At 73.8% G+C, this 55315-nt stretch carries 47 protein-coding genes, 1 tRNA gene, 1 pseudogene and 1 riboswitch; of the genes and pseudogenes, 33 read left to right on the plus strand and 16 right to left on the minus strand.

Annotation, left to right across the window (positions count from 1 at the left end; translation table 11 throughout):
* Positions 1-253 precede the first annotated feature (253 nt).
* Positions 254-844: pseudogene (locus EDF32_RS06280) on the minus strand (TetR/AcrR family transcriptional regulator); the annotation flags it as partial.
* A gap of 66 nt (positions 845-910) precedes the next feature.
* Positions 911-3412 (minus strand): glycogen/starch/alpha-glucan phosphorylase, encoded by a 2502-nt coding sequence (locus EDF32_RS06285; RefSeq protein ID WP_123307701.1) that lies wholly within the window; start codon positions 3410-3412, stop codon positions 911-913.
* Between the two features lie 71 nt (positions 3413-3483).
* Between EDF32_RS06285 and EDF32_RS06290 the strand changes: the two genes are divergently transcribed.
* From EDF32_RS06290 to EDF32_RS06330, 9 genes are all read left to right on the plus strand, one after another.
* A complete protein-coding gene (locus EDF32_RS06290; protein WP_233565762.1) occupies positions 3484-4776 on the plus strand; it encodes a helix-turn-helix domain-containing protein in 1293 nt (430 codons plus the stop codon).
* Positions 4777-4886: 110 nt separating this feature from the next.
* Positions 4887-6410, plus strand: a complete 1524-nt coding sequence (gene adh, locus EDF32_RS06295) for an aldehyde dehydrogenase (protein ID WP_123307703.1) — start codon at positions 4887-4889, stop codon at positions 6408-6410.
* A gap of 103 nt (positions 6411-6513) precedes the next feature.
* A complete protein-coding gene (locus EDF32_RS06300; RefSeq protein WP_123307704.1) occupies positions 6514-6963 on the plus strand; it encodes a DUF779 domain-containing protein in 450 nt (149 codons plus the stop codon).
* 33 nt (positions 6964-6996) lie between these two features.
* Positions 6997-7515: a DinB family protein gene (locus tag EDF32_RS06305; RefSeq protein ID WP_233565763.1), complete on the plus strand. Its 519-nt coding sequence runs from the start codon at positions 6997-6999 to the stop codon at positions 7513-7515.
* An 82-nt stretch (positions 7516-7597) separates the two neighbouring features.
* On the plus strand, positions 7598-8599 hold the full coding sequence (locus EDF32_RS06310) for a hypothetical protein (RefSeq protein ID WP_123307706.1): 1002 nt from the start codon (positions 7598-7600) through the stop codon (positions 8597-8599).
* A 699-nt stretch (positions 8600-9298) separates the two neighbouring features.
* A complete protein-coding gene (locus EDF32_RS06315; RefSeq protein WP_123307707.1) occupies positions 9299-10318 on the plus strand; it encodes a pirin family protein in 1020 nt (339 codons plus the stop codon).
* Between the two features lie 196 nt (positions 10319-10514).
* On the plus strand, positions 10515-10871 hold the full coding sequence (locus tag EDF32_RS06320) for a helix-turn-helix transcriptional regulator (RefSeq protein ID WP_123307708.1): 357 nt from the start codon (positions 10515-10517) through the stop codon (positions 10869-10871).
* A complete protein-coding gene (locus tag EDF32_RS06325; protein WP_199734843.1) occupies positions 10868-11617 on the plus strand; it encodes a cation diffusion facilitator family transporter in 750 nt (249 codons plus the stop codon). Before EDF32_RS06320 ends, EDF32_RS06325 begins: the two co-directional genes overlap by 4 nt.
* Positions 11618-11719: 102 nt before the next feature.
* The gene (locus EDF32_RS06330) at positions 11720-12211 is read left to right on the plus strand and encodes a hypothetical protein (protein ID WP_123307710.1); all 492 of its coding nucleotides are present in this window, start codon (positions 11720-11722) and stop codon (positions 12209-12211) included.
* 88 nt (positions 12212-12299) lie between these two features.
* Here EDF32_RS06330 and EDF32_RS06335 read toward each other — a convergent pair.
* A tRNA-Gly gene (locus EDF32_RS06335) sits at positions 12300-12373 on the minus strand.
* Between the two features lie 108 nt (positions 12374-12481).
* Here EDF32_RS06335 and EDF32_RS06340 point away from each other — a divergent pair.
* The 10 genes from EDF32_RS06340 to EDF32_RS06385 all read left to right on the plus strand — a co-directional run bounded on the left by EDF32_RS06340 (position 12482) and on the right by EDF32_RS06385 (position 22686).
* Positions 12482-12889 (plus strand): NINE protein, encoded by a 408-nt coding sequence (locus EDF32_RS06340; RefSeq protein WP_123307711.1) that lies wholly within the window; start codon positions 12482-12484, stop codon positions 12887-12889.
* 77 nt (positions 12890-12966) lie between these two features.
* Positions 12967-13542 (plus strand): dCTP deaminase, encoded by a 576-nt coding sequence (gene dcd, locus EDF32_RS06345; protein WP_123307712.1) that lies wholly within the window; start codon positions 12967-12969, stop codon positions 13540-13542.
* Positions 13543-13573: 31 nt separating this feature from the next.
* A complete protein-coding gene (locus tag EDF32_RS06350; protein ID WP_123307713.1) occupies positions 13574-14644 on the plus strand; it encodes a hypothetical protein in 1071 nt (356 codons plus the stop codon).
* Positions 14645-14740: 96 nt separating this feature from the next.
* Entirely contained in the window at positions 14741-17836 is a 3096-nt protein-coding gene (locus EDF32_RS06355) for a Na+/H+ antiporter subunit A (protein WP_123307714.1), read from the plus strand.
* Positions 17833-18393, plus strand: coding sequence for a Na(+)/H(+) antiporter subunit C (locus tag EDF32_RS06360; RefSeq protein WP_370449932.1), 561 nt, complete (start codon positions 17833-17835; stop codon positions 18391-18393). Before EDF32_RS06355 ends, EDF32_RS06360 begins: the two co-directional genes overlap by 4 nt.
* Positions 18394-18428: 35 nt before the next feature.
* Positions 18429-20045: a Na+/H+ antiporter subunit D gene (locus EDF32_RS06365; protein ID WP_233565797.1), complete on the plus strand. Its 1617-nt coding sequence runs from the start codon at positions 18429-18431 to the stop codon at positions 20043-20045.
* Positions 20042-20707 (plus strand): Na+/H+ antiporter subunit E, encoded by a 666-nt coding sequence (locus EDF32_RS06370; RefSeq protein ID WP_233565764.1) that lies wholly within the window; start codon positions 20042-20044, stop codon positions 20705-20707. The genes EDF32_RS06365 and EDF32_RS06370 overlap by 4 nt, the downstream gene beginning before the upstream one ends.
* Entirely contained in the window at positions 20704-21108 is a 405-nt protein-coding gene (locus EDF32_RS06375) for a monovalent cation/H+ antiporter complex subunit F (protein WP_123307716.1), read from the plus strand. Before EDF32_RS06370 ends, EDF32_RS06375 begins: the two co-directional genes overlap by 4 nt.
* On the plus strand, positions 21108-21605 hold the full coding sequence (gene mnhG, locus EDF32_RS06380; RefSeq protein WP_123307717.1) for a monovalent cation/H(+) antiporter subunit G: 498 nt from the start codon (positions 21108-21110) through the stop codon (positions 21603-21605). Before EDF32_RS06375 ends, mnhG begins: the two co-directional genes overlap by 1 nt.
* A gap of 40 nt (positions 21606-21645) precedes the next feature.
* Positions 21646-22686, plus strand: a complete 1041-nt coding sequence (locus EDF32_RS06385; RefSeq protein WP_123307718.1) for a cation diffusion facilitator family transporter — start codon at positions 21646-21648, stop codon at positions 22684-22686.
* A 6-nt stretch (positions 22687-22692) separates the two neighbouring features.
* On the opposite strand, the gene EDF32_RS06390 is transcribed toward EDF32_RS06385, so the two are convergent.
* The 3 genes from EDF32_RS06390 to EDF32_RS06400 all read right to left on the minus strand — a co-directional run bounded on the left by EDF32_RS06390 (position 22693) and on the right by EDF32_RS06400 (position 25885).
* Complete coding sequence (locus EDF32_RS06390; RefSeq protein ID WP_123307719.1) at positions 22693-23265, minus strand: methylated-DNA--[protein]-cysteine S-methyltransferase; 573 nt, start codon at positions 23263-23265, stop codon at positions 22693-22695.
* On the minus strand, positions 23262-24851 hold the full coding sequence (locus EDF32_RS06395; protein ID WP_123307720.1) for a DNA-3-methyladenine glycosylase 2 family protein: 1590 nt from the start codon (positions 24849-24851) through the stop codon (positions 23262-23264). Before EDF32_RS06395 ends, EDF32_RS06390 begins: the two co-directional genes overlap by 4 nt.
* 86 nt (positions 24852-24937) lie before the next feature.
* A complete protein-coding gene (locus EDF32_RS06400) occupies positions 24938-25885 on the minus strand; it encodes a hypothetical protein (protein ID WP_123307721.1) in 948 nt (315 codons plus the stop codon).
* 315 nt (positions 25886-26200) lie between these two features.
* On the opposite strand from EDF32_RS06400, the gene EDF32_RS06405 reads away from it, so the two are divergent.
* Complete coding sequence (locus EDF32_RS06405; RefSeq protein WP_123307722.1) at positions 26201-28903, plus strand: ATP-dependent Clp protease ATP-binding subunit; 2703 nt, start codon at positions 26201-26203, stop codon at positions 28901-28903.
* A gap of 108 nt (positions 28904-29011) precedes the next feature.
* Here EDF32_RS06405 and EDF32_RS06410 read toward each other — a convergent pair whose 3' ends face one another.
* Positions 29012-29905, minus strand: coding sequence for a C40 family peptidase (locus tag EDF32_RS06410; RefSeq protein WP_199734844.1), 894 nt, complete (start codon positions 29903-29905; stop codon positions 29012-29014).
* A gap of 17 nt (positions 29906-29922) precedes the next feature.
* Positions 29923-30044: riboswitch (cyclic di-AMP (ydaO/yuaA leader) on the minus strand.
* 208 nt (positions 30045-30252) lie between these two features.
* On the opposite strand from EDF32_RS06410, the gene EDF32_RS06415 reads away from it, so the two are divergent.
* On the plus strand, positions 30253-30885 hold the full coding sequence (locus EDF32_RS06415) for a TetR/AcrR family transcriptional regulator (protein WP_123307723.1): 633 nt from the start codon (positions 30253-30255) through the stop codon (positions 30883-30885).
* Between the two features lie 123 nt (positions 30886-31008).
* On the plus strand, positions 31009-32136 hold the full coding sequence (locus EDF32_RS06420; protein ID WP_123307724.1) for a tyrosine-protein phosphatase: 1128 nt from the start codon (positions 31009-31011) through the stop codon (positions 32134-32136).
* 42 nt (positions 32137-32178) lie between these two features.
* Here EDF32_RS06420 and EDF32_RS06425 read toward each other — a convergent pair whose 3' ends face one another.
* Positions 32179-32841, minus strand: coding sequence for a DUF4190 domain-containing protein (locus tag EDF32_RS06425; RefSeq protein ID WP_123307725.1), 663 nt, complete (start codon positions 32839-32841; stop codon positions 32179-32181).
* A 168-nt stretch (positions 32842-33009) separates the two neighbouring features.
* On the opposite strand from EDF32_RS06425, the gene EDF32_RS06430 reads away from it, so the two are divergent.
* Together EDF32_RS06430 and EDF32_RS06435 are read left to right on the plus strand one after the other, a co-directional pair.
* Positions 33010-35241 carry an NTP transferase domain-containing protein gene (locus EDF32_RS06430; RefSeq protein ID WP_123307726.1) on the plus strand — a complete coding sequence of 744 codons (2232 nt, stop codon included), beginning with the start codon at positions 33010-33012 and terminating at the stop codon, positions 35239-35241.
* A 65-nt stretch (positions 35242-35306) separates the two neighbouring features.
* On the plus strand, positions 35307-37763 hold the full coding sequence (locus tag EDF32_RS06435; RefSeq protein ID WP_123307727.1) for a GH36-type glycosyl hydrolase domain-containing protein: 2457 nt from the start codon (positions 35307-35309) through the stop codon (positions 37761-37763).
* Between the two features lie 38 nt (positions 37764-37801).
* On the opposite strand, the gene EDF32_RS06440 is transcribed toward EDF32_RS06435, so the two are convergent.
* From EDF32_RS06440 to EDF32_RS06460, 5 genes are all read right to left on the minus strand, one after another.
* The gene (locus tag EDF32_RS06440; RefSeq protein ID WP_123307728.1) at positions 37802-40009 is read right to left on the minus strand and encodes a hypothetical protein; all 2208 of its coding nucleotides are present in this window, start codon (positions 40007-40009) and stop codon (positions 37802-37804) included.
* Positions 40006-40716, minus strand: coding sequence for an ABC transporter ATP-binding protein (locus tag EDF32_RS06445; RefSeq protein WP_199734845.1), 711 nt, complete (start codon positions 40714-40716; stop codon positions 40006-40008). Before EDF32_RS06445 ends, EDF32_RS06440 begins: the two co-directional genes overlap by 4 nt.
* On the minus strand, positions 40713-41036 hold the full coding sequence (locus EDF32_RS06450; RefSeq protein ID WP_123307729.1) for a hypothetical protein: 324 nt from the start codon (positions 41034-41036) through the stop codon (positions 40713-40715). Before EDF32_RS06450 ends, EDF32_RS06445 begins: the two co-directional genes overlap by 4 nt.
* Positions 41037-41364: 328 nt before the next feature.
* Entirely contained in the window at positions 41365-42027 is a 663-nt protein-coding gene (locus EDF32_RS15015) for a DUF4190 domain-containing protein (RefSeq protein WP_123307730.1), read from the minus strand.
* Positions 42028-42069: 42 nt separating this feature from the next.
* Positions 42070-42861: an exodeoxyribonuclease III gene (locus EDF32_RS06460; RefSeq protein ID WP_123307731.1), complete on the minus strand. Its 792-nt coding sequence runs from the start codon at positions 42859-42861 to the stop codon at positions 42070-42072.
* Positions 42862-42936: 75 nt separating this feature from the next.
* On the opposite strand from EDF32_RS06460, the gene EDF32_RS06465 reads away from it, so the two are divergent.
* Complete coding sequence (locus tag EDF32_RS06465) at positions 42937-43746, plus strand: SDR family oxidoreductase (protein ID WP_123307732.1); 810 nt, start codon at positions 42937-42939, stop codon at positions 43744-43746.
* A complete protein-coding gene (gene pyrE, locus EDF32_RS06470) occupies positions 43743-44363 on the plus strand; it encodes an orotate phosphoribosyltransferase (protein WP_123307733.1) in 621 nt (206 codons plus the stop codon). The genes EDF32_RS06465 and pyrE overlap by 4 nt, the downstream gene beginning before the upstream one ends.
* Before the next feature lie 88 nt (positions 44364-44451).
* Here pyrE and EDF32_RS06475 read toward each other — a convergent pair whose 3' ends face one another.
* Entirely contained in the window at positions 44452-45084 is a 633-nt protein-coding gene (locus tag EDF32_RS06475) for a TetR/AcrR family transcriptional regulator (protein ID WP_123307734.1), read from the minus strand.
* Positions 45085-45225: 141 nt separating this feature from the next.
* Here EDF32_RS06475 and EDF32_RS06480 point away from each other — a divergent pair, with 141 nt between their 5' ends.
* Positions 45226-45819, plus strand: coding sequence for a DUF6230 family protein (locus tag EDF32_RS06480; RefSeq protein ID WP_123307735.1), 594 nt, complete (start codon positions 45226-45228; stop codon positions 45817-45819).
* A gap of 98 nt (positions 45820-45917) precedes the next feature.
* Entirely contained in the window at positions 45918-47513 is a 1596-nt protein-coding gene (locus EDF32_RS06485; protein ID WP_123307736.1) for a DUF6114 domain-containing protein, read from the plus strand.
* A gap of 24 nt (positions 47514-47537) precedes the next feature.
* Here EDF32_RS06485 and EDF32_RS06490 read toward each other — a convergent pair whose 3' ends face one another.
* Positions 47538-48320, minus strand: a complete 783-nt coding sequence (locus EDF32_RS06490) for an HAD-IIA family hydrolase (protein WP_123307737.1) — start codon at positions 48318-48320, stop codon at positions 47538-47540.
* A 1-nt stretch (position 48321) separates the two neighbouring features.
* The gene (locus EDF32_RS06495; protein ID WP_233565765.1) at positions 48322-49074 is read right to left on the minus strand and encodes a VTT domain-containing protein; all 753 of its coding nucleotides are present in this window, start codon (positions 49072-49074) and stop codon (positions 48322-48324) included.
* A gap of 165 nt (positions 49075-49239) precedes the next feature.
* Here EDF32_RS06495 and EDF32_RS06500 point away from each other — a divergent pair, with 165 nt between their 5' ends.
* From EDF32_RS06500 to EDF32_RS06520, 5 genes are all read left to right on the plus strand, one after another.
* The gene (locus EDF32_RS06500) at positions 49240-50265 is read left to right on the plus strand and encodes a LacI family DNA-binding transcriptional regulator (RefSeq protein ID WP_123307738.1); all 1026 of its coding nucleotides are present in this window, start codon (positions 49240-49242) and stop codon (positions 50263-50265) included.
* Between the two features lie 162 nt (positions 50266-50427).
* The gene (locus EDF32_RS06505) at positions 50428-51699 is read left to right on the plus strand and encodes an extracellular solute-binding protein (protein WP_123308032.1); all 1272 of its coding nucleotides are present in this window, start codon (positions 50428-50430) and stop codon (positions 51697-51699) included.
* A gap of 64 nt (positions 51700-51763) precedes the next feature.
* Entirely contained in the window at positions 51764-52687 is a 924-nt protein-coding gene (locus EDF32_RS06510; RefSeq protein ID WP_123307739.1) for a carbohydrate ABC transporter permease, read from the plus strand.
* Entirely contained in the window at positions 52687-53598 is a 912-nt protein-coding gene (locus EDF32_RS06515; RefSeq protein ID WP_123307740.1) for a carbohydrate ABC transporter permease, read from the plus strand. The genes EDF32_RS06510 and EDF32_RS06515 overlap by 1 nt, the downstream gene beginning before the upstream one ends.
* A 43-nt stretch (positions 53599-53641) precedes the next feature.
* On the plus strand, positions 53642-55183 hold the full coding sequence (locus EDF32_RS06520) for an alpha-N-arabinofuranosidase (protein ID WP_123307741.1): 1542 nt from the start codon (positions 53642-53644) through the stop codon (positions 55181-55183).
* Positions 55184-55315 lie beyond the last annotated feature (132 nt).

A 55315-nucleotide genomic window follows, 5' to 3' on the forward strand; every position in this document is an offset into this window, starting at 1 on the left:
CGGGGGGGGCCGGGGCGGGGGGGGGGGGGGGGGGCGGCGGGGGGGGGGGGGGGCGCGCGCGGGGGGGGGGGGGGGGGGGGGGGCGGGGGGGGGGGGGGGGCGCGGGGCGCGGGGGGGGGGGGGGGGGCCCCCCCGCGCCCCCCCCCCCCCCCCCCCCCCCCCCCCCCCGGCGCCGCCCCCCCCCCCCCCCCCATCCCCCAGCCCGGGGGGGGTGTCCCACGTCTCGGCGGACCGGGGACCCCGCGCCGGGCGGGACCGCCGCGCCCACCGCCCGGAGCACGAACGACTCCGTCGCCGCGAGCGTCCGTTCGCGCTCCTCCGGGTCGTCCGACGCGCGGCGTCCCGAGAGGCACGCGTTGACGAGGCCCACGGTGACCTGGACGTCCTGCGGCGGGAGCTCCCGCACGGTGATCCCCGCGGTGATGATGCGCCGCAGCACCTCCTCGACCGTCGCCGCGTGCTCACGCAGCCGGCTGCGCGCGTCGCGGGAGAGGACCTGGCGCAGGTCCGGCCCGGGCGCCAGGTGGAACACCGGCGTCAGGCCGGCCTGCTGGCGGATGTAGGTGTGCAGCTGCTCGACCGGGTCGGTGACGCCGGCGAGCGACTCCTCGAGCCGGCGCAGGTACTGCTCGGTCTCGTGGGTGATGAACCCGAGGAGCAGGTCCTCCTTGTCGGAGAAGTGGTTGTAGACGGCCGTGCGCCCCACGCCGGCGGTGCCGGCGATGTCCGCGAGGGAGATGGCGTCGAACCCGCGCTCCGCCATCAAGGTCGCGAGGGCGTCGAACAGCCTGCGCCGCGTCTGCTCCCGGTGCTCGTGGAGGGACCCTCCGATGATCTTGGGCATGCTGACATGCTAAGCCCCGACCGTCAGAACATCGGACGGCCGGGGCTCGGCGGGGACGGACCTCGCTCAGCCCAGCGGCACCGCGCGGGCGTGCCAGATCCGTTCCAGGTACTCGCGCATCGACCGGTCGGAGGAGAAGAAACCGCTGCGCGCGACGTTGAGCACGGCGGCCCGCGACCATGCGTCCGGGTCGGCGTACGCGACGTCGACCCGCGCCTGCGCCTGCATGTACGAGCGGAAGTCCGCGAGCACGAGGAACCGGTCCTCGCCCAGCAGGCTCGACACGACCGGCTCGAACTCCTGGTGGTCGCCACCCGAGAAGGCCCCCGAGGCGATGAGGTCCAGCGCGCGCCGCAGGTCCGCGTCGGACTCGTAGTACGACGTCGGCTCGTAGCCTGCGGAGACGACGTCCTCGACCTCGGGCTCGGAGAGCCCGAACAGGAAGAAGTTGTCGTCGCCCACGAGCTCGCGGATCTCGACGTTCGCGCCGTCGTCCGTCCCGATCGTCAGCGCTCCGTTCAGCGCGAACTTCATGTTGCCGGTGCCCGAGGCCTCCTTGCCCGCCAGGGAGATCTGCTCCGAGAGGTCCGCCGCGGGGATGAGGCGCTCGGCGAGCGTCACGTTGTAGTTCGCCGGGAAGGCGACCGTGAGCCGCCCCTCGAGGGCCGGGTCGACGTTCACGGTGCGCCCGACGGCGTTGATCAGCGCGATGATCTCCTTCGCCATCCGGTATCCCGGAGCCGCCTTCGCGCCGAAGACGAACGTGCGCGGCGTGACGTCCTCGACCGCGAGCCGGCCGGAGCGCACCTGCTCGTAGAGCGAGACGACGTGCAGCACCTTGAGCATCTGGCGCTTGTACTCGTGCAGCCGCTTGACCATCGCGTCGACCATCGTCTCCGGGTCGACGACGATGCCGTCGCGCGCGGCGAGCGTGTCGACGAGGACCTTCTTGTTGGCGGCCTTGACCTGACGGAAGCGCTCGCGGAACCCCGCGTCGTCGGCCAGGGGCTCGAGCTCGCGCAGGCGGTCGAGGTCGGTGATCCAGCCGTCGCCGATCGCCTCGGTGACCAGGCCGGACAGGCCCGGGTTGGCGAGCCGGACGAACCGGCGCGGGGTGATGCCGTTGGTGACGTTCGTGAACTTCTCGGGCTCGAGCTCCGCGAAGTCGTGCAGCACCTTGTCCCGCAGCAGCTGCGAGTGCAGCGCCGCGACCCCGTTGACGTGCGAGCCGCCCACGGTCGCGAGGTGCGCCATCCGCACGGCGCGCTCCGGGTGCTCGGCGATGATCGACATGCGGCGCACGCGCAGCTCGTCCCCGGGGAACGCCTCGCGCACCCGGACCAGGAACTCCTCGTTGATCCGGTAGATGATCTCGAGGTGGCGCGGCAGCAGGCGGCCGAGCAGCGAGACCGGCCAGACCTCCAGCGCCTCCGGCAGCAGCGTGTGGCACGTGTAGTTGAAGACGCGCGTCGTCACGGACCAGGCGTCGTCCCAGTCCCAGCCGCGCTCGTCGACGAGGATCCGCATGAGCTCGGGCACCGCGATGACGGGGTGGGTGTCGTTGAGCTGGAACGTGATGCGCTCCGGCAGGCGGTGCAGGTCGAACCCCTCGGGCAGGACGTAGTCGATGAAGTCGTGCAGCGAGCACGCGACGAAGAAGTACTGCTGCTGCAGCCGCAGCTCCTTGCCCTGCGGGGTGGAGTCCTCCGGGTAGAGCACCTTGGAGATGTTCTCGGCGAACGTCTGGGCCCGCACCGACTCCGTGTAGTCGCCCGAGTTGAAGATCTGCAGGTCGAACGCGTTGCTCGCGCGCGCGCTCCACAGGCGCAGCGTGTTGACGCGGCCGTTGAGGTACCCGGGAACCATGTAGTTGTAGGGCAGGCCCTCCACGGACCAGTCCGGCACCCAGCGCGAGCGCTCGGTCCCGTCGTCGTCCCGCGTCCGCTCGGTGTGCCCGCCGAACCCGACGGTGACGGCCGACTCGGGGTGGGGGAACTCCCAGGGCGAGCCGAGCGCGAGCCAGTTGTCCGGCTGCTCGACCTGGCGCCCGTCGACGAACGTCTGGCGGAAGATCCCGTACTCGTAGCGGATCCCGTACCCGATGGACGGGACGCCGAGCGTCGCGAGCGAGTCGATGAAGCACGCCGCGAGCCGGCCGAGGCCGCCGTTGCCGAGCCCCGGCTCGACCTCCACCTCGCGCAGCTCGTCGATCTCGATGCCCAGCGACGCGAGGCTCTCGGACGCGAGGTCGTCGAGGTCGGCGGCGAGCAGGTTGTTCTCGAGCTGGCGCCCGAGCAGGAACTCCGCCGAGAGGTAGGCGACGGCCTTCTCCTGGGCCTCCTCCTGGTGGCGCAGCGTCTCGAGCCAGCGGGTCATCAGGTAGTGGCGCACGGTGCGCGCGAGGGCGAGGTACTTGTCGTTCACGGACGCGCGCGTGAGGTCCACGCCCTGTCCGAAGTTGAGCTCGCGGAGGAACTCTCGGGTGAAGCTCTCGACCGTGTGCTCGCGGATCGCGAGAGGTGGGTTCGTCACGTTCCTACCGTACGCGGGAGCGTGTTTCGGGCGCATGGCCGGCGTCCTACACTCGAGGTGTCCGGCGCCCGCGGTCAGCGGCGCCCGAGCAGCCCGGAGGCGCGACGATGCGCAGCACGGCGATGTCCCCCGACCCGCGGGCGCGGGACGAACGGCGCCTGCGCGCCGCGCACGAGTCCTTCGTGACCACCGGCGCCGTCCCTCCCGGGCTGCGCCCCTTCGTGGCCGCCTCGTGGCGGCGCAGCGCCCGCAGCGGGGTCGACCCCGACGTCGTCGGCGTGGACGTGTCGATCGACGACGCCGACCTCGCCGCCTACCGGGCCGGGCACGCGCTCGCCCCCGTGATGCCCGTGGTCCGCGAGCTCCTGCTGGACGCCGCGGTCGCGGACGGGCTGGTCGTCGCGGTGATGGACGACGCCGGTCGGCTCCTGTGGGTCGAGGGGAACCACGGGGTGCGCGACGCCGTGGGGCGGGTCGGGTTCGTCGAGGGCGCCGTGTGGCGCGAGGAGCGGGTCGGGACGAACGCCCCCGGCACGGCGCTGGCGACGCGCCGCCCGGTCCAGGTGCTCGGGGCCGAGCACTGGACGCGGCCCGTCCAGGACCTCAGCTGCGCGGCCGCGCCGATCCGGGACGCCTCGGGCCGGGTGCTCGGCGTGCTGGACGTGACCGGCGGCGGGAGCGCGGGGTCCGGCGTGGTGATGTCGCTCGTGCGCGCGTCGGTGGCCGCGGTCGAGGCGGAGCTCGCCGCGCGGGCCGCGCGGGGCGCGGTGACCGACGACGGGGGCCGGGCGGCGCGCCCGGCCGACGGGACGTCGTCGGGCACCGGCACGTGGCTGGAGGTGCTGGGGCGCAGCGCGCTGCACCTCGGGCCGGGCGTCTCGCGGCGGCTCGGCCCGCGGCACGCCGAGATCCTGCTGCTCCTCGCCGAGCACCGCCGCGGGCTGTCCGCCGACGAGCTCGCGGTGCTGCTGCACCCCGGCGCGCTGAGCGAGGTCGCCGTGCGGGCGGAGGTCTCGCGGCTGCGCCGCGTCGTCGGCGACCTGCTCGGTGGGTCGCGGCCCTACCGGCTCGCCCGGCCGCTGGCGACGGACGTGGGAGTCGTGCGGGACCGGCTCGCCGCGGGCGACCTCGCCGGGGCGCTGGCCGCGTACGCGGGGCCGGTGCTGCCACGCTCCTTCGCCCCCGGCGTCGAGGCGCTGCGGGCCGAGCTCCGCGCGGAGCTGCGCGGGGCCGTGCTCGCGTCGCCCGACGCCGCGTCCGCGGAGCGCTGGCTCGCGAGCGACGAGGGCGCGGACGACCTGCAGGGGTGGCGCCACCTCGCCGCCCTCGTGGCCCCGGGGACCCCGGCCCGGACCCGGGCGCTCGCGCGCGTCGCGCTGCTCGACCGCGCGCTGGGCTGAGCCGAGCACCGTCCCGCCGAACCCTGCAACGGGACTGCAACCCTTCGCGTCCTACCGTCCGGGCAGGACGGCGCACCGAGGCGCCGTGCGCACGCGAGGAGGCAGGCAGCATGACCGTCTACGCCCGGCCGGGGACCCCCGGCAGCATCGTCGAGTACAAGGCCCGCTACGACCACTGGATCGGCGGCGAGTACGTCGCCCCCGCGAAGGGGCAGTACTTCGAGAACCCGAGCCCGGTCACGGGCCAGACCTTCACCGAGGTCGCCCGCGGCACCGCCGAGGACATCGACCGCGCCCTGGACGCCGCGCACGGCGCCGCGCGGACCTGGGGCAAGACGTCGGTGACGGAGCGCTCGAACATCCTCAACAAGATCGCCGACCGGATGGAGGCGCACCTGGAGGAGATCGCGGTCGCCGAGTGCTGGGAGAACGGCAAGCCGGTGCGCGAGACCCTCGCCGCCGACATCCCGCTGGCGATCGACCACTTCCGCTACTTCGCCGGCGCGATCCGCGCGCAGGAGGGCTCGATCTCGGAGATCGACGGGGACACGGTCGCCTACCACTTCCAGGAGCCGCTGGGCGTCGTCGGGCAGATCATCCCGTGGAACTTCCCGATCCTCATGGCGACGTGGAAGCTCGCCCCGGCGCTCGCGGCGGGCAACTGCGTGGTGCTCAAGCCGGCCGAGCAGACGCCCGCGTCGATCCTCTTCCTCATGGACCTGATCGGGGACCTCCTGCCGCCCGGCGTGCTCAACGTGGTCAACGGCTTCGGCGTCGAGGCCGGCAAGCCCCTCGCCTCCAGCCCGCGCATCGCGAAGATCGCGTTCACGGGGGAGACGACGACGGGGCGCCTGATCATGCAGTACGCGAGCCAGAACATCATCCCGGTCACGCTCGAGCTCGGCGGCAAGTCGCCGAACATCTTCTTCGACGACGTGGCGCGGGCCGACGACGCGTTCTACGACAAGGCGCTCGAGGGGTTCACGATGTTCGCCCTGAACCAGGGCGAGGTGTGCACGTGCCCGTCCCGCGCCCTGATCCAGGAGTCGGTCTACGACTCGTTCCTCGGCGACGCGATCGCCCGGACCGAGAAGGTCGTGCAGGGCGACCCGCTCGACACGGACACGATGATCGGCGCGCAGGCCAGCAACGACCAGCTCGAGAAGATCCTCAGCTACTTCGACATCGGCAAGGACGAGGGCGCGAAGGTGCTCACGGGCGGGCACCGCGCGGAGCTCGAGGGCGACCTCGCCGGGGGCTTCTACGTGGCGCCGACGATCTTCGAGGGGAAGAACTCCATGCGGGTCTTCCAGGAGGAGATCTTCGGCCCCGTCGTCGCGGTCACGAGCTTCAGCGACTTCGACGACGCGATGACGATCGCCAACGACACCCTGTACGGCCTGGGCGCCGGCGTCTGGTCGCGGGACGCGAACACGGCCTACCGCGCGGGCCGGGAGATCCAGGCGGGCCGGGTGTGGACCAACTGCTACCACGCGTACCCCGCGGCGGCGGCGTTCGGCGGGTACAAGGGCTCCGGCGTCGGCCGCGAGAACCACAAGATGATGCTCGACCACTACCAGCAGACCAAGAACCTCCTGGTCAGCTACTCGCCCGACCGGCTGGGCTTCTTCTAGGCCGAGCACGGTCCGCCTCGTCCCCGCGAGCACGGGGTCGCCGTCCGATCAGCACGGCTGGCCCGGCGACGACCCCGTGCTCGGCGGACAGGAAGGAGCACGGATGTCGGACGACGTCGACCGGCCCGCCGAGGCGCACCCCGTCCCCGAGCGGGTCGCGGTGACCGATGCGGCCGCCGTGCTCCTCGCGCACCTGCGCGAGGAGCACGGCGAGCTGATGTTCCACCAGTCCGGGGGCTGCTGCGACGGCAGCTCGCCCATGTGCTACCCGCTGGGGGAGTTCCTCACCGGCGACGCGGACGTGCACCTGGGCGACCTGCGGGTCCCGGTGCCCGACGACGGCGCTCGCCCGGGCGGGACGGCGAGCGTCCCGGTGTGGATGAGCCGCAACCAGTTCGAGTACTGGAAGCACACGCACCTGACGATCGACGTGGTGCCGGGCCGCGGCGCGGGCTTCAGCCTCGAGGCGCCCGAGGGTGTCCGCTTCCTGATCCGCTCGCGGATCTTCAGCGACGAGGAGTGGGAGGCGCTCGAGGCGGCCGGCGCGCTCTGACCCGGTGGCGCGGCGCGGCCTATGCTGCCGGGCATGAGCGAGATCGAGCCGGACACGAAGGACTGGACCTGGGTCGTCGAGCGCGTCTGCCCCGAGTGCGGGTTCGACGCCGGCGCCCTGGCGCCCGACGCCGTAGGAGCGGCCGTGCACGCCGCGATCCCGCGGTTCGTCGCGGTGCTGGACCGCGACGACGTCCGCGAGCGCCCCGACCCGAGCACGTGGTCGCCGCTCGAGTACGCGGCCCACGTGCGCGACGTGTTCGACGTGTTCGACGGGCGCCTGGCGCTGATGCTCGGGCAGGAGGCGCCCGACTTCGCGGACTGGGACCAGGACGCCGCGGCGGGCGGGTACGCGCAGGAGGACTCCCAGGACGTCGCGGCGGGGCTGCAGCGCGCCGGCGCCCGGGTCGCGGCCCGGTTCGACGCGGTGGAGGCGGACCAGTGGGAGCGCACGGGACGGCGGTCCAACGGCTCGCAGTTCACGGTCGCCACCCTGGGGCAGTACTTCGTGCACGACGTCGTCCACCACCTGCACGACGTCGGCGCCGACTGACCCCCACCGGCGCGGGCCCGCGCTGACCTCGGCGCCACCGCGACGAAACACGCCCGAATCGTCCGCCCCGTACGGTCCGGCCATGATGGCGGGCACAGCGGGGTCGGTCCCCGAGGAGTACGCGGACGACCACGTCCTGGTGGTGCCGGCCGGCGCGGCGCTGCCGGAGCGGGCGCGGGCCTGGTTCGCGGGCGCCGGGTGGCTGCGCGAGCCGCTCTCGGCCGACGAGGCCAGCGCCCGCGTGCCGCGCCTGGCGGGCGCGCGCTTCCGCGGCGTCGTCGCGCGGGCCCCGGCCGAGCCGGGGGTCCTGGGCGTCGGGGAGGCGTTCACCGCCGTCGGTCCGTTCCCCGTCACCGCCGAGCAGCGCGGCCTCCTCGGGGTGCCCGACGGCGCGTCGGGCTTCGCGCTGCACCCCGCCGTCCCGGTGCAGCGCGGCCCGGTGCCGCTGCCCGAGGACCGGGACGGGCTCGGGCGGGCCTTCGCGTCCGGGGCGCCGCTTGGGGAGGAGCTGCGCGTGCTGCGCTGGGCGGTGGCGGTCGCCCGGGACGTCGGCGGCGTGCTCGTCACCAGCACCCGCGAGGTCCTCGCCCCGCCCCCGGAGTCCTCGGTCGACCTCACGCTCTACAGCGCGCACCCGCTGAGCGCGGGCCAGACGCTGCCGCTGCTGCGCAAGGTGCAGCCGGGCGCCCGCCTCGTGAGCGAGGAGCAGGTCGAGCGCGGGCCGGCCGGGTTCGCGCTCGTGGCGGAGTCCGCCTACGACGGCGACCTGCACGTGTGGATGCAGCGGGCACCCACGCTGCCGCGCGCGCTCGAGGCGCTCGACTGGCGCGAGCACGGGCCGTTCGCCTACCGGCTCCTGTGGCGCCCGGTCGACGCGTACGAGCTGGAGCTGGAGCGGCCGTCGGGCACGCACGTCATCGCGCGGGCGCGGCTGCGAGCGGCCGTCGCGCGGCTCGCGCTGTCCCTGGGTGCGGCCGTCGGGGGGACGGTGGTGGGGGACGGCGGCTTCGTCGTCGGGCACGACGGCGCGCAGGGTCTGCGGGCGCGCGCCGCGGCGACGTCCGTCGGCCTGCTCTGGGGGTGACGCGTCACCGTTGTCCACAGGCGCGGCGCACAGCTCTGTGGACGACGAGGAAAAGCGCAGGCCACAGGTGTGGACAACCCTGTGGAGATCCCGGGGCGGGCGAAAACACCCCCGGGGCGCGCGGAATCCCGGCACTCGTGCTAGTTCCGCCGGGGCCCGACGGCGGGCCGGAGAGGGAGTTGTCCACAGATTCTGTGCACATGGCTGTGGGTGGCGCGGGGGTTCCGCGGCTGCGCCTGTGGACAACGTCCTGGGCGGAGAGCCAGCGCGAATTACATCGCGTGAACCTGTTGCACAGGCCACACCGCAGGACTACAAACGTCTCTAGCGGCACCGTGGCCGCGACCGGCAGACGACCTCGAGAACCACCCGAGCGCCATCGCCGGGCTCGCGACGCACGGGGTCTACCGACCGGAGAACGGCCCGACACCCTCGGCAGCAGCCGCCGGGGACTGCGTGTGACGACGCAGGTCTCGCCGGACCCGGAAGCACGACCACGAGAGGTGACGACTGCGGTGAGACGGTCCCCGGGCCCGAGCGCCAGCACTTGCACCGAGCCGTGACGTCACAACGGCGCCCCGTCGTCCAGACCCCTGGGTCCGCGGACGTGCGATCCGGGGCACGGGGTCGGCAGCGGGCCCCTCGGACTCAGACCCCGAGGGGCCCGCTGATGCTTGGTCCAGGGCCTACGCTCGCGCCATGAGCAACCTGGAGACCCGGCCGGACGAACGGACCTGCGAGGCCGGGCCCGACGCCGGGGGAGTGCAGGTCCTCGCCCACCGTGACGTCCCGCTCGGCGGCCCGCGGTCGATGGACGTGCGCCGCACGATCCCGCAGCGCGTCCGCTCCCTCGTGGGCGCCTGGTGCTTCTGCGACCACTATGGGCCCGACGACGTCTCCCGGTCCGCCGGGATGCAGGTCCCCCCGCACCCGCACACGGGTCTGCAGACCGTCTCGTGGCTGTTCGAGGGGGAGATCCTGCACCGCGACTCGACCGGCTCGCTCGAGACGGTGCGCCCCGGCGAGCTCAACCTCATGACCGCCGGCCGGGGGATCTCCCACTCGGAGGAGTCACCGTCGGGCCGCCGGGCCCCGCGCCTGCACGGCGTGCAGCTGTGGACGGCGCTGCCCGCGGCGCACCTGGACGACGCACCGTCGTTCGAGCACCGCGGCTCGCTGCCGACGGTGCTCGCGCTCGGCGCGCGGGTGCAGGTCTTCCTCGGGTCGCTGGGCCTCGGCGGACGGGTCGTCACGTCGCCGGCGACGGCGTACAGCCCCCTGGTGGGCGCGCAGATCGACCTCGACCCGGGCAGCGACGTGCTCCTCGACGTCGATCCGGGCTTCGAGCACGGCCTGCTGGTGGACGCCGGCGAGGTGCGGCTCGAGGGCGAGGTCGTGCCGCCGTCGTCCCTCGGCTACGTCGGCACGGGCCGCACGGCGCTGCGCGTGCAGGCCTCGAACGACGGCCCGGCGCGCGTGGTCCTCATCGGCGGCGAGCCGTTCGAGGAGGAGATCGTCATGTGGTGGAACTTCGTGGGGCGCACGCACGACGACGTCGCCCGCGCCCGGGCGGACTGGACGGCGCAGCTCGCGGCCGACGGCGGGTACGTGCCCGGGGCGGACGCCCTGCGGTTCGGCGAGGTGCTCGGCTACGGCGGACCGCCGCTCCCGGCGCCGCGCCTGCCCGACGTGCGGCTGCGCCCGCGCCGCAGGGTGTGAGCCCTTCCCGCTGACGCGGTGCCCTGCGGCGCCCGCCCGTCCGCCCCCGGTCCGCCCCCGTCCGCCCCGTCCGCCCCTGCCCGCCCCCGTCCGGTGCAGAGGAACATGTTGCGCCCGCGCCGGCGGGTGCGAGCGTCCCGGTAGCGGGCCGCGGTTCACGGTTTCGTGGATACATGTCTCGGTGTACCGTCGATGCATGACCGCTGAGCTGCTCTCCGAGGGCGCGACCCTGACGCACACCGCCGCGCTGGCGCGGTTCGGGCACGCGCTGTCCGACGGGACGCGCGCCCGGGTCCTGCTCGCGCTGCGCGAGGCGCCCGCGTATCCCTCGGACCTCGCGGAGGCGCTGGGCGTCTCCCGGCAGGTCATGTCCAACCAGCTGGCCTGCCTGCGGGGCTGCGGCCTGGTCGAGGCGGCGCCCGACGGTCGCCGCGTCCGGTACCGGCTCACCGACGAGCGGATCGCCGCCGCGCTCGGTGACCTGCTGGGCCTCGTCCTCGCGGTCGACCCGGGCTGCTGCGGGCCGGGCTGCACCTGCGGGGCGCCGGCGTGAGGGCACCGACGGCACGGACGGCGCCGGCAGGGCGGGCGAGCCGGCCGGCGATCGACGAGCGTCGCCGCGTCCTGGCGCGCCGGATCCGGTGGGTCGTCGCCGCGACGATCTCCTACAACGCGGTCGAGGCGGTCGTGGCTCTGACCGCCGGCCGTGCCGCCTCGTCCAGCGCGCTGGTCGGCTTCGGGCTCGACTCCGTCGTGGAGGTGCTCTCGGCGGCCGCTGTCGCGTGGCAGTTCGCGGGGCGCGACCCCGAGGCGCGCGAGCGGACCGCGATGCGGCTCATCGCGTGCTCGTTCTTCGGGCTCGCCCTGTTCGTCACCGTCGACGCCGTCCGTGCGCTCGCGAGCGGCGCGGAGCCGGAGCGGTCGACGGTCGGGATCGCGCTCGCCGCACTGAGCCTCCTGGTGATGCCGGCGCTCTCGTGGTTCGAGCGCCGCACCGGGCGCGAGCTCGGGTCCGCCACGGCTGTTGCCGACTCCCGGCAGACCCTGGTCTGCGCCTACCTGTCCGCCGTCCTGCTCGTCGGCCTGCTGGTGGACGCCGTGCTCGGCTGGTGGTGGGCCGACCCGGTCGCCGCGGTCGTCATCGCCGGCTTCGCAGCACGGGAGGGGTGGGAGGCCTGGCGCGGGGACATCTGCTGCACGCCGGTGGCCGGGCTCGTCGGGGACGGCGGCGGTGACGCCTGTGACGACTCCTCGGGCGACGGTGGGTGCGGCGACGGCTGCTCCTGCTGCTCCCGTTGACGCCCGCTGCTCCGCTGACGCCTGCTCTGCCATCGCGTGCCTGTCCCCGTCCGCGCGCCGGCACCCGTGTCGCGGGGCGGCCACCGTGACTAGGGTCGGACCATGGACTCCGCCGAGCTGGTCGGTCGCTGGACCGGGACCAACGGGTTCCGCCTCATGCCGGGCGACGAGCTCCGCGAGCTCCCGGCCGCCGTCGTCGTGACCGCGGCCGCGGGCGGGCACCTGGTCCTCGTCGCCTACGACTGGCAGCACCCGGACGACGGGCCGCAGGACGGCCTGATCGTCGTCGGCCCGGTCGAGGACCGCGGCGACGGCCCCGACGGCGGCGACGGCGTCCCCCTGACCGCCACGTGGGGCGACTCGTGGCACCAGAAGCCGGCGCCCATGACGCTGTCCGGCCGGCAGGACGCCGACGGCGGCATCGTCCTCGAGGGCCGGTACGCGGGCGACTGGGGATGGCGGGTGCTGCTCGACGCGGACCCCGGCGGCGGGCTGCGGCTGCGGATGGACAACGTGGTGCCGGCGGACCAAGCCTCCGGGCGGCTGCTCGCGGGGCCCTACCCGGCGATGGTGCTGCGGGCGCACCGGGCCTGACCCGCGGTGCCCGCCCCCGCCCGCCGAGCTAGCGCGCCGGCAGAGAGACACCGAAGGCCCGGACCTCGTGGTCCGGGCCTTCGCGTGGTGGAGCGGGTGACGGGAATCGAACCCGCGCTATCAGCTTGGGAAGCTGATGTTCTACCATTGAACTACACCCGCGCGGCGCTGCCGGGGCTCGCGTGCGCAGGCTCCCGGCGTCGTTGCGCGCCCCGATCATAACCAGAACCTCGCCGGAATCCAGAACCGGGTCCGGACACCAGGAGCCTCGTGAGCGACCAGCAGCAACCGCCGTACGGCCAGGAGCCCCCGCCGCCTTACGGGCAGCAGCCTCCCCAACCCCCGTACGGCGGCCAGCCTCCTTACGGCGGCCACCCGCCATACGGCTCGCCCCCGCCGCCCTACGGCTACGACCCGACCGCGAAGTCGCGGCTCGCGGCCGGCCTGCTCGGCATCTTCCTCGGCGGCCTCGGCATCCACCGGTTCTACCTGGGCTACACGGGTCTCGGGACCACGATGCTTCTGCTGTCCGTCGTCGTCCCGATCGTCACGTTCGGGATCGGGTTCTTCGTGCCGATCGGCGTCGGCATCTGGGGCCTGGTCGAGGGCATCCTCTATCTCACGGCCAGGACGGGCACCTACGCGCGCGACGCCCGCGGCCGCCCGCTGCGGGACTGACCGGGACGTCGTCGGGCACGGCCCGCCGGCGCGAGACGCCCGAGCACATCCAGCAGGCGAGCCGCTAGCGTGATCCCGTGCTGCTCTCCGACCGCGACATCAGGGCCGAGCTCGACGCCGGCCGTGTCCAGCTCGACCCCTACGCGCCCGAGATGCTGCAGCCGTCGAGCATCGACGTGCGCCTCGACAAGTACTTCCGGCTGTTCGACAACCACAAGTACCCGTTCATCGACCCGAGCGAGGACCAGCCCGAGCTGACCCGCCTCGTCGAGGTCTCCGGCGACGAGCCGTTCATCCTGCACCCGGGCGAGTTCGTGCTCGGCTCGACCTATGAGGCGGTGACGCTGCCCGACGACGTCGCGGCGCGCCTCGAGGGCAAGTCGTCGCTGGGTCGCCTCGGGCTGCTCACGCACTCGACCGCGGGGTTCGTCGACCCCGGCTTCTCGGGCCACGTGACCCTCGAGCTGTCCAACGTCGCGACGCTGCCGATCACGCTGTGGCCGGGCATGAAGATCGGCCAGATGTGCTTCTTCCGGCTGTCCTCGCCGTCGGAGCACCCGTACGGCTCCAGCGTCTATGGTTCTCGCTACCAGGGACAGCGTGGCCCGACGGCGTCCCGCTCCTGGCAGAGCTTCCACCGCACCCAGGTGTGAACCGCCCCGAGAGACCCCCACGAGACGAGCGATGCCGACCCACCCGAGCGCACTGAAGCCGCTGCCCCCCGCCGGACCCTCCGGGTACCAGGCGCGACACCTGCTCGCGCTGCCCGACGACGTCCTGGTCGACGAGGTCGAGACCCTCGCCCTGTCCCGCTTCGCCGGCGCCCGCTGGGACGTCGTGCCCGACGCCGTGGTCCCCGCCTCGCCGGCGCCCGCGGTCGCCGGGCCGGGGGAGCCGGGCGTCCTGCGGACCTCACGGCACACGACGCTCACCGGCCCGTACGCGCCCGGCCCCGGCCTGCCGCCCGGCACGGCGATGGTCTTCGACGTCGTCACCCCGCGCGAGCGCGGCGAGGCGATGTTCCCCGGCGGCGGCGACCGCGACGGGCTGGGGCGCGCCTTCCCCCGCGGCCTGCCGCACCGGGAGGAGGGCCGCGCCCTCGCGTGGCTGGTCGAGGCGGCCCGCCGGCTCGGCGGCTCCATCGCGGTCGACGTGACCGACGGCGGCGTGCCCGGGGTGGTCCTGACGCCCGACCCGGCGGTCGCGGTCGACATGGTCGTCTACTCGGACGTGTGGCTCGACCCCGACGCGGCGCACGCCGTGCTGAGCGAGGTGGACCTGCGGGTGCACCTCGCGATGGACGGCACGGAGTGGCAGGGCCCGCCGCGCGGCATCGCGGACCTCCCGCTCTACCGCGGCGAGCAGATGGACGCGGCGCAGCGCCGGCGGATCCACGCGGCCGCCGACGAGGTCGACATCAAGGCGCTCACCAGCGGCGAGCCGCTCGACGGGTTCGGGCTGATGCTCGACCTCGGGGTGGACGGGCTGGTCGCCGTCGAGATCGACGGGACCGAGGAGCTCCCGCTGCTGCTGCGCGGCCTGCCGTGGACCGCGGGCGGCGCGGTCTCCTACCGGGTGCACTGGGAGCCGGCCGACCTCGAGGCGTCGCAGGACGAGTTCCCGTCGCTCGACTTCCGCGTGGCGCGCAAGCGCTCGGCCGAGCTCGTCGCGGCCCTGGCGAAGGCGCTGCACCGTGCCGTGGGAGGCGAGATCGCCGACGAGGCGGGGTTTCTGGTGGAGCCCGCCGACCTCTGACGCACCCCCGCTCGCGGGCCGCCCGGACGGACCGGCCACCCGCTCGAGCAGGTAGGATCGAACCCCTCGCCCACCCGCCCACAGGACGGAGCGGACGTGCTGCTGCTGCTCGTGGCCCACCTCCTCATGGCCCTTGCTGCGCCTGCCCTCGTCTCGCTGTTCCACCGGCGCGCGTTCTGGGTGATGGCGCTCGCGCCGGCCTCCGCGGCGGTCTACGCGCTGGCGCAGACCTCTCGGGTGATGGACGGCGACTACCCCGAGCAGACCGTCTCGTGGGTGCCCTCGCTCGGCCTCGAGCTGGCGTTCCGCCTCGACACGCTGTCCTGGTTCATGCTGCTGGTGGTCGGCGGCGTCGGCGCCCTGGTCCTCGTGTACTGCTCGGCCTACTTCTCCGCGACCGCCGCGGGCCTGCGCCGGTTCGGCGCCGTCCTGACGGCGTTCGCCGGCGCCATGGTCGGCCTCGTCACCGCCGACGACCTGCTGCTGCTGTTCGTGTTCTGGGAGCTGACGACCGTCTTCTCCTACCTGCTCATCGGCCACTACGCGGACCGCAAGGCGAGCCGCCGCGCCGCGATGCAGGCGATCGTCGTCACGACCGCCGGCGGGCTCGCGATGCTCGTCGGGCTCGTCGTGCTCGGCGAGGCGGCCGGCACCTACCGGCTCTCCGCCGTCGTCGCCGACCCGCCGCACGGGACGGCGGTGACCGTCGCCGTCGTCCTGCTGCTCGTCGGCGCCGCGACCAAGTCCGCCCTGATCCCGTTCCACTTCTGGCTGCCCGCCGCGATGGCGGCGCCCACGCCGGTGAGCGCCTACCTGCACGCGGCGGCCATGGTCAAGGCCGGCGTGTACCTGGTGGCCCGCTTCGCGCCCGCGTTCGCGGACCGCACGGAGTGGAAGGTCCTCGTCGTCGTCCTCGGGGTCGGCACGATGCTCGTCGGCGGCTACCGCGCGCTGCGCCAGCACGACCTCAAGCTCGTGCTCGCCTTCGGCACGGTCAGCCAGCTCGGCCTGATCGTCCTGCTCGTCGGCTACGGCACCCGCGGCGCCGCCCTCGCCGGGCTCGCGATGCTGGGCGCGCACGCCATGTTCAAGGCGGCGCTGTTCCTCGTCGTCGGGATCGTCGACGCAGCCACCGGCACGCGCGACCTGCGCCGGCTCACCGGTGTCGGCCGGCGGCTGCCCGCCACCGCGACGGTGGCGGCGCTCGCGACCCTGTCCATGATCGGCTTCCCGCCCTTCGCGGGGTACGTCGCGAAGGAGGCCGGCCTCGACACGCTCGTGCACGGCGTCGGCGTCGGCGACGGCTGGGCGGACGGCGTCGTGCTCTGGGGCTTCGTGCTCGGCTCGATCCTCACGGTCGGGTACAGCCTGCGCTTCTGGTGGGGCGCCTTCGCGACCAAGGACCCGCTGGCGACGAGCACCGCGCGCGGCGCCCACGTGCCGGCGAACGCGCACGTGCCCGCCGCCGGGGACGTCTCCGCGCGGCGGGCGCGCAACGCCTCGCGCGCGGCCGACGCGGACGACCCCGAGGCGCCCGTCGACCCCGCCGACATCCGCCCGCCGTCGATCCTGCTGGTCGGTCCGCCGGCGGTCCTGGCGCTGCTGGGCCTGGCCGCCGGGCTCTTCCCGCACGTGGGCGAGGCGGTCCTCGGCCCCTACGCCGACACCTACCCGGACGGCGAGCCGGGCCACCTGACGCTGTGGGCCGGGTTCGGCGCCCCCGTCGCGCTGACGCTCCTCGTGTACGCCGCGGGGATCCTGCTGTTCCGCCAGCGCGGCTGGGTCGAGCGGTTCCAGGCCTCGATGTGGGACGCACCCGAGGCGGACCGCGTGTACCGGCGCACGATGCGGCGCCTCGACGAGCTCGCGGCCGACGTCACGGCGGCCACCCAGCGCGGCTCCCTCCCGTTCTACCTCGGCGCGATCCTCGTCGTCCTCGTGGCCGGGCCGGGGATCGCGGGCCTCGCGGGCTGGTCCGGGGAGCTGCGCGTCAAGGCGTGGGACCGGCCGGCCCAGGCCGTCGTGGTCGTCGCGATCGCGGTCGCGACGATCCTCGCGACGCGCGCCCGCCGGCGCCTGAAGGCCGTGCTCCTCGTCGGCGCCGCCGGCTACGGCAACGCCGCGCTGTTCCTCCTGCACGGCGCGCCGGACCTCGCGATGACCCAGGTGCTCGTCGAGACGATCACCCTGGCGGTGATGGTGCTGGTGCTGCGGCGCCTGCCCCCGTACTTCTCCGACCGCCCGCTCGCCCGGAGCCGCTGGCTGCGGCTCGGGGTCGGGCTCGCCGTCGGGATCGTGATGATGGCGTTCGCCGTCGTCGCCCCGCTCGCGCGCGTGGCCACGCCGGTCTCGGTCGACTTCCCCGCCGAGGCCAAGGAGTTCGGCGGCGGGAGCAACGTCGTCAACGTGACCCTGGTCGACATCCGCGCCTGGGACACCGTGGGCGAGATCTCCGTGCTGCTCGTCGCGGCGACCGGCGTCGCGTCGCTGGTCTTCCTGCGCCGGCGCAGCGGCGAGATCCCGCGGGCGCAGGCGACCGGGGACCTGAGCGCGCAGGAGACGGTGTGGGGCGACGTCCCGGACCGGGGCGGCGCCCTGCGCACCCGGGGCCTGCCCGACGGCGCGGACGCGCCCCGGATGCGCCCCTGGCTGCGCGCCGAGCAGACCCTGGCGCCGCAGCGGCGGTCGGTGATCTTCGAGGTCGTGACCCGGCTCGTCTTCCACTCGATGGTCGTGTTCGCGCTCTTCCTGCTGTTCTCGGGCCACAACGCCCCGGGCGGCGGGTTCGCCGCGGGCCTGCTCGTCGGCATCGCGCTCCTCGTGCGCTACCTCGCGGGCGGCCGGTACGAGCTCGGCGAGGCAGCGCCGGTGAACCCCGGCCTCCTGCTCGGCACCGGGCTGTTCCTCTCCGCCGGCGTCGGCCTGCTGGCGCTCCTCGCCGGCGGGCAGGTGCTGCAGAGCGTCATCCTCGACTGGTACCTGCCGGTCCTCGGCCACGTGCACCTCGTCACGTCGCTCTTCTTCGACATCGGGGTGTTCCTGCTGGTGGTCGGTCTCGTCCTGGACATCCTCCGCTCGCTCGGGGGCGAGATCGACCGCCAGGGCGAGCTCGCGCCCGAGGACCTCGACCGCGGCCCGGAGAACGAGCTCGAGCTGCTCGGCCCGCACCGGACCGGGGGCGGTCGCGCATGAGCGGGTACCTGCTCGCGGCCGGGGGCGACCCCGCGACGCCGGACGCGGGCCTGAGCATGACGCCGAGCCTCGCGCTCGTGCTCGCGATCGGCGTCCTGTTCACCACCGGCGTCTACCTGCTGCTCGAGCGGAGCCTGACCCGCGTGCTGATCGGGTTCATCCTCATCGGCAACGGGGCGAACCTCCTGCTGCTCGTCGCGGGCGGCCGCGCGGGCGGCGCCCCGATCGTCGGCATCACGCCGGTCGAGCAGATGAGCGACCCGCTCGTGCAGGCGATGGTGCTCACCGCCATCGTCATCACGCTCGGTCTCACGGCGTTCGTGCTCTCCATGGCCTACCGGTCCTGGCAGCTGCACGGGCACGACGAGGTGCAGGACGACCTCGAGGACCGCCGCATCGCGCGGATCGCCGCCGCCAACCAGCCCAGCTACGAGGACACCGACACCGAGGAGTCCGGCTCCCTGGACACCGAGGCGCCGACCGTCCGCGACGAGACGAGCACGCTCGGGCGCGACGACCGCCGACGGCGCCACCCGGACGGGGGGAGGGACGAGTGAGCTACTCCCTGCACACCCTCGTCCCGCTGCCGGTGATGCTGCCGCTGTTCGCGGCGGGCCTGACGCTCGCGCTCTGGCGCTTCCCCCGCGCCCAGCGCGTGATCACCGTGGTGACCCTCTCGCTCATGGTGGCCGCCGCCGTCGGGCTGCTGGTGGGCGCCGACGGGGACCCGCTCGTGGTGAACGTCGGCGACTGGTCCGCGCCCGTCGGGATCGACCTGGTCGCCGACCGGCTCTCCGCGCTGATGCTCGTCGTGTCCTCGGTGATGCTGCTGCTCGTCCTGCTGTACTCGCTGGGGCAGGGGGTCAGCGACGACGCGGCCGACGACGAGGCGACGCCCGTCTCGATCTACCACCCGACGTACCTCGTGCTGGCCGCGGGGGTCTCCAACGCGTTCCTCTCGGGCGACCTGTTCAACCTCTACGTGGGCTTCGAGGTCCTCCTCGCCGCGAGCTACGTGCTGCTGACCCTGGGCGGTACGGGCGAGCGGATCCGCGCCGGGGCGATCTACGTCGTCGTCGCCCTGCTCTCCTCGGTCGTGTTCCTCGTCGCGATCGCGCTGACCTACGGGGCCACCGGGACGGTCAACCTTGCCCAGCTCGCCGAGCGCATGCCCGACGTCGACCCGAACGTCCGGCTGATCATCGAGCTGCTGCTCCTGCTGGCGTTCGGCATCAAGGCCGCGATCTTCCCGCTGTCCGCGTGGCTGCCGGACTCCTACCCGACGGCGCCGGCGCCCGTCACGGCCGTGTTCGCGGGGCTGCTGACGAAGGTCGGCGTCTACGCGATCATCCGCACCGAGACCCTGCTGTTCCCCGACGGGCGGGTCGACGACGTCCTGATGGTCCTGGCGCTGCTCACCATGGTCGTGGGGATCCTCGGCGCCGTGGCCCAGGACGACATCAAGCGTCTGCTGTCGTTCACGCTCGTCAGCCACATCGGCTACATGGTGTTCGGCATCTCGCTCGCGAGCGAGGCCGGCATGGCGGCCGCGATCTTCTACGTCGTGCACCACATCACCGTCCAGACGACCCTGTTCCTCGTCGTCGGCCTCGTCGAGCGGCGCGGCGGGTCGACGTCGCTGGACCGGCTCGGGGGGCTCGCCCGGGTGGCGCCCGGGCTGGCCGTCCTCTTCTTCGTCCCCGCGATGAACCTCGCCGGGATCCCGCCGCTGTCGGGGTTCCTCGGCAAGGTCGGCCTCATCGAGGAGGGGGCCCGCCAGGGCACGCCGCTCGTGTGGGTGCTGGTGGTCGGCAGCGTCGTCACGTCGCTGCTGACGCTCTACGCGCTGGTCAAGACGTGGAACAAGGCGTTCTGGCAGACGGCGCCGGCGCACCTGCCGGAGGCCCGCCTCCCCGCCGCGATGGTCGGGCCCGCGGCCGCGCTCGTCGCGCTCGGTCTCGGGATCACCGTGTTCGCCGGGCCGCTGTACGCGTACGCGGAGCGGGCGGCGGCCACCCTCATGGACGGGCACACCTACGTCGAGGCGGTCTTCCCGGACGGCGCCGCCCGCGGGCAGGGCGAGTCCGACAAGGGCGTCAAGCGCGACGCCCGGATCGACCCCGACGACGTCGTGCGGTCGCCGACGCCGGAAGCCCTCCCGACGGGCGCGCCCCCGACGGGCGCGCCCCCGACGGGCGGTGCCTCGTGAGCCGGGGGTACTGGCGCCGGTGGCGCGGGCGGCTGCGCACGCAGTGGCACGCCGCGCTCTGGCTCGCGCTCGTGTGGGTGCTGCTCTGGGGCACCCTGGCGTGGGGCACCGTGCTCGTCGGCGTGCTCCTGGGGCTCGCGGTCGTCTCCTTCGCCGCGCTCCCCTCCATCGACTACCAGGGCACGTTCCGCCCCGTGGCGTTCTGCCGCCTGTTCGGCCGGTTCGTCGTCGACCTCGTGGTGGCGTCCGCCCAGGTGGCCGTCCAGGCGCTGCGCCTGCGGTGGGTGCCGCACGGCGCCGTCGTGCGCGTGCCGATGCGCGACGCGGGCGACCTCTACCTGACGATCGCCTCCATCCTCACCTCGCTCGTGCCGGGCACCGTGATCGTGGAGGCGCACCGCCTGACGGGCGTGCTGTACGTGCACGTGCTCGACCTCGAGTCCGCGGGCGGGCCGGACGAGGTGCGGCGTCACATCCACGAGCTCGAGGCCCGGGTGCTGCGCGCCTTCGCCTCCGAGCGCGAGCTCGCCCGGGCGGGGCTCGGCCCGGCGGGGCTCGCCGGGGCGGGCGACGAGGCCCGCGCCGCGACGTCCTGCGACACCCCCGAGGACCCGCACGGCCCCCAGGACCCCCAGGACCCGACCGACGGGAGGGCACGATGACCGTCGTCGCCATCGTCTGCGCCGCGTTCGTCGCGGCGGGCTCCGTGCTCGCGATCGTGCGCATCGAGCGCGGCCCCTCGATGCTCGACCGCACCATCGGGCTCGACGTGTTCACCGCGACGCTCGTCGGCGCGATCGCGATCGAGGCGGCGTTCTCGCGCCGCACCGAGACCATCCCGATCCTCGTGGTGCTCTCCCTCGTCGGGTTCGTCGGGTCCGTGCTCATCTCGCGGTTCGCGTCCGTCGAGCCGGAGGGCGAGGGTCGCATCCGCACGGCGGAGGAGATCGCCGTCGAGGACGCCGAGCGCCTCGAGGAGCTCGAGCGCCAGCGCGAGGCCGAGCGTGCGGCCGCGATCGACCCCGACCACCACGGCGGCACGGCCGAGGGCGAGGTGCGCTGATGGGCTGGGGGACGGTGGCGGACGTGCTCGCGGCGGTCGCGATGCTCTGCGGGGCGTTCCTGACCCTGGCCGCCGGGGTCGGGGTCGCCCGGTTCCCGGACCTGCTCGGGCGCATGCACGCCGCCACGAAGCCGCAGGTGCTCGGCCTGATCCTGCTGCTGCTCGGCGTCGCCCTGCGCGTGCACGAGTGGTCGGTCGTCGGCATGCTCGCGCTCGTCGCCGCCTTCCAGCTGCTCACCGCGCCCGTGGCGGCGCACATGGTCGGCCGGGCCGGGTTCCGCACCGGCAAGGTCGACGTCGACGCCCTCGCGCTGGACGAGCTCACCCCCGACCAGACCACCGCGGAGCGGGAGGCCGCGGAGGCCTCGCGCGAGGCCGGCGAGCCGGACCCGAGCGACACGGGGGCGCCGTCGGACACGGACGTCGAGGCGCCGCCCGGGCGCCGGGAGGAGCGGCGCGAGGCGCGCCGGGACGAGCAGGCCGACCCCGACCTGTGACGCGCGGCGGCGCGGTTGCCCGCGTGGTAGACCGGACGCCATGACCGACGAGCCCCGCGGGGACCAGACCGCTGCCCCGCCCCCCGCCACGGGCCTCGCGGATGGCACCGACACCGGGGCACGGCTCGCCGGGGCGGTCGGCACGGGCGACGAGGGCGGCTCGGAGAGCACGCGGACCGTGATCGTGGCGTTCGGCGCGAACCTCCTCGTGGCGGTCGCGAAGTCGTTCGCGGCGGTCGTGACCGGCTCGGCGTCGATGGTCGCGGAGGCCGTGCACTCGTGGGCGGACACCGGCAACGAGGTCTTCCTGCTCGTCGCGGACCGCCGCGCGCGCCGCCCCGCGACCGCGGCGCACCCCCTGGGCCACGGCCGCGAGGCCTACGTCTGGTCGATGTTCGCGGCGATGGGCCTGTTCGCGATCGGCGCGGGCGTCTCCATCACGCACGGCATCCAGGAGCTGGTCTCGCCCGAGCCCGCCGAGGACTTCGGGATCGCGTACGCCGTCCTCGGCCTGTCGTTCGTCCTCGAGGGGATCTCGTTCCTGCAGTCCGTGCGCCAGTCGCGGGCCGAGGCGAGGCGGGGCGGGCACGAGCTGCTGCGCCACGTCCTGCGCACCTCCGACCCGACGGTGCGCGCCGTGTTCGCGGAGGACGCCGCCGCGCTGATCGGTCTCGTCGTCGCCTTCGCGGGCGTCGGGCTCCACCAGGCCACGGGCTCGCCGGTGCCCGACGCGATCGGCTCGATCGTGGTCGGGCTGATCCTCGGCGTCGTCTCGGTCGTGCTCATCGACCGCAACCGGCGCTTCCTCGTGGGCGAGGGCGTGGGGCCCACCACCCGGGCGATCATCGTGCGGCTCCTGCTCGAGGCCCCGGACATCGAGCGGGTGACGTACCTGCGCCTCGAGTACGTGGGCCCGCGCGCGCTGTACCTCGTGGCGGCGGTGGACCTGGCGGGCGACGCCGCGGAGTCCGACGTCGCGCGCCGGCTCGCCACCCTCGAGCGCAGCATCGTCCAGGAGCCCGCGATCGTGGGCGCGGTGCTCACGCTCTCGGCCCCGGAGGACGAGCCGCTCGAGGTATGAGGCGCCTCAGGCTGCGGCGGACGCCCCGCGCTCGCGGGCCAGGAGCGACTCCTTGACGGGCAGGCCGTAGCGGAACCCGCCGAGCGAGCCGTCGGTGCGCAGGACGCGGTGGCACGGGACGAACAGGGCGGCGGCGTTCTGCGCGCACGCCCCGGCCGCGGCCCGGACGGCGGCCGGGCGACCGCAGCGCGCGGCGTACTCGGCGTAGCTCACGGGCTCGCCGGGCGCGACGGTGCGCAGCACGTCCCACGCGGACCGGCGGAACGGTCCCGAGTCCTGCGCGACGGCGACCGTGCCGGGCGCGTCGAGGTCGCCGCCGTAGTAGGCGCGCACGGCGGCGACGGGCCCGACGACGGACGGGGCGTCGTCGGGCACCTCGCGCACCCGCGCGGGGCGCAGGGTGGGGTGGACCAGCGCGACGAGGGAGGCGACGTCCCGCGTCCACCCCGACGCGAGCACCGTGCCGGGCGCCCGGACCACGAGGGTGAACGGGCCGTCCGGGGTGGCGACGGTGGTGGTGTCGGCGGTGGTGGTGTCGGCGGTGCTGGTGCCGGTGGTCGTGCTCGCGCTGATGGTCATCGTGCTGCTCCTTCGGGGGCGGCGGGTGTGAGGTCGGGTGCCGGTGCGGAGGGCGCGGCGGCGCGCCACAGGTGCATCGAGGCGTAGGAGCGCCAGGGCGCCCAGCGGCGGGCGACGTCGTCGGGCACCGGGTCGGGCAGCCCGACGGCGCGGGCCCCGGCCCGCAGCACCAGGTCCGTCGCGAGCAGGACGTCCGGGTCGCCGAGCACTCGCATCGCGACGTAGGCGGCGGTCCACGGGCCGATCCCGGGCATCGCGAGGAGGCGGCGGCGCAGGTCGTCGGGGTCGTCGGCCGCGCTGATCGTCAGCTCGCCCGAGGCGAGGGCGCGGGCCGCGCCGAGGATCGCCGCGACGCGGGCACGCGGGCCGGTGAGCACCTCGTGGCCGCGCTCGGCGATCTGCGCCGCGGTCGGGAAGAGGCGTGACGGCAGGCCCGGGCTGGTGGGCGACGGGCCGACGCCGGGCACCGGGCTGGTGGGCACGGCGCTGCCGAGCGCCGCGAGGCGTCCGAGGTGCGTCCGCGCGGCCCGGACGCTGATCTGCTGCCCGACGAGCGCGCGGAACAGGATCTCGTGCGGCTCGGCCGCTCCGGGGACGCGGATGCCGGGCACGGCGCGGACCCCCGGCGCGAGCGCGGGGTCCTGGGCGAGCGCGCCGTCCACGGCCTGCGGGTCGGCGTCCAGGTCGAACAGGCGCCGCACGCGGGCGGTCGCGGCGGGCAGGTCGGCGAGCGAGGTCAGGTGCAGCCGGAGGGTGAACCGCGCCGGGCCGCGGGCGGTGCCCGGCGCCCAGCCCGCGCGGACCGTGGCCGGCCCGCCGGGGAGCGCGAGCGTGCGGGCGTAGCCGGTGCGGGTGACCACCTCGACGCCGTCGACCGCGCGGGCGGCGAGGAACGCGAAGATCCCGGCGGCGTCGAACGGCTCCCGGACGGGGAGCGCGAGGTCGACGGCGGCCGGCAGCCCCCCGGCGGCGGGCTCGCCGGGCGTCGGGGCCGTCCGGCGGGGGCGCGTCGCGCGGAGCGCGGTGGGGGTCGTGGCGTAGACCTCGGCGACCGTGTCGTTGAACTGGCGGATGCTGCCGAAGCCCGCGGCGAAGGCGACGTCCGCGAACGGCAGGTCGGTGCCGACGACGAGCGTCCGGGCGGTCTGCGCCCGCACGGCGCGGGCCAGGGCGAGCGGGCCGGCGCCCAGCTCGGTCGTCAGGACCCGGCCGAGCTGGCGCGCGGAGTACCCGAGCCGGGCCGCGAGGCCGTCGACGCCCTCCCGGTCCACGACGCCGTCGGTGATCAGGCGCATCGCCCGGGCAGCGAGGTCGTGGTCGAGGTTCCACGCGGGCGTGCCCGGTACGGCCTCCGGCAGGCAGCGCCGGCAGGCGCGGTAACCGGCCTCGTGGGCGGCCGCGGACGTGCGGTAGAAGGTGACGTTCTCCGGCTTCGGGGTCCGCGCGGGGCACGAGGGTCGGCAGTAGATGCCCGTGGAGCGCACGGCGGTGACGAACTGCCCGTCGAAGCGCCGGTCGCGCGCGTCGATCGCGCGGTAGCGCTCGGCGAAGCCGGCGGGGGCGTGCTGCGGGGCGGGGCTGGTCACGGGACCATCGTCGCCCGCCGCCCGGCCGTGTGGCTAGCGGGAATCGGACGCGGCCGTGGCGGTCCGCCGCACCGGGTCGGCGGGGGTCAGCGGGGCGGGGGCCGTGTCCCGTCCTCGGGGGAGCCAGGGGCCGGCGGGTACGTCGGCGGCTGCGTGGGCGACGGCGGGGACGACGGGGACGACGGCGGCGCGGCGTCGGCGGGTGCGTCCCGGAAGCCGGCGAGCGGGTCCGTCGGGTCGACCTCCGTCGAGCCCGGGCCGGCCGCGCCGGGGCCGCCCGGACCGCCGCGGCGCGCCAGCCGGACGAGGAGCGTGACCACGGCGGCGACGAGCAGCAGGGACCCGGCGACCGCCCAGAACAGGGCCCAGCCGTGCAGGCCCCCGTCGTCCGCGGCGGAGGTCCCCGTGACGCCGTCGCCGTCGTCGCTCAGGTCGGAGCCGTCCGCACCGCCGGGGGTCGCCGGGTCCGACGCGCTCGGGGCCGTGCCGTCGGCCACGGCGGACCCTCGCGCGGACATCTCGAGGGCCTCGCCGTACGTCGGCGTCCACACGGCGGTGGTGCCGTCGACCTTCCCGTTGGTCTCCGCGATCTTCCCCGGGAACGTGACCGCGAGGCGCACGTCGAACGAGTCGAGGAGCTCCTTCGGCAGCTGGCCGGCGTCGTCCGCGCCCTCGCTGAGGTCGAAGGTGCCGGAGACGACGTACTCGTCCCCGTCGCGGGTGATGGTCAGCTCGTCGCCCGTGCCGGTGTCGGAGATCGGCTGGTCGGCGTAGGTGAAGCGCGCGCCGGTGTAGCCGTCCTCGGCGTAGGGCTCCTGCTCGGCGCCGTCGGGGAGGTTGCCGTCGATCTCGGAGCCCATCTGGTCCCACAGGTCCTGCGGGTCCTGGCCGAGGGTCTGCGCGACGTCGTCGGAGATCGCCACGACGATGGAGCCGTCCATCGTGTCGTCCTCGCCCAGCGTGAGGTCCAGGTGCAGCCGCATGCAGCCGGCGAGGGTCATCACCAGCGCCGCGGCGAGGGCCGCGGCGCTCACGGCGCGACGGCGTCCGGGGCGGCGAGGGTGCCGCGGCCTCCGGTCGGTCGCGGCAGGCCGGGCCGCGGGCGCTGGTGCCGGTGCGACCGGCGTCGTCGGTGACGTCATGGGCCCAGCATGACGGGTGCGGCCACGGCAGGCGAGCGGCACCGACGCCGGGAGCGCGCGCGTGCACCGGCAAGTTGAGCGGAATAGACTCAACTCTGACGCCGTTCCCCTGACAGGCCGCGAGGATCTTGGACTGCGAGGACCTCGGACTGCGAGGACCCGGGACGGGCGCGGCGCACGAGCGAGGCACGAGCACAGGAGGACCGGATGGACACCCGCTTCACGACGATGGCCCAGCAGGCGGTCGGCGACGCGATCCAGAGCGCGTCGGCCGCGAAGAACCCCAGCCTCGAGCCGGTGCACCTGCTCGCGGCGCTCCTCGCCCAGCAGGGCGGGATCGCGGGCGGGCTGCTCGACGCCGTGGGTGCCGACGCCCAGGCGATCGGCCGGCAGACCCGTGCCCAGCTCGTGGCACTGCCCGCCGCGAGCGGCGAGGCGGTCGCGAGGCCGACGGCGTCGCGGGCGACGTCGACGCTGCTCGAGCTCGCCGGGTCGGAGGCGCAGGGCCTCGGCGACGAGTACGTCTCGACCGAGCACCTCCTGATCGGGCTGGCCGCGGGGTCGTCGCCGGCCGCGCAGATCCTCGCCGCGGCGGGCGCGACGCCGGACGCCCTGCGCGCCGCCCTGCCCGCCGTGCGCGGCAGCGGTCGCGTCACGAGCCCGGACCCCGAGGGTACCTACAAGGCTCTCGAGCAGTACGGCGTCGACCTCACCGCGCGGGCCCGCGACGGCCGGCTCGACCCGGTCATCGGCCGCGACTCCGAGATCCGGCGCGTCGTGCAGGTGCTCAGCCGGCGCACCAAGAACAACCCCGTCCTCATCGGGGAGCCGGGCGTGGGCAAGACGGCCGTCGTCGAGGGTCTGGCGCAGCGCATCGTCGAGGGCGACGTCCCCACGTCGCTGCAGGGCAAGCGGCTCGTCTCGCTCGACCTCGCCGCGATGGTCGCCGGCGCGAAGTACCGCGGCGAGTTCGAGGAGCGCCTCAAGGCGGTCCTCGAGGAGATCTCCTCGTCCGACGGCGAGGTCGTGACCTTCATCGACGAGCTGCACACCGTCGTCGGCGCCGGGGCGGGGGGCGGCGACTCCTCGATGGACGCCGGCAACATGCTCAAGCCCATGCTCGCGCGCGGCGAGCTGCGCCTCGTGGGCGCGACCACGCTGGACGAGTACCGCGAGCACATCGAGAAGGACCCGGCGCTCGAGCGCCGGTTCCAGCAGGTCTTCGTCGGCGAGCCGAGCGTCGAGGACACCGTCGCGATCCTGCGCGGCCTCAAGGAGCGCTACGAGGCGCACCACAAGGTCACCATCGCCGACTCGGCGCTCGTCGCCGCGGCTGCGCTGTCCGACCGGTACATCACCGGCCGGCGGCTGCCCGACAAGGCGATCGACCTCGTGGACGAGGCGGCGTCGCGCCTGCGGATGGAGATGGACTCCTCGCCGGTCGAGGTCGACGAGCTGCGCCGCGCCGTCACGCGCCTCGAGATGGAGGAGGTCGTGCTCAAGGACGCCGACGACCCGGGCTCGCGCGAGCGGCTCGAGCGCCTGCACAAGGACCTCGCCGACCGTCGCGAGGAGCTCGCCGCGCTCACCGCGCGCTGGGAGTCGGAGAAGGCGAGCCACAACCGGGTGGGCGACCTGCGCGCGCGCCTCGACGGGCTGCGCACGGACGCCGACCGGCTGCAGCGCGAGGGCGATCTGGAGGCCGCCGCGCGGATCCTCTACGGCGAGATCCCGGAGGTCCAGGCGCAGCTCGAGGCCGCGGAGCGGGCCGAGGGCGCCGCTGCACCCGCCGACCTGTCAGACCCAGGATCCGGTGGGGCGGCGCCAGGGTCTGACAACCCGGCGGGGGAGCCCCAGGCGCCGATGATCGCCGACAAGGTCGGGGCCGACGAGATCGCCGAGGTCGTGTCCGCGTGGACCGGCATCCCGGCGGGGCGCATGCTCCAGGGCGAGTCCGAGAAGCTCCTGCACATGGAGGAGGCCATCGGCGAGCGCCTCATCGGCCAGCGGGCCGCGGTCGCCGCCGTCTCGGACGCCGTCCGGCGCTCGCGGGCAGGCGTCGCCGATCCCGACCGGCCCACCGGCTCTTTCCTGTTCCTCGGCCCGACGGGCGTGGGCAAGACCGAGCTCGCCAAGTCGCTCGCCGACTTCCTGTTCGACGACGAGCGCGCCATGATCCGCATCGACATGTCCGAGTACGGCGAGAAGCACTCGGTCGCGCGGCTCGTCGGTGCGCCCCCGGGGTACGTCGGCTACGAGGAGGGCGGCCAGCTCACCGAGGCCGTGCGGCGCCGCCCCTACTCGGTCGTGCTGCTCGACGAGGTGGAGAAGGCCCACCCCGAGGTCTTCGACGTCCTGCTCCAGGTGCTCGACGACGGCCGGCTCACGGACGGGCAGGGCCGCACGGTCGACCTGCGCAACGTGATCCTCGTGCTGACGTCGAACCTCGGCTCGCAGTTCCTCGTGGACCCGACGCTCGAGGAGGACGAGAAGCGCGCCCGCGTGATGGCCGCGGTCCGCGCGAGCTTCAAGCCGGAGTTCCTCAACCGGCTCGACGACGTCGTGGTCTTCGACGCGCTCGACCTCGCCGAGCTCGGCCGGATCGTCGACATCGCGGTGACGCGGCTCGCCGAGCGCCTCGCGGACCGGCGGATCGTCCTCGACGTCACCGCCGCGGCGCGCGAGTGGCTCGCGCTCGAGGGGTTCGACCCCGCGTACGGGGCGCGCCCGCTGCGCCGCCTCGTGCAGCGGGAGATCGGGGACCGGCTCGCCCGGCTCCTGCTCGCCGGCGAGGTGCCCGACGGCGCGACCGTCGTCGTCGACCGCCCGGCGGCCGGGTCCGAGGGACCGGGGGCCGCGCAGGCGGGGCTGGACCTGCGGGTGGCGCTGCCGGAGGCCACCCGGGCCTGACGCCCCCACTCGCCGAGACGTCGAGCTCCGCCCCGAAATCACCGATTTCAGGGGCGGAGTTCGACGTCTCGGCGGGTTGCCCGGGCCGGGGGTCAGCGGCGGGCGCCGTCAGACCGTGATCGCCTTGCTGCTGACGCGGACGAACGTCGGGTTGCTCTGCCAGATCTGGCGGAACTGGATCGTCTTGCCCGGGCGCGGCGCGTCGATCATGGTGTTGCCGCCCGCATAGATCGCCACGTGGCCGGGGCTCCAGATCAGGTCGCCGGCGCGGGCGTGCGACTTCGACACGCGCTTGCCCGCGTGCCGCTGCGCGGACGACGAGTGCGGCATCGTCTTGACGCCGGCCTTCTTGTACACGTAGCGCGTGAAGCCGGAGCAGTCGAACCCGCTCGGGGTCGAGCCCCCGTAGCGGTACTTCACGCCGCGGTACTTCGACGCGACGTTGAGCACGCGCGAGCCGTAGCGGTAGGTGTGGACCGTGAACGCCTTGTTGGTCTGCTTCAGCCCCTGGCCGCTCGAGGGGTTGACGTAGACGCGCACGGTGCGCTTGCCGTGCACCGCCGGCTTGATCCGGTTGGAGAGCCGGTACGACGTGCGCCCGGTGCTGGAGAGGCGCAGCGTCTTGACCGTCTTGCCGCTGACCTTGACGACGGCGTGGCCGCGGACGGCGTGGCCCCGGTAGGTCGCGCGGACGTAGAGCTTGGGCGAGCCCTTCGTGTAGACGATCTTGCTGCCGGTCCGGGCCACCTTGAGGTACGGCTTGTGCGCCGCGGTGCTCGCGGCGAGCACCCCGGCGTGCACCTGGGCGGCGGACGCCGGCGCGGGGGCCGCGGTGGCGGGCTGGGCGGCGACGGCGGTGCCGCCGACGAGGAGCGCGGCGACGACCGCGGAGATCGTCAGGCGGCGGGTACGGCGTGCGGGCGGCTTCGCGGCATGGCTCGCGGTGCGGCTGGCGTGAGGGGTGTCCGGGCAGGGGGCACCGGGCAGGGGCGTGCTCGACATGGTGGGCCTCTCGTCGCCTGCGAGGTGAGCTGTCGGGTTCGGTCCGAGGTCTGGACCGGCTGCGCGGGCGCAGCTTCACCCCGAGGACGACCGAGGTCGCCCGGTGAGGACGTGGGTCCCCCGCCGCTGCCATGGTTCACGGGTGCCCGGACCGGTGGCAGCGCTCGGCGTGGTGGTCCGGGGGCTGCTCGCTGGTGCGGGCAGCCCGTCCACCGTAACCATCCCGTGACCCCGCGCAAGGCCCTCGGGCGCCCTTTCGCGGGCAGTTTCGTGAAGGGTCCGTGCGAAAGGGGGCGTTCCGGGCGCGGTCGGGTACGTTCGGCACGGACCGAGCGAAGGAGCCGCAGATGACCGCCGAGACCGTCGAGCCGGTGGACGGCGTCCCGCGGCGCGGGTACGCGAAGGGTCGCCGGACGCGCGCGGAGATCGTCGACGCCGCCACGACGCTCTTCGGCCAGGTCGGCTACCACTCCGCGTCGCTGCGCGAGATCGCGGCCCGCGTCGGGCTCTCGCACCCCGGGCTGCTGCACCACTTCGCCACCAAGGAGGCCCTGCTCGAGGAGGTCCTGGCGCACCGGGACGAGCAGGACGCCCAGGTCTTCCTCGACGACGACGCCGAGGGCCGGGGGTACGTCGAGAACCTCGTGCGGCTCGTGCGCCACAACCAGGAGCGCCCCGGCATCGTCGAGCTGTACGCGGTGCTCTCCGCCGAGGCGACGAGCCCGGACCACCCGGCGCACGCGTACTTCGAGCGGCGCTACGCCCGCATCGTCGGCCGGTTCGCGCAGGAGGCGGAGCGGTGGGTCACGGACGGCAGCGTGCCCGCGAGCACCGACACCGTCGGTCTCGCCCGCGCGATGATCGCCGTCATGGACGGGCTGCAGGTCCAGTGGCTCCTCGCGCGGGGCACCAGGTCCTCCTTCGACATGGCCGACGCGTTCGGCGCGCACCTGCGCCTGATGCTGCGCGGCGCCGGCTGACCGGTCGCCGGCCGGTCGCCGTCCATCCTGCTCGGCCCGCGGGCGCCGATCCGTCGACCGGCGGTGGCCCTCCGGACGCCGGTCGTTCACCCCTCGGTCGCTGCCGCAGGCAACGGTGTGCGCATGTCGACGATCCGCCGCGCGGCCCTCCTGGCCGCCTCCGCCCTGACCCTGTCCGCCCTCGCCGCCCCCGCCGCGACCGCCGCGCCCGCGGTGCCCGCCGCGGCCGTCTCCTCCGCCTCGTCCCTCGCCGCGCTGCACGGCTCCGCTCTCGGCCCCTCCACGATCCCCTTCACCGCCGCGCAGGTCACCGACCACGGCGACGGCACCTTCACGCTCACCTGGTCGGCGCCCCGGGGCACCCGCGTGACCGTCTACACGGGGGCGTCGCGCGACGCGATCGACCTGCGGCACGCCGTCGCCCACGGCGAGGCCACGGGCAGCGTGACGCTGCGCGGGCTCGGCGACGCCGACCGCCGCTGGTTCCGGTTCGAGCCCAGCCGGGGCGACGGGCTGACGCTCGCCGACCGCCTGGTGCGCCTCGACGGCACCGCGAACCTGCGGGACGTCGGCGGGTACCGCACCGCCGACGGGCACTGGGTCGAGATGGGGGAGATGTACCGGTCCGACGCGCTCGACAGGCTCACCGACGCCGACCTGACGGTCCTCGAGGGGCTCGACGTGCGCACGGTCATGGACCTGCGCACCGACGACGAGGTCGCGGCGGCCCCGGACCGCGTCCCGGCCGGCGCCCGCGACGTGCACCTCGACGTCCTCGGCACCACCGCGAGCTTCGCCCCGACCTCCGCCACCGACTCCGAGCGGCTCATGGTCGAGGCCGAGCGCACCATGGTCTCCTCCGACGCCGCCCGCGCGGCCTACACGACCGTGCTCGACCACGCGGACGACCGCGGCGCGATCCTCTTCCACTGCACCGCGGGCAAGGACCGCACGGGCTGGGCGTCCGCGACGATCCTCACCGCGCTCGGCGTGCCGCGCGAGACGGTCGAGGCCGACTACCTCGCCAGCAACGACTACCGCGCGCAGGCCAACGCGGCGGTGCTCGCCCAGCTCCCGGCGGCCCAGGCGGAGATCTACCGCCCCCTGCTCGACGTGCGGTCGCAGTACCTCGCCGCCGGCTTCGACGAGGTCCACCAGCGGTACGGCACCTTCGGTCGCTACCTGTTCAGCGGCGTCCACGTCGGGCTGCTCGAGCAGCTCTCGCTGCGCCACGACCTGCTCGTCGGCTGACGCCCGGACCACGTCGCCCGTCGACCCCCGCCGACCCTCCGGTCAGCGGGGGTCGACGAGCGAGCCCCGCTCCGGGCCGCCCGTCGGCGTCGCGACGCACAGCCCGGTCCGGTCCCCGTCGCGCCAGGACGCCTCGCTCGGCGTCCACACCCGGCGCTCGTACCGGTCCACGTCCCCCGGGTCGACGCCGTCCGCGGTGAGCTCGTCGGCGCCGCACACGCGCGAGGTCGCCGAGCGCACCCCGTCGGCCCCCGGCCAGAGCGTGTCGTCGGTCCAGTCGGTCCGCGCGAGCACCTGGGCGGAGTGCGGGGCGGCGCAGGGGACGACGTCGACCCGGGTCACCCGGGCGTCGTCGGGCACCGGTCCCAGGCAGCTGCCGACGACGAGCCGGCGGGCGTGGGCGGAGACGGGCGCGGCGACGTCGCCGTCGAGCGGCGTCGTCGCGCGGCCGTGGGCGACCCCGACGGCGATCGTCACGACCCAGAACAGCGTGACCGCGACACCGACGACGATCCCCGCGACCGCGAGACCGGCGCCGGGCCGCCCGTCGCGTCGCGCGCGCCGGAGCCCGACGACCCCGAGCGCGACGCCGGCGGGCGGCACCACGACCGCCAGGCACAGGGCCGCCACCGCGGCCGGGTCGGCGGTCCGCCCGGACGCCTCGGACGCCTCGGGCCCCTCGATGGCTGGGGTGGGCGACGTCATGACGGCACGCTACCGGGACCGCGGCCGAGGGCCCCGGCGACCCGCACCCCCGGCCCCGCAGAGCCCGCCCGGAGAGTTTGCAAGGACGGCACACTAAAGGGCTATGATCGAGGTTCCCGCACGTCACGGCGACGGCCCGGCCGCCGCACCGACACCCGAGGACGGCCCATGCCCCGCACGCACACCACCCCGCAGCCCGGCCCGCCCGCCTCGGCGGCCCCCCGTGCGGCGGTGGTCCTGGCGGCCGGCCACGACGACGCCTCCCGCGCGATCCTCACCCAGACCCTCGGCGACTCGACCGTCGTCGAGCTCGCCGTCGCCACCGTGCGCACCGTGGTGCCCGCCGCCCGGATCGTCGTGGTCGTCGCGCCGGGGGACACCCGCGTGCGCGCCCTGCTGGGCGACGACCTCACGTACGTCACCCAGCTCACGCCCCGCGGGACCGGCGACGCCGTGCTCGCGGCCCGCACCGCCGTCGGGCACGTGCTGGGCGACGAGGTCGATGCCGCGACCGTGCTGGTCGCCTACGCCGACACGCCCCTGCTGCGCACCGAGTCGCTGCGCGGCCTGCTGACGCGGCACGCGCTGACGGACGCCCACCTGTCCCTGCTGACCGCCGTCGTCGAGCGGCCCGAGCCCGGCTACGGGCGCATCGAGCGGAGCGACGACGACATCACCGCGATCCTCGAGCCGGAGGACCGCACCCCCGCGGAGGGCACGCTCACCGAGATCAACGTCGGCGCGTACGTCGCGGCGCCCGCGCTGCTGTTCGGCGCCCTCGAGGCCATGACGGCCGACGGCGAGCACCGCCTGACCGAGCTCGCCCGCCGCGTCATCTCCCGCGGCCTGCGGGTCTCGTCCTACCGGATCTACGACACGGACGAGGTGCGCGGCATCAACACCGACGCCGAGCTGGCCCAGGCCGCGGACATCGTGCTGAAGCGGCTGTTCGTGCCCAAGAAGAACACCGACACCCAGATCGTCTTCGGCACCGGGGGCTGGCGCGCCGTCATCGGCGAGGGCTACACCCTCGCGAACGTGCGCCGGCTCGCCCAGGCGATCGCGAACTCGGTGGTGCGCCAGGGGCTCGAGTCGCACGGCGTCGTCGTCGGCGGCGACCGCCGGTTCCTCTCGCGCGAGTCGGCGGAGGCGATCGCGGAGGTCTTCGCCGGCAACAACATCCCCGTCGTCCTCCTGCCCGACGACGTCCCCACCCCCCTCGTGACGTTCGCCGCGCCCTATCTGGACGCCGCGCTGGGCATCATCGTCACCTCGAGCCACAACCCGCCCGAGTGGAACGGCGTCAAGGTCTTCCGCCGCGACGGCTCGCTGCCGCTCGACGAGGAGACGGACGCCTACCAGGACGAGGCGAACGCGATGAGCGTGGACGACGTGATCACCCTCGACGTCGCGCTCGCGCGCCGCGCCGGCATGGTCGTGGACCGTGTGCTCACCGACCCGTACGTCGACGCGATCGAGCGGATCATCGACGTCGACGCGGTCCGGGGCTCGGGCCTGCAGGTGGTCGTCGACCCGATGTACGGCACGAGCCAGCTGACGCTCGGCACGATCCTGGGCGACATGCGGGTGCGCGCCGAGTTCATCCACGAGTCGCACAACCCGCTGTTCGGCGGCGTCGCCCCCGCCCCGGACCTGCAGCGGCTCAGTGCCCTGATCGCGATGATCCGCGAGGGCGGCGGCCGCTACGGGCTCGGGATGGCGACCGACGGCGACTCCGACCGCATCGGCATCGTCGACGAGACGGGCGAGTACATCTCGAGCAACGACCTGCTGCTGCTCCTGTACTGGTACCTGCACGAGGTCCGCGGCGAGAAGGGCGGCGTCGTGCGCAACCTGTCGACCACGCACCTCCTGGACCGGCTCGCCGCGCACCTCGGCGAGGAGTCCCTCGAGTGCAAGGTCGGCTTCAAGCACGTCACCGCCGGCATGGCGCAGATCGGGGCGGTCCTCGGCGGCGAGTCGTCCGGCGGCCTGACCGTGCGCGGCTGGATCCTCGGCAAGGACGGCATCTTCGCGTGCGCGCTGGTCGCCGAGATGCTGGCGCGCACGGGCAAGCGGATCTCCGAGCTGCGCGAGACGGTGTACGCGATCACCGGCCGCCTCTGGACGGCCGACGCCGATGTCCCCGCCACCCCCGAGATGCGCGTGGCCGTCCCGCGGCGCCTGCACGCCGAGCCGCTGACCGAGGTGGCGGGGTACCCCGTCGTGCGGGTCTCGCACCTGGACGGCACCAAGATCTATCTCGAGGACGACAACTGGGCGCTGCTCCGGTTCTCCGGCACCGAGCCGGTCCTGCGGATGGCGGTCGAGGCCGACTCGCCCGCCAAGGCGCAGGAGCTGCTCGACTGGCTCCGCGGCTTCGTCACTGCCGGCGTCTGAGCGCCCGGCCCCGACCAGCCTTCCACCGCCCCGCCCGCCCGAGCTGTCAGCGAGGACCCCACCGCATGCGTTACGGCCACTTCGACACCGCCCGCGACGAGTACGTCGTCGAGCGCCCCGACGTCCCCGTGTCCTGGACCAACTACCTGGGCACCAAGGACCTGTGCACCGTCCTCTCGCACAACGCGGGCGGGTACTCCTGGTTCCGGTCCTCCCAACACGGGCGCATCACCCGGTTCCGGCAGAACGGCGTGCCGCTCGACCGGCCCGGCCACTACGTCTATCTGCGCGACGCCGCCGACGGCGACTACTGGTCCATCTCCTGGCAGCCGGTCGGCAAGCCGCTCGCCGACGACGGCGCGCCCCTCGACCCGAACGGCGGCGCCGGCCGCTGGACCACCCGGCACGGCCTCGGCTACTCGACCTTCGAGGCCCGGTACAAGGGCATCGACGCCCGCCAGACGGTGTTCATCCCCCTGGACGACGACGTGGAGGTGTGGGACGTCGAGCTCACCAACACCACGGACCAGGCGCGCGAGCTGACCGTCGCCGGGTACGTGGAGTTCAGCTTCCACACCATCCCGATCGACAACGAGAACCTGCAGATGTCGCTGTACGCGTCGGGCTCCTCGTACGCGGACGGCATCGTCGAGTACGACTTCTACTACGAGCCGTGGACCTTCCACTGGTTCGGCTCGAGCGAGACCCCGTCGTCGTACGACTCGCTGCGGGACTCCTTCATCGGGCCGTACCGCGACGAGTCGAACCCGCTCGCGATCGAGCGCGGGCACGGGTCCGGCACGTCGGCGACCACCCAGAACCACTGCGGCGCGCTCCAGCACACGGTGACGCTGCAGCCGGGGGAGACGCGGCGCCTGGCCTACCTGCTCGGGTACGGCTCGCGCGAGGCCGCGGGCCGGCCGCTGCAGGCGAAGTACTCGCACCTCGCGACCGTCGACGCCGAGCGCGCCCGGCTGCGCGCGTACTGGACCGCGAAGCAGGACCGGCTGCGCATCCGCACTCCCCACGAGGGCATGGACACGATGATCAACACGTGGACGCTGCTCCAGGCGGAGACGTGCGTGGTCTGGTCGCGGTTCGCGTCGTTCGTCGAGGTGGGCGGGCGCGCGGGGCTCGGCTACCGCGACACCGCCCAGGACGTCATGAGCGTCATCCACTCGAACCCGGGCAGGTCCCGGCAGCGGATCGTCGAGCTGCTGCGGGCCCAGACCGAGGCCGGGTACGGCCTGCACCTGTTCGACCCGAAGAGCTTCGACCCCGACGCCGAGCGGCACCCCGACGTGCCCTCGCCGACGGTCGTGCCGACGCCGGACCGCTCCGACCTGATCCACGGCCTCGAGGACACGTGCTCGGACGACCACCTGTGGCTCGTGCCGTCCGTCGTCGAGTACGTCAAGGAGACCGGGGACCTCGCGTTCCTCGACGAGGTGGTCCCGTTCGCCGAGGGCACGCCCGCCACGGTCTACGAGCACCTCACGCGCGCGCTGGACTTCTCCACGCGGCAGGTCGGCGCCAACGGCGTGGCCCTGGGGCTGCGGGCCGACTGGAACGACTGCCTCAACCTCGGCGGCGGCCAGACGGCGCTCGTGACGTTCCTGCACGCGTGGGCGATCGGGGCGTTCCTCGAGGTCGCCCGCCACCGCGCCGCGGCGGGGGACGCCGCGGCCGCGGCGGACGTCGAGCGGTACGAGGCGGAGCGCGCCCGCATCACCGACGTCGCCGACCGCGAGCTGTGGGACGGCGACTGGTGGGTGCGGGGCTTCACGCGCGACGGCGTCACCGTCGGGTCCGCGACGAACCGCGAGGGCAAGATCTTCCTCGAGCACCAGGCGTGGCCCGTGATCGCGGGGATCACCTCGCAGGAGCGGGGCGAGCGGTCCATGGACTCGGTGCGTGAGCTGCTCGGCTCGCCGTACGGCAACCACCTGGTCTGGCCGGCGTTCACCGAGGTGGACGACACGGTCGGGTTCGTGACGCGCGTGTACCCGGGCATCAAGGAGAACGCGTCGATCTTCAGCCACCCGAACGCCTGGCCGATCATCGCCGAGGCGATGCTGGGCCGCGGGGACGAGGCGATGGCCTTCTACGACGCGATCCTGCCGTACCACCGCAACGACGACATCGAGGTCCGCGGCGCCGAGCCCTACGCCTACGTGCAGTTCCTCTACGGGCGCGACCACGAGTGGTTCGGCAAGGCGCAGAACCCGTGGCTGACCGGCACGGCGGGGTGGATGTACACGGCCGCCACGAAGCACCTGCTCGGGGTGCGGCCCGGTCTCGACGGCCTCGTCGTCGACCCCTGCGTCCCGAAGGACTGGGGCGGGTTCGAGGTGCGCCGCGAGTGGCGCGGAGCCGTCTACGAGATCGAGGTCCGCAACCCCGACCACGTCTCGAAGGGCGTGCGCTCGGTGACGGTCGACGGCGTCGGGCACGACCCGGCGCGGCCGGTGCCGGTGCAGCCCGAGGGCTCCGTGGTGCAGGTGGTCGTCACCCTCGGGTGATCGACCCCGGGGGCTCTACATCCTGCGTACTCGTCGGCCTACTCGTCAGGGCGCCAGCGTGCGACGTCGCGTCGTTGGCTCTGGCCGACGATCACGGCGATGACCAGCCCGACGAGGGTGGGTACGAGCGCCATGGCGACGGCGAGCCCGACCGAGGGGTTGAAGTAGACGGCGCCGGTGATCAGCCCGGAATCGACGGTCATGCCGGCGGGCAGCAGGTAGTACGCGCACGCGGCCGCGATGCCGGCCACCGTCAGGGGAAGGGTGGTGCGGATCAGGGCAAGGCCGAGGAGCCAGGACCGGCGGCCGGTGGCGGCGCTGAGCGGGATGACGCGGCGTCCGGAGTCGACGGCGTCACGGGCCAGCAGGCACGCGGTGGCCAGTGCGATGGCCAGAGTCCCGGCGATGCCGTAGAGCGTGGCCCACCGGCCCCGGTTGTGGTTGATCTCGCCGCTGATGATCCATCCGTGCTCGGGTGTGTCGAGCTGTAGCCCGCCCGGGACGGTGGCGTAGGCGGCCCGGTTGAGCGTGTCGAGGGAGAGGTCGGTGCCGTCTCGGGCGACGAGGTCGAGCGTCGCTCCGCCGCCGTCGGGGATCGCCGGCAGGCCGCTGCGGGACGTCTGCAGGGTGACCTGCTCGGAGCCGGAGAGCTGGATGATCCGGTCGAGCTGCGGGTGCGAGCTGTCGGGGGGCACGGGCTCGGGTGTGGCGCTGCACGGCGCGCCGAGGAGGGTCGCTGTCCGGCAGGTGGTGACCAGGTGGGTGGTGGCGAAGGCGTCGTCGACGTTCGTGACCTCCCACACCGGTGCGGCGGTCGCGGCGGTGGCGGTAAGAAACTTCGACAGGCCCGGCGCGGTGGGAGAGATGGTGGCGCTGACCACGGTGGTGCCGTACATGTCGCGTCCGGCCTCGGCCGCGTAGTACTGGGCACCCAGCGTGCTGGCCCAGAGCTGGACCTGGCCCAGGAGCAGGATCGCGAAGCACACCCCTGCGGCGAGCCTCGCGGTGCGGGTCGGGAAGCGCTCGAGACCGCGACCGCCGGTGAGCAGTGCGGGGCCGCCGACGCTCCACCCGGTCGCGGTCAGGGTCTTGCCGATCAGGTGCAGCACGGCCGAGACCAGCGCGGGAAGCAGGAGCGCGACCGCGACGGTCCCGAGCGCGAGGACGTATATGCGCAGGGCGGCGTTCGGGGACTGGGCGGTGAGCCAGATGACGGCGGTCACGACGCAGGGAGCCAGGACCGCCTGGAGCATCGGGGGTCGGTCGTCGGTCCCGAGAAGGTCGCGGGTGCGGTAGCGGCGGCCGATCTCGCGGGTGGCCAGCACCGTGGCGGTCGCGAGCAGGGCACCGACCACGACCGCGAGGGCCAGAGGGGCCGCCATGGTGCGAAGGTCCGCGGCCGGGTAGTCGGCGTGGAGCACGTCGAGGCGGATTCCGGTGAGCGTCGCGACCCCGACGGTCGCTGCAGCGACGGCGGTCCCGACGGCCAGGGCGCCGCAGTGCTCACCGAGACCGATGAGCATCGAGCGGGCCCGGTCGGCGCCGAGGGCGCTGAGCACGGTCGAGCGGCGCCGCATCGCCGTGCTGGCGGTGATCGCGCCGAGGAACAGGCAGGCCAGCGCGGGCAGGGTCAGGCACACCACGAGCATCAGGTCGATCTGCGAGAGCTTCGCCGCGTAGAGGAAACCGGCCCCGTGGATGGAGTTGTCGGTCTGGCCGCCGAATCCGGTGACGGGCATCATCTCCGCGCCGGCGGTGTCGGCACCCGCGGGTGGGCGCAGGTAGACGCGCAGCTCGTTCGGCCTTTCCAGCCCCTCGGGAGAGATGATCGCGTCGACGGGACCGAATCGTCGGCTGTGGTGCGCGCTGAGGGCGTCGGCCAACGCTGGAGAGATGATCGCGTGCCCCGGCCTGGGCCATTGGTTCACCCCAGCGGGCAGGGGCGCGTCCTTGCCCACCGGGGCGATGAGCAGCACGGTCACCGGCTCGTCACCGACGGAGTCGAACCCGGCGACCGAATACAGGGCGCGCGCGTGGGACGCGTCCTCGACCAGCTCGGGACTGACCGCCTGGGACCGTTCCGCGGTCAGCTGCGCCGTGCCGTGGGCGACGACGAGCGTGGACAGCGAGAGCGTCAGCAGCAGGCTGCCGAGGGCGATCACGACGAAGCGCAGGCGCGCCAGCAGTCCGCGCCCGCCCAGCCGTCGGCCGATAGCGATTAGCGCGAAGGGGCCGATGGCGTTCACGCCCGCCCCGACACGGTCAGGCCAGCCTCGGTGACCAGGCGTCCATCCGTGAGCCGGTAGGTGCTCTCGGCCCGGGAGGCCACGACCGGGTCATGGGTGACGACCACCAGGGCGCAGCCCACGGTGGCGGGCAGGGTGAAGAGCAGGTCCGAGACGGTGTCGCGGTTGGTCGGGTCGAGCGAGCCTGTGGGTTCGTCGGCGATGAGCAGGGGCGGCTCGTTGATCAGGGCTCGGGCGACGGCGATGCGTTGGCGTTCTCCGCCGGAGTACTCCAGCACCGAACGGGAGGAGCAGTCGATGCCGAGACGGTCGAGCAGGGCACGGGCGCGACGGGCCGCGTCCTGCGGGCGGAGGCCGGCGAGCAGACCCGCGAGCGCGACGTTCTCGACGGGGTCGAGCTCGGGCAGCAGGTGGCCGGACTGGAAGACGACCCCGACCGAGCGGCGGCGTTGACGTGCGGCCCTGCTCGAGAGTCCCGAGCGGACCTGTTGGCCGCAGACCGACACGCTGCCACCGGTCGGGCGTACCAGCCCGAGGATGCAGTTCAGCAGGGTGCTCTTGCCGCTGCCGCTGTCACCCATCACCGCGACCGAGCGGCCACCGGCGACCTGCAGATCGACACCCGTGAGCACCGGTCGTCGGCCGAGCGTGGCCGTGAGGCCCTCGACGTCGAGAGCCGCTGACGAGAGCCCCACGGCGGCGATCACTTCCAGGCGCTGCAGGAGTCGGGCAGGTTCTGGATGTTGGTGCACGCACGGACGGCCGTGATCGTGGAGGCGTAGGTGCGCTTCACGGTCGAGTTGTAGCCCGAGGCGTTGTCCAGGCGGTGGTCTTCGTCATTGGCGTATCCGAACGCCTGGTGGCCATCGGCCTTGGTGTCCTTGACGTACAGGACCTTGTCGATGCTGTGGGCTCGAGACCCGCCATCGGGGGCGTACGCCACGTGCTCCGCGGCCATGGACGGTGACGCACCCATGGCAAGCACTGCCGCCACGAGTGCGCCGGCATAGAGATTCTTCCGCTTCATCAGTGCACCTCATCTTTGAGAGCCCAGGCGGCGCGAGTGCGGCGCCTGGTTGCGGCGCCTGGTTGCGGCGCCTGGTTGCGGCGCCTGGTTGCGGAGACTAGCAGGCATGGACCGTCACTTTCGCCGCACATGGGTCATGTCGTCAGCGGCAGTCGACGGTGGTGGGGGCCGCGTTCGCAGCACGACCATCCGACTCGCACTCCAGGCCCTCAAGAATTTATGCCCGGACGATGGCGTCCCGACCGGCGGTTGTCGTCGCCGAGGGCCCGCGACGGTTCCTCGAGAAGCGCGGCTTCGCGGACGCGGCTGGAATCAGGGGTGCGACAGGTCAGAGGTCGCTGTACGCGCCGCCGTCGTCCATCTGCTGGATGCCCTGGTCCCAGCCCTCCGAGAACCCGGCGAGGACGCCGGTGGAGAGCACGAGCACGAACCACAGGATGAACACGGCGCCCACGACGATGCCCGTGATCGCCATGCCCCGGCCGGCGAGGGGACGCCCGGCGCGGTTCTCGCGGGTGATCCGGCGCAGGGAGACGATGCCGAGCACCAGGCCGACGACGCCGGACACGCCGCACGTCAGCAGCCCGGCGATCGAGCAGATCATCGCGGCCAGCGCCATGCCGCTGCTCCGCGGGGCCGCGGTCCAGGGCTGGTAGGGATAGCCGGGCCGACCGTAGGGATCCTGGCCGTAGGGCGGCTGGCCCCCGTACGGCGGCTGGCCCCCGTACTGCTGGGAACCGTAGGGCTGGCTCCCGTAGGCCGGCTGCGACCCGTACGGCTGCGACCCGTAGGGCGCCTGCCCGTACGGCCCGGGCTGCGCGTACGGCGCCGGCGGCTCGGTCCCGGACGGCTGCTGGGCGCTCGGCTCGGGCGCGTACTGCCCGTATCGCGGCTGGGGCCGCTCGTCGACGTCGGGGCTCGGCGGCGCGTAGGGGTCGTCGTCCTGGGGGCGGTGCTCGTCTCGCCCCTGGGGCGACGTCGGGGTGCTCATGGCGCAACGGTAGCCGCGTCGTCGGGCCACCCGCACCGACCGTCAGCCGGCGAGGTCGAGGACCACGGGCACGTGGTCGGAGGCGCCCTTGCCCTTGCGCTCGTCCCGGTCGATGGTGACGCGGTCCACCCGGGCGCGCAGGGCCGGCGTCGTCCACGCGAAGTCGATGCGCATGCCCTCGTTCCGCGGGAACCGCAGCTGCTGGTAGTCCCAGTAGGTGTACCGGTTCACCTCGGGGACGAGCTCGCGGGTGATCTCGGTGTAGCCGGCGGCGGCGAAGGCCGCGAAGGCGTCGCGCTCGGCGGGCGAGACGTGGGTACGGCCCACGAACCGGGACGGGTCCCACACGTCGGTGTCCAAGGGCGCGACGTTCCAGTCGCCCATGAGCGCGACCTGGGCGGCCGGGTCCTGCCCGAGCCACGCCGCCGCGGCCTCCTCGAGCCGCGCGAGCCACTCGAGCTTGTACGCGTAGTGCGCGTGGTCGATCTCGCGGCCGTTGGGCACGTACAGGCTCCACACCCGCACGCCGCCGCAGGTCGCGCCGATCGCGCGGGGCTCGACGACGCCCGGGTCGCCGTAGGCGGGCTGCGCCGGGAAGTGGCGCTCGACGTCCTCGATCCCGACCCGCGAGAGGATCGCGACGCCGTTCCACTGGTTCAGCCCGAGGTGGGCGACCTCGTACCCTGCCGCCTCGAACGGCAGGTACGGGAACTGGTCGTCGCGGCACTTGGTCTCCTGCACGGCCAGGACGTCGGTCCCGGTGCGCTCGAGCCAGGCGAGCATCCGGTCCGCGCGGGTCCGGGCGGAGTTCACGTTCCAGGTAGCGATGCGCACCGGGTCAGGCTAGCGGCCCGACGGTGCCCGTCCCGCCGCGCTCCCGCCGTCCTCCCGTCCCCGTAGGGTGACCGCATGGGGACAGCACTGATCACCGGCGCCAGCGCCGGCCTCGGCCTCGAGCTCGCCTGGCAGCTCGCGACGGCGCGCCACGACCTCGTGCTCGTCGCGCGCGACGCGGAGCGGCTCGACCGGCTCGCAGGGCAGCTGCGCGCTGCCGCGGGCGTGCACGTCGAGGTGCTCCCGGCAGACCTCTCGGTGCCCGACGACGTGGCGCGCGTGGCCGCCCGCCTCGCCGTCGCGGAGGCGGGCAGCAGGCCGGTCGGTCTGCTCGTGAACAATGCGGGCTACGGGCTGCACCAGCGCGTCGTCGGGGGAGACCTCGCGGCGGAGCAGGCAGCGCTCGACGTGATGGTCCGTGCGGTCCTGGTGCTGAGCAAGGCGGCCGTCGAGCAGATGGTCGGCCGCGGGCGGGGCGCGGTGCTCAACGTGTCGTCGGTCGCGGCGCTCACGGCGACCGGGACCTACTCGGCGCACAAGGCGTGGGTGAAGACGTTCACCGAGGGGCTGGCCGTGGAGCTCGAGGGCACGGGCGTGACGGCGACGGCGCTGTGCCCCGGGTTCGTGCGCACGGAGTTCCACGAGCGGGCGGGCCTGCGCACGGACACCTTCCCAGAGGTCGCGTGGCTCGAGCCGGGGCGCGTCGTGGCGCGGGCGCTCGCCGACGTGCGGCGGGGGGCGGTGATCTCGACGCCGTCGCTGCGGTACACCCTCGCGTCGGCGCTGCTGCGGGTCGCGCCGCGCGCCGCGGTGCGGGCGTTCGAGCGGGGCCCGCGCCGGGCGATGCGCTCGCGCGGGCGGTCGGCCGATACGCTGGCGGCGTGACCTCGACACCCCAGGATCCCTCCGTCCGTCCTGCCGCCGACCCGTCCGCCGCGTTCGGCCCGCCGCCGCGCGAGCAGCTGCGCGAGCTGATCCGTGAGCTCGCCGTCGTGCACGGGAAGGTCACGCTGTCCTCCGGCAAGGAGGCCGACTACTACGTCGACCTCCGCCGCACGACGCTGCACCACCGCGCCGCGCCGCTCATCGGGCACGTGCTGCTGGACGCTCTCGAGGAGTGGGGCCTGGGCACGGCCGAGGTGGACGCCGTCGGCGGCCTGACCCTGGGCGCGGACCCGATCGCGACGGCCCTGCTGCACGCGGCGGCCTCGCGCGGCCAGGACCTCGACGCGTTCGTGGTCCGCAAGGCGGCGAAGGCGCACGGCATGCAGCGCCAGATCGAGGGGCCGGACATCGCGGGCCGCAAGGTCGTGGTGCTCGAGGACACGACCACCACGGGCGGGTCGCCGATCACTGCCATCGAGGCGGCGCGGGCGCAGGGCGCCCAGGTGCTCGGGTGCGCGACGATCGTGGACCGCGCGACGGGCGCGGGCGAGAAGATCGAGGCGCTCGGGGTGCCGTACCGCTACCTCTACGACCTGGCGGACCTCGGCCTGTCCTGACACCCCTCCGCCGGGCGCACCGCACCCCTCCGCCGAGAAGTCGAATATCGCCCCTGATCCGGACGGATCAGGGGCGATATTCGACTTCTCAGCGGAACGACGGACGGCCCGGGGGCGCGGCGGGGGAGCGGGCGGGATCGACAAGGGCGATCGCGCCCAGCGCGCTCTGCTCGAGCAGCTCGACGATCTCGTCCGCCGGCATGTCCGTGCCGATCGCCCCGTCGACGAGCAGCTGCTCGGCGAACGCCACCCAGGCGCGCAGCGCGAGCGTCAGCCTCGGCGACGCCTGGACGCCGAGCTCGTCGCAGACCGCGGCGAGCCGTGCCGCCTGCAGCTCGCGCGCCTGCTCGGTCACCTCGCGGACGGCGGCGTCCCCGCTCGCGGCACCGCGCACGAGGGAGAAGAAGGTCGCCTCGTGCTCGCGTACGAAGCGCACGAGGTTGACGAGCGTCGTGCGCAGCCGCTCGAGCGGGGGTACCTGGAGCGACGGCTCGGTCGCGTGCAGGAGGCCGTCCCGCGCGGCGCGCACGACCTCGCGGTGGAACCCCTGCTTGGAGTCGAAGTAGTAGAAGAGCAGCCCGCGCGAGACACCGGCCCGGGCGGCGAGGTCCTCGATGGTGAGGGACTCCAGCGGCCGGTCGGCCAGCGCGGCGACGCCGAGCGAGACCAGCTGGGCCCGGCGCTCGTCGGGAGTCAGCCTGGTCCTGCGCTCCTCCGCCATGGACCGAGCATAGCCACGTCCCGCCCGTGCCCGAACCGTTACTGACTCACGGCAGGTCGGCTATTGACGCGCGTTCAGTAAGCCCGGTAGCGTCCCCGACGGTCGGCGCGGTGTCGATCGGTCATGCATCGAGGAGGATTCATGAGGATCAGCAGTCTCACGCGGACGCGCCGGGGTCGCGTCGCACTCGCGGCGGTGCCCGCGACGCTCGCCGTCACGGTCATGATGGGCGGCGTCGCCAGCGGCGCGGTGCCCGTCGCCTTCGCCGTCTCCGGCAGCCAGTTCAAGGTCGCCGCGTCCGAGCTCAAGGGCACGGACTTCTCGCAGTACTCGGGCGTCGCTCAGGAGGCCTCGGGTGCCCCGCACCCGGTCGCCATCTCCAACATCGGCACGGCGAGCCTGGCCGACCTGTGCCAGTCCGTGGTGACGGACACCCCGCTCGGCAAGCTCGGGCTGCTGATCACTGCCGGCGGCGGTGGCAAGCCCGCGACCGCCAAGGACATGCAGCTCGGCATGACCGACCTCAAGGGCGACGCGACGTTCACGAACATCCGGATCGGCGTCGACGCCTCGGTGGTCAACACGAAGGCCAAGGGCACCAAGGGGGACTTCGCCCAGGACGCCTCGAAGATCAACATCAAGGGCCTCGAGCAGACCGCCTGGAGCACCACAGCCGGGACCTTCGCCCTGAACGGGCTGCACCTGCAGCTCACCAACGGCAAGGAGTGCTTCTGACCTGACCCCGTCCCGGGGCGTCGCGACCGAGCGGTCGCGACGCCCCGGACGCGGGCCGGGCAGGGCACGGGCAGCACGCAGCAGACGAAGGAGCGCAGGTGAGCACCGAACGAACCACGGGCGAGACGAGCGGCACGCACGAGGTGCGCGACGCCGACGGCACGCCCGGACCGGCCATGCCGGGCGTCCGCGCGAGGTTCCGCACCTGGCGCCGCGGCCGCCCGTTCTGGGGCGGCCTGCTGGTCCTGCTGTCCGGCGTGGAGCTGTTCTTCTCCGGGCAGCTCGACCTCGGCAACCTGCACGTCCAGGTGGGCGTCGCGGGCATGCAGGCCACGATCATCCCGGTCGTCCTGGTGCTGCTCGGGGTCCTGCTGTGGACCATGCCCGTCCACCGGGTCTTCTACGGTGTGATCGCCATGGTGCTCGCGGTCTACTCGATCGTCGGCGTCAACCTGGGTGGGTTCCTCGTCGGGATGCTGCTCGGGGTCGTGGGCGGCGTCGTCGCGGTGTCGTGGCTCCCGCGGCGCCCCGCGGTGCCCGACGACGTCCCGGCCGACGGCGTAGCCGTCGCCCCCGCGGCCGACGCCTCCGCGGCGCCTGCGCCGGCGGACGACACCGCCGAGCTGCCGGCCGCGCCTGCCCGCGAGCCCGTGCTCGAGGGCACGCCCCGGCACCGGTCCGCGGAGCCGAGCGGCGTGGACGCGCTCTTCCCCGCGGTGCGGGGCAGCACCGACGGCGACGACGGAGCCGGCCGGACCGACGAGACCGCCGAGGCCGACGGGACGGCCGTGAGCCTGCCCGCCACGGTCCGCCCTTACACCGCGGCCTCGCGGCGGACCAACGCCTGGGGCGCGGTCGCCGTCGTCGCCGGGCTCGCGACCGGGCTCGGTGGGGCCGGGGCGCCCGCCGCGCTGCACGCCGGGTCGCTGCACGCCGAGGGGCCGCTGTGCACCCTGCTCGGTCCGCTGTGCCCGTCCGCCACCGACGGCTCTGCCGACGACGCCACGGGCACGGCGACCGACGAGCCGACCGCCGATCCCACCGACGAGCCGACCGAGGGCCCCGCCGAGGACCCGGCGCCGGACGCCCCGTCGTCCGGCGCGACCGCGGCCCCGGAGACCGGCCAGGACGACCCGGCCACCGCCGACGAGGCGCAGGACCCGGGGACGGTCGACCCGTCGTCGAGCACCCCGACCAGCGCCCCGACCGCGGAGGCGACACCGTCCCCGACGGCCGCCCCGACGGCGGAAGCCACCCCGGCGCCCGAGCTGGAGCAGACCGACGCGATGCCGCAGCCGCAGCTCGGCGAGGGGTCGCTCACCGGCGACGCCCTGAGGCTGACGAGCTCCTTCTACGCGGGGAACACGACGCTGACCCGCCCCGACGGGAGCACCGTGGAGGTCATGACGTTCACCGCGAAGAAGGTCGAGGTCCCCGGCTTCTCGCTCGACGCGGTGGACGCGCAGGGCCACGGCGTGCTGACCACGGCGTCGACCATGTCGATCGAGACGGACGTCGTCCTGTACTGCACGAGGCTCGCGGGGCGCCTGCTCGGCATCCCCGTCTCCTACACGCCGGACAGCCCGCCGCCGTCGGTCATCCCGCTGCCGTCGCTGACCGACCCGGAGATCGCGCTGGTCTCGAACACGGGCGGCACGCTCACGCTGGCCGACTTCCACCAGGCGCTGCGCTGACCCTCCGCCACGGGCGCCGGCCGGTCAGACCCGGTCGACGAGATCCTGCACGGAGTCGACGACGGCGCTCGGCCGGAACGGGAACCGCTCGACCTCCTCGAGGCCGGTGGACCCGCTGAGCACGAGGTAGGTGTACAGCCCGGCCTCGATGCCGGCGACGACGTCGGTGTCCATCCGGTCGCCGATCATCGCCGTCGTCTCGGAGTGGGCGTCGATCCGGTTGAGCGCGGAGCGGAACATCATCGGGTTCGGCTTGCCGACGAAGTACGGCTCGCGGCCGGTGGCCGCGGTGATCATCGCCGCGACCGCGCCGGTCGCCGGGAGCGGGCCCTCCGGGGACGGGCCGGTCGTGTCGGGGTTGGTGCAGATGAACCGCGCCCCGCCCTTGATCAGCCGGACGGCCTTGGTGATCGCCTCGAAGGAGTAGGTGCGCGTCTCCCCGAGCACGACGTAGTCCGGGGCGGACTCCGTGAGCGTGTACCCGGCCTCGTAGAGCGCGGTGGTCAGGCCCGCCTCCCCGACGGCGTAGGCGCTGCCACCCGGGATCTGGTCGTGCAGGAACTGCGCGGTCGCGAGCGCCGACGTCCAGATGGACTCCTCGGGGACGTCGATGCCCGACGTCGCGAGCCGGGCGCGCAGGTCGCGCGGCGTGAAGATCGAGTTGTTCGTGAGGATGAGGAACGGGCGCTCGGCGTCGCGCAGGGCGCGGACGAACTCCGGTGCCCCGGGGATCGCCCGGCCCTCGTGGACGAGCACGCCGTCCATGTCGGTGAGCCAGCTCGTGATGGTGCGCTGCGGGTCGGTCATGTCAGGCCTCCGGTCGGGCGTGGCGCGGTCGGTCAGGGTCGTCGCGGCGGGGCGCGTCGCCGCCGCCGCGCCGGGCGCGCAGGATCTCGATCGCCACGGGCACCAGCGACACCGCGACGATCGCGACGAGGATCAGCTCGATGTGGTCGTTGACGAACGTGACGTTGCCGAGCCAGTACCCGAGCAGGGTCACGCCCACGCCCCAGACGAAGGCACCGACGACGTTGTAGGCGACGAAGGTCCGGTAGCGCATCCTGCTGATCCCCGCGGCGACGGGCGCGAACGTGCGCACGATCGGCACGAACCGCGCGAGCAGCACGGTGCGTCCGCCGTAGCGCTCGAAGTAGTCGTGGGCCTTCTCGATGTACTCGGTCTTGAGCACCCGCGCGTCGGGCCGGAACAGCCGCACGCCGACCTTGCTGCCGATGAGATAGGCGAGCTGGTCGCCACCGAAGGCCGCGAGGAAGAGCAGGAGGCACAGCTCCCACAGGGGGAAGGAGACGGCGTCCTGGGCGACGAGGAGCCCGGCCGTGAACAGCAGGGAGTCGCCGGGCAGGAACGGGAACAGCAGCCCGGTCTCGACGAAGACGACGGCGATGATGCCCCACAGCGCGTACGCCCCGAAACGGTCGATGAGCGTCGGGGCGTCGAGCCAGTCGGGGCCGAGCGTCGGCAGGTGCCCGCCCGCCATCGCATGGAGCGTGTCCGCGTGCAGGCCTGCGGCGGCACCGGAGGTCAGGAGGTCGAGGGGCACGCCGCACAGCCTAGTTGGCCGGTCGGCGAACCCTCCGGCCCGGGTGTGAGCGTCCCGTGGAGACGGTGCGGGGCGGGGCGGGCCGGCCGGCGGCCGGTCACGGGCGGCACGGCGACCCGTGACGTGCTGAGATGTGGGGAAACCACACAGGAACGGGGTACGGGCGTGCGACCTACGGTCAAGGACGTCGCGGCACAGGCGGGGGTCTCGCCCAAGACCGTCTCGAACGTGCTGACGGGCACGGCGTTCGTGCGCCCGGCCACGCGGGAGCGGGTCGAGGCCGCCATCGAGGACCTCGGGTACGTGCCCAACTTCAGCGCGCGCGGGCTGCGCAACGGCCGCTCGGGCGTCGTCGCTCTCGCGCTGCCGGACCTGAGCACCCCGTACTCGGCGGAGTTCGCCCACCACTTCGTCGAGGTCGCGCACGGCCTGGACTGGGCGGTGCACATCGAGGAGACGGCCGCGGAGCCGCGTCGTGAGCGCGACCTGCTCTCCCGCGCGCGCTCCCACCTGGTCGACGGCCTCGTGCTCAACCCCGTCACGCTCGCGGACAGCGCCGTCGCCGAGAGCGCGGACACCGACGGGGTGCTGCCGCCGACAGTGATCATCGGCGAGGTCGTCCAGGACCGCGTGGACCAGGTCCAGGTCGACAGCGTCGGCGGCGCGCGCGACATGACGGAGCACCTGCTGGCGCGGGGCGCCCGGCGGATCGCGGTGGTCGGGGCGCCGACGGGCCTCGACACGGCGGCGGCCCGCCAGCGCACCGACGGCTACCGGGAGGCGCTGCGCAGGGCCGGCGTCGCCTGGGACCCGGCCCTCGAGATCGGCGTCCGGGCCTGGCGGGCGCAGGAGGCCGTCGCCGCCGTGGATCGCGCGCTCGAGCTCCCCGAGCCGCCCGACGCGTACTTCTGCTTCACCGACTCCCTGGCGGTCGGGGCGCTCAACGCCCTCTGGCGGCGCGGGGTCCGGGTGCCCGACGACGTCCTGGTGGCGGGGTTCGACGACGTCGCGGACGGCCGGCTGGCCGTCCCGCCGCTGACGACGGTCGCGTTCGACAAGCGCGAGCTCGCGGTGCAGGCGCTGACCGCGCTCGCCGTGCGGATCGACGATCCGGACGCGCCGCGCCGCTCCGTGGTGGTGCCGCACGCCGTCGTCGGGCGGGCAAGCACCGGCGCGCCGGGCGGAGAATAGTCCGTGTCGGGGGTGTGCTTCACCATTCCAACGATGTAACGTTCCTCCCGACAACACTGTGGTTGTTCTCACAAGGGAGTGGACATCGTGGAGACCAGATCACGGTCCGGAGGACCGGAACAGCGGCAGGGACCGAGCCGGCGCGGCGTGCTCCTCGGCGGCATGGCGGCGCTCGGCGGCGTCACGATCGCCTCGGCGCTCAGCGGCTGCGCCTCGCCCACGGACACGGCGTCCGGCGTCGAGCAGCTCGACTTCTGGCACCTGCTCAGCGGCGGCGACGGCGTCACCATGGCGGGGCTCGTCGAGAAGGCCAACGCGCAGGGCAAGGACTTCGACGCCAAGCAGACCGTGCTCGCCTGGGGTGCGCCCTACTACACGAAGCTCGCCATGGCGAGCGTCGGCGGGCGCGGCCCGGACACGGCGATCATGCACGCCTCGCGCGTCCCGGGCTACGCCCCGGGCGGGCTGCTCGAGCCGTGGGACCTCGACCTGCTCGCCGAGTACGGCGTGCAGAAGACGGACTACGTCGACCGGGTCTGGGAGAAGGGCTCGCTCAACGGCAAGCAGTACTCCATCGCGCTGGACGCGCACCCGTTCATCCTCATGTACAACACGGACGTCGCCGAGCAGGCCGGTGCCCTCGGCGCGGACGGACAGCTGAAGAAGATCACCAGCACCGACGAGTTCGTCGACGTCGCGCGCGCGATGCAGGCGGTCACCGGCAAGCACGGCCTCTCCTACGGGTATCTGGCCGACGGCGCGCAGATGTGGCGCCTCTGGTACACGTTCTTCAAGCAGCAGGACGCGCAGTTCGACCTCTCGGGCACCAGCGCCCAGGTGGACACCGACGCCGGCGTCAAGGCGTTCGAGTTCATGCAGACGCTCCTCGACGGCACCATCTGCACGCCGTCGGGCGACTACGGCACGGCGCTGTCGGAGTTCCTCAGCGGCGACAGCGGGATGCTCTTCACCGGCGTCTGGGAGCTGCCGACGGTCCTCGCCTCCGGCATCGCGTTCGACGCCCAGCCGATCCCGACGCTGTTCGGCACGCCGGCGGCCTACGCGGACTCGCACGCCTTCACGCTCCCGGTCTCGGACCGCGACGAGAAGCGCACCCGGGCCACCTACGACTTCGTCACCACCCTGCTCAAGGGCTCGTTCGGGTGGGCGCAGGCGGGTCACATCCCCGCCTTCCAGCCGGTGGTGAACAGCACCGAGTACCAGGAGCTCCTCCCGCAGGCGCACTACGCCCCGGCCGCGGAGATCCTCAACTACGACCCCGAGGCGTGGTTCACCGGGTCGGGCTCGGACTTCCAGAACTTCTTCCTGGAGACCTGCCAGGGCGTGCTCCTCAACGGCAGCTCGCCCCAGGCGGGGCTCGACGCCTTCGTCGCGCGGATCGACGCGCTCATGGCCAAGCCCAACCCCGTCTGAGCGGCCGACCACCCCGTACCTCGCGCATCGACAAAGGAGTTCGATCGTGTCCACCACCACAGCAATGACCACGCCCGCCGAGGGCGGCGCGGTCCGTGAGGCCGCCGCGGAGCCGCAGTCGCTCCGCGCGGGGAAGAAGGACTGGAGGGGCTGGCTCTTCGTCGGCCCGTTCGTGGTCCTCTTCGCCCTCTTCCTCGTCTGGCCGATGATCCACGGCCTCTACCTCAGCTTCACCGGCGAGAGCCTGACCGGAGCGAACGGTCAGCTCATCGGCTTCGACAACTACGCCGAGGCGTTCAGCGACCCCGTCATGTGGCACTCGCTCTGGAACACCGTCTGGTTCACGGTCCTGTCCACGATCCCGCTCGTCGTGGTCGCGCTCGGGCTCGCGCTCCTGGTCCACCAGGTGCCCGGGCAGTGGTTCTGGCGCCTGTCCTTCTTCATGCCGTACCTGCTCGCGTCGACCGTCGTCGCGCAGTTCTGGATCTGGATGTACAACCCGCAGCTGGGGCTGGTCAACGACTTCCTCGGGAACTTCGGGGTCGAACCGATCGCCTGGCTGCAGGACGAGAGCTGGGCCATGATCTCGGTCGTCGTCACGACGCTGTGGTGGACGATCGGGTTCAACTTCCTGCTGTACCTGGCCGCGATCCAGAACATCCCCGAGCAGCAGTTCGAGGCGGCGGCCCTGGACGGGGCAAGCCGCATCAAGCAGGCCTTCCGCATCACGATCCCGCAGCTGTGGCCGACGACGGTGCTCGTCCTGATCCTGCAGGTCCTCGCCTCGCTGAAGGTGTTCGACCAGATCTACATGATGACCAACGGCGGCCCCGCGGGCGCTACCCGCCCGATCGTCCAGTACGTGTTCGAGGTCGGGTTCACCGGCTACCGGTTCGGCTACGCGTCGGCGATCTCGTACATCTTCTTCGCGCTGATCGTGCTCGTCTCGCTCGTGCAGTTCCGCATCACGAACCGGAGGAACGGCTGATGTCCACGTCGACGCTGACCCGTGGCGACCGGCAGGCGCCGGCCCGCAAGCCCAGCCGCCTGCGCGAGAGCCTCTTCCCGGGAGAGCGCATGCTCGCCCCGTCACGCCTGCTGGCGCTCGTCCTCCTGATCGTCCTCGCCCTCGCGTGGATCGTGCCGTTCCTCTGGGCGTTCGCGACGTCGCTCAAGTCCGAGGCGTCGGCGGCGGCGTCGGCCTCGTGGATCCCCGAGGACGGGTTCCGCTGGGACGCCTACTCCTCGGTGCTCTCCGAGGGCAACATCCCGCTGTGGGCGTGGAACAGCCTGTTCACCTCGACCGTGATCACCCTCATCACCGTCGCCATCTCCGCCCTCGCCGCCTACGGGTTCTCGCGGATCGACTTCCAGGGCCGGCGGTGGCTGTTCTTCGTCATCATCGCCTCGCTCGTGATCCCGCCGCAGGTGCTGATCGTGCCGCTGTTCTACCAGATGCTCACGCTGCACCTGGTGGACACCTACTGGGGCATCATCCTGCCGCAGGTGATCGCGCCGGCGATGGTCTTCATCCTCAAGAAGTTCTTCGACCAGGTGCCGATCGAGCTCGAGGACGCGGCGCGGATCGACGGCGCGAGCCGGTTCCGGATCTTCTGGTCCGTGGTGCTGCCGCTGTCGCGGCCGATCCTCGCGGCCGTGTCGATCTTCGTGTTCATCGCCGCCTGGAACAACTTCCTCTGGCCGTTCATCGTCACGAGCGACTCGTCGCTGATGACGCTGCCCGTGGGCCTGCAGACCGTCAAGAGCGCCTACGGCCTGCAGTACGCCCAGAACATGGCCTCGGCCATGCTCGCCGCCCTGCCCCTGATCATCGTCTTCCTGTTCTTCCAGCGGCAGATCGTCAAGGGCATCTCGACCACCGGCTTCGGCGGCCAGTGAGCCCCGGCCCCGCACACCCGACACTCACCACCCCAGGAGCAGCATGACCAGCGCACGCGTCACCCTCGACCGCGACTTCACGGCGGGCGAGGTGCCCCGCAGGATCTTCGGCTCGTTCGTCGAGCACATGGGTCGCTGCGTCTACACCGGGATCTTCGAGCCCGGCCACCCCGCGGCCGACGAGAACGGCTTCCGGACCGACGTGCTCGACCTCACGCGCGAGATGGGCGTGAGCGTCGTGCGCTACCCGGGCGGCAACTTCGTCTCGGGCTACCGGTGGGAGGACGGCGTCGGCCCGGTCTCCGAGCGGCCGAGCAGGCTCGACGGCGCGTGGCACACGGTCGAGACGAACGCCTTCGGCCTGCACGAGTTCGTGGACTGGTCGCGCGCGGCCGGCACCGAGATCATGGAGGCGGTCAACCTCGGCACGCGCGGCGTCGACGCCGCGCGCGAGCTCGTGGAGTACGCGAACCACCCGGGCGGCACGTACCTGTCCGACCTGCGTCGCAAGAACGGGCACGCCGACCCGTTCGACATCAGGCTCTGGTGCCTCGGCAACGAGATGGACGGCCCCTGGCAGATCGGCCACAAGACGGCCGACGAGTACGGCCGCCTGGCCCAGGAGGCCGCCAAGGCGATGCGGCTCGTGGACCCGTCCATCGAGCTCGTCGCGTGCGGGTCGTCGGGGTCCGGGATGCCGACGTTCGGCGCCTGGGAGCAGACCGTCCTGGGGCACACCTACGAGCACGTCGACTACGTCTCCCTGCACGCCTACTACCAGGAGCACGAGGGGGACCACGCGTCGTTCCTGGCCAGCGCGGTCGACATGGACCACTTCATCGAGTCCGTCGTCTCCACGGCCGACGCGGTGCGGGCCGCGGGCAAGCACAGCAAGCGGATCAACCTCTCGTTCGACGAGTGGAACGTCTGGTACCAGACGGGCAAGGACTCCGAGGACCAGCCGCACGTCATCGAGCGGTCGGGCGTGTGGCGCGAGCACCCGCGGATCATCGAGGACGAGTACAACGTGACCGACGCCGTCGTCGTCGGGACGCTGCTCAACTCGCTGCTCCGGCACGGCGACCGGGTCAAGATCGCGAACCAGGCGCAGCTCGCGAACGTCATCGCGCCGATCCGCAGCGAGGCGGGCGGGCCCGCGTGGCGGCAGTCGATCTTCTGGCCGTTCGCGCGGACGGCGGAGCTCGCGCGGGGCGAGATCCTGCGGGCCCAGGTGTCCTCCGACCGGCACGAGACCGCGCGGTTCGGCGACGTCGACACGGTCGACGTCAGCGCGACCTGGGACGAGGAGCGCGGCCGGGTCGCCCTCTTCCTCGCCAACCGTGGTCTTGAGGAGGCCGCGGACGTGGAGGTCGCGCTGCGCGGGTGGGGCCTGGGCCGCGTGACGCGCGCGGAGGTGCTGACCGTCCCGAACGGCGCGGACCGGCACACCAGCAACACGCGCGACCGCCAGGAGGCCGTGGGGATGAAGGCCCTCGAGGGAGTCTCGGCGGACGGCGGCACCGCGCGCCTGACGCTCCCGGCCTTGTCCTGGGCCGTGGTCGAGCTGGAGGCGACGCCCGCCTGACCCCCTTCCCGCCGAGACCGGCCCGCCGAGACGGGCCCGGGGGGGCGGGGGGGGGGGGGCCCCCCCCGCGCGGCGGGCGGGGGGGGGGGGGGGGGGGCGCGGGGGGGCGGGGGGGGGGGGGGGGGGGGCGGG

Origin of the sequence: Cellulomonas sp. PhB143, assembly GCF_003752595.1 — a bacterium.
In the GTDB taxonomy this organism is placed as follows: domain Bacteria; phylum Actinomycetota; class Actinomycetes; order Actinomycetales; family Cellulomonadaceae; genus Paraoerskovia.

Coding starts and splice junctions, on each gene's coding strand:
- EDF32_RS06510 (WP_123307739.1), top strand. CDS start 51,764: ATGACCACGCCCGCCGAGGGCGGCGCGGTCCGTGAGGCCGCCGCGGAG.
- EDF32_RS06425 (WP_123307725.1), bottom strand. CDS start 32,841: ATGACGTCGCCCACCCCAGCCATCGAGGGGCCCGAGGCGTCCGAGGCG.
- EDF32_RS06465 (WP_123307732.1), top strand. CDS start 42,937: ATGGGGACAGCACTGATCACCGGCGCCAGCGCCGGCCTCGGCCTCGAG.
- EDF32_RS06405 (WP_123307722.1), top strand. CDS start 26,201: ATGGACACCCGCTTCACGACGATGGCCCAGCAGGCGGTCGGCGACGCG.
- EDF32_RS06475 (WP_123307734.1), bottom strand. CDS start 45,084: ATGGCGGAGGAGCGCAGGACCAGGCTGACTCCCGACGAGCGCCGGGCC.
- EDF32_RS06420 (WP_123307724.1), top strand. CDS start 31,009: ATGTCGACGATCCGCCGCGCGGCCCTCCTGGCCGCCTCCGCCCTGACC.
- EDF32_RS06515 (WP_123307740.1), top strand. CDS start 52,687: ATGTCCACGTCGACGCTGACCCGTGGCGACCGGCAGGCGCCGGCCCGC.
- EDF32_RS06390 (WP_123307719.1), bottom strand. CDS start 23,265: ATGACCATCAGCGCGAGCACGACCACCGGCACCAGCACCGCCGACACC.
- EDF32_RS06385 (WP_123307718.1), top strand. CDS start 21,646: ATGACCGACGAGCCCCGCGGGGACCAGACCGCTGCCCCGCCCCCCGCC.
- EDF32_RS06375 (WP_123307716.1), top strand. CDS start 20,704: ATGACCGTCGTCGCCATCGTCTGCGCCGCGTTCGTCGCGGCGGGCTCC.
- EDF32_RS06430 (WP_123307726.1), top strand. CDS start 33,010: ATGCCCCGCACGCACACCACCCCGCAGCCCGGCCCGCCCGCCTCGGCG.
- EDF32_RS06505 (WP_123308032.1), top strand. CDS start 50,428: ATGGCGGCGCTCGGCGGCGTCACGATCGCCTCGGCGCTCAGCGGCTGC.
- EDF32_RS06410 (WP_199734844.1), bottom strand. CDS start 29,905: ATGTCGAGCACGCCCCTGCCCGGTGCCCCCTGCCCGGACACCCCTCAC.
- EDF32_RS15015 (WP_123307730.1), bottom strand. CDS start 42,027: ATGAGCACCCCGACGTCGCCCCAGGGGCGAGACGAGCACCGCCCCCAG.
- EDF32_RS06310 (WP_123307706.1), top strand. CDS start 7,598: ATGATGGCGGGCACAGCGGGGTCGGTCCCCGAGGAGTACGCGGACGAC.
- EDF32_RS06435 (WP_123307727.1), top strand. CDS start 35,307: ATGCGTTACGGCCACTTCGACACCGCCCGCGACGAGTACGTCGTCGAG.
- mnhG (WP_123307717.1), top strand. CDS start 21,108: ATGGGCTGGGGGACGGTGGCGGACGTGCTCGCGGCGGTCGCGATGCTC.
- EDF32_RS06320 (WP_123307708.1), top strand. CDS start 10,515: ATGACCGCTGAGCTGCTCTCCGAGGGCGCGACCCTGACGCACACCGCC.
- EDF32_RS06290 (WP_233565762.1), top strand. CDS start 3,484: ATGCGCAGCACGGCGATGTCCCCCGACCCGCGGGCGCGGGACGAACGG.
- EDF32_RS06480 (WP_123307735.1), top strand. CDS start 45,226: ATGAGGATCAGCAGTCTCACGCGGACGCGCCGGGGTCGCGTCGCACTC.
- EDF32_RS06490 (WP_123307737.1), bottom strand. CDS start 48,320: ATGACCGACCCGCAGCGCACCATCACGAGCTGGCTCACCGACATGGAC.
- EDF32_RS06315 (WP_123307707.1), top strand. CDS start 9,299: ATGAGCAACCTGGAGACCCGGCCGGACGAACGGACCTGCGAGGCCGGG.
- EDF32_RS06360 (WP_370449932.1), top strand. CDS start 17,833: ATGAGCGGGTACCTGCTCGCGGCCGGGGGCGACCCCGCGACGCCGGAC.
- EDF32_RS06450 (WP_123307729.1), bottom strand. CDS start 41,036: ATGAAGCGGAAGAATCTCTATGCCGGCGCACTCGTGGCGGCAGTGCTT.
- EDF32_RS06330 (WP_123307710.1), top strand. CDS start 11,720: ATGGACTCCGCCGAGCTGGTCGGTCGCTGGACCGGGACCAACGGGTTC.
- EDF32_RS06350 (WP_123307713.1), top strand. CDS start 13,574: ATGCCGACCCACCCGAGCGCACTGAAGCCGCTGCCCCCCGCCGGACCC.
- EDF32_RS06365 (WP_233565797.1), top strand. CDS start 18,429: ATGCTGCCGCTGTTCGCGGCGGGCCTGACGCTCGCGCTCTGGCGCTTC.
- EDF32_RS06300 (WP_123307704.1), top strand. CDS start 6,514: ATGTCGGACGACGTCGACCGGCCCGCCGAGGCGCACCCCGTCCCCGAG.
- EDF32_RS06520 (WP_123307741.1), top strand. CDS start 53,642: ATGACCAGCGCACGCGTCACCCTCGACCGCGACTTCACGGCGGGCGAG.
- EDF32_RS06285 (WP_123307701.1), bottom strand. CDS start 3,412: ATGCGCCCGAAACACGCTCCCGCGTACGGTAGGAACGTGACGAACCCA.
- adh (WP_123307703.1), top strand. CDS start 4,887: ATGACCGTCTACGCCCGGCCGGGGACCCCCGGCAGCATCGTCGAGTAC.
- EDF32_RS06415 (WP_123307723.1), top strand. CDS start 30,253: ATGACCGCCGAGACCGTCGAGCCGGTGGACGGCGTCCCGCGGCGCGGG.
- EDF32_RS06305 (WP_233565763.1), top strand. CDS start 6,997: ATGAGCGAGATCGAGCCGGACACGAAGGACTGGACCTGGGTCGTCGAG.